This is a genomic window from Pantoea sp. Morm (genome assembly GCF_016643525.1).
GTDB lineage: Bacteria > Pseudomonadota > Gammaproteobacteria > Enterobacterales > Enterobacteriaceae > Pantoea > Pantoea dispersa.
Genome location: NZ_VOQX01000038.1, coordinates 1 through 47,566, shown reverse-complemented (window position 1 = coordinate 47,566; position 47,566 = coordinate 1). Strand labels below are relative to the sequence as shown.

Annotated in this window: 49 protein-coding genes and 2 tRNA genes; 24 read left to right on the top strand and 27 right to left on the bottom strand. The window is 58.5% G+C overall.

The genetic code is table 11. The features are described 5' to 3' along the window. The coding region (locus FT726_RS14715; RefSeq protein ID WP_346302968.1) for an aminopeptidase N C-terminal domain-containing protein at positions 1-269 on the top strand (269 nt) is incomplete at its 5' end. A gap of 164 nt (positions 270-433) precedes the next feature. Here FT726_RS14715 and ssuB read toward each other — a convergent pair. Genes ssuB through ssuE form a run of 5 tightly spaced genes read right to left on the bottom strand, consistent with a single transcriptional unit; the run spans position 434 to position 4,702 of the window. Further along, positions 434-1,225 carry an aliphatic sulfonates ABC transporter ATP-binding protein gene (gene ssuB / locus FT726_RS14710; protein ID WP_021508325.1) on the bottom strand — a complete coding sequence of 264 codons (792 nt, stop codon included), beginning with the start codon at positions 1,223-1,225 and terminating at the stop codon, positions 434-436. Then, positions 1,222-2,013: an aliphatic sulfonate ABC transporter permease SsuC gene (gene ssuC / locus FT726_RS14705; protein WP_125308465.1), complete on the bottom strand. Its 792-nt coding sequence runs from the start codon at positions 2,011-2,013 to the stop codon at positions 1,222-1,224. Before ssuC ends, ssuB begins: the two co-directional genes overlap by 4 nt. Positions 2,014-2,023: 10 nt before the next feature. Continuing rightward, positions 2,024-3,169, bottom strand: a complete 1,146-nt coding sequence (gene ssuD / locus FT726_RS14700; protein WP_150058379.1) for an FMNH2-dependent alkanesulfonate monooxygenase — start codon at positions 3,167-3,169, stop codon at positions 2,024-2,026. An 11-nt stretch (positions 3,170-3,180) separates the two neighbouring features. After that, entirely contained in the window at positions 3,181-4,140 is a 960-nt protein-coding gene (locus FT726_RS14695; protein ID WP_072209001.1) for a sulfonate ABC transporter substrate-binding protein, read from the bottom strand. Positions 4,141-4,150: 10 nt separating this feature from the next. Continuing rightward, positions 4,151-4,702, bottom strand: a complete 552-nt coding sequence (gene ssuE, locus FT726_RS14690; RefSeq protein WP_104092779.1) for an NADPH-dependent FMN reductase — start codon at positions 4,700-4,702, stop codon at positions 4,151-4,153. A 732-nt stretch (positions 4,703-5,434) separates the two neighbouring features. Between ssuE and FT726_RS14685 the strand changes: the two genes are divergently transcribed. From FT726_RS14685 to FT726_RS14665, 5 genes are all read left to right on the top strand, one after another. Beyond that, positions 5,435-6,229: a hypothetical protein gene (locus FT726_RS14685; RefSeq protein ID WP_282996587.1), complete on the top strand. Its 795-nt coding sequence runs from the start codon at positions 5,435-5,437 to the stop codon at positions 6,227-6,229. A gap of 102 nt (positions 6,230-6,331) precedes the next feature. Next, positions 6,332-7,849 carry a lipopolysaccharide biosynthesis protein gene (locus tag FT726_RS14680; RefSeq protein ID WP_021508319.1) on the top strand — a complete coding sequence of 506 codons (1,518 nt, stop codon included), beginning with the start codon at positions 6,332-6,334 and terminating at the stop codon, positions 7,847-7,849. Next, complete coding sequence (locus FT726_RS14675; protein WP_058780800.1) at positions 7,846-8,850, top strand: glycosyltransferase family A protein; 1,005 nt, start codon at positions 7,846-7,848, stop codon at positions 8,848-8,850. The genes FT726_RS14680 and FT726_RS14675 overlap by 4 nt, the downstream gene beginning before the upstream one ends. A gap of 120 nt (positions 8,851-8,970) precedes the next feature. Continuing rightward, positions 8,971-9,981 carry a quinone-dependent dihydroorotate dehydrogenase gene (gene pyrD / locus FT726_RS14670; RefSeq protein ID WP_021508317.1) on the top strand — a complete coding sequence of 337 codons (1,011 nt, stop codon included), beginning with the start codon at positions 8,971-8,973 and terminating at the stop codon, positions 9,979-9,981. A gap of 150 nt (positions 9,982-10,131) precedes the next feature. Then, a complete protein-coding gene (locus FT726_RS14665) occupies positions 10,132-10,674 on the top strand; it encodes a cell division protein ZapC (protein WP_058759732.1) in 543 nt (180 codons plus the stop codon). A 3-nt stretch (positions 10,675-10,677) separates the two neighbouring features. Here the strand turns inward: FT726_RS14665 and FT726_RS14660 are convergent, their stop codons facing one another. Further along, the gene (locus tag FT726_RS14660; protein WP_346302967.1) at positions 10,678-11,787 is read right to left on the bottom strand and encodes a YcbX family protein; all 1,110 of its coding nucleotides are present in this window, start codon (positions 11,785-11,787) and stop codon (positions 10,678-10,680) included. Between the two features lie 96 nt (positions 11,788-11,883). On the opposite strand from FT726_RS14660, the gene rlmKL reads away from it, so the two are divergent. The 6 genes from rlmKL (at position 11,884) to rmf (ending at position 19,827) form a co-directional block, all read left to right on the top strand. Next, a complete protein-coding gene (gene rlmKL, locus FT726_RS14655) occupies positions 11,884-14,001 on the top strand; it encodes a bifunctional 23S rRNA (guanine(2069)-N(7))-methyltransferase RlmK/23S rRNA (guanine(2445)-N(2))-methyltransferase RlmL (protein ID WP_346302966.1) in 2,118 nt (705 codons plus the stop codon). Positions 14,002-14,006: 5 nt separating this feature from the next. Next, the gene (locus FT726_RS14650; RefSeq protein ID WP_346302965.1) at positions 14,007-15,914 is read left to right on the top strand and encodes an ABC transporter ATP-binding protein; all 1,908 of its coding nucleotides are present in this window, start codon (positions 14,007-14,009) and stop codon (positions 15,912-15,914) included. 16 nt (positions 15,915-15,930) lie between these two features. Continuing rightward, positions 15,931-17,214: a membrane integrity-associated transporter subunit PqiA gene (gene pqiA, locus FT726_RS14645; RefSeq protein ID WP_150058373.1), complete on the top strand. Its 1,284-nt coding sequence runs from the start codon at positions 15,931-15,933 to the stop codon at positions 17,212-17,214. After that, positions 17,186-18,829: an intermembrane transport protein PqiB gene (gene pqiB, locus FT726_RS14640; protein ID WP_021508311.1), complete on the top strand. Its 1,644-nt coding sequence runs from the start codon at positions 17,186-17,188 to the stop codon at positions 18,827-18,829. The genes pqiA and pqiB overlap by 29 nt, the downstream gene beginning before the upstream one ends. Beyond that, positions 18,826-19,392, top strand: coding sequence for a membrane integrity-associated transporter subunit PqiC (gene pqiC, locus FT726_RS14635; RefSeq protein ID WP_288422702.1), 567 nt, complete (start codon positions 18,826-18,828; stop codon positions 19,390-19,392). The genes pqiB and pqiC overlap by 4 nt, the downstream gene beginning before the upstream one ends. 267 nt (positions 19,393-19,659) lie before the next feature. Next, a complete protein-coding gene (rmf, locus tag FT726_RS14630; protein WP_013508548.1) occupies positions 19,660-19,827 on the top strand; it encodes a ribosome modulation factor in 168 nt (55 codons plus the stop codon). Positions 19,828-19,892: 65 nt separating this feature from the next. Here rmf and fabA read toward each other — a convergent pair whose 3' ends face one another. Next, the gene (gene fabA / locus FT726_RS14625; RefSeq protein WP_010616565.1) at positions 19,893-20,411 is read right to left on the bottom strand and encodes a bifunctional 3-hydroxydecanoyl-ACP dehydratase/trans-2-decenoyl-ACP isomerase; all 519 of its coding nucleotides are present in this window, start codon (positions 20,409-20,411) and stop codon (positions 19,893-19,895) included. A 67-nt stretch (positions 20,412-20,478) separates the two neighbouring features. After that, a complete protein-coding gene (locus FT726_RS14620) occupies positions 20,479-22,341 on the bottom strand; it encodes a Lon protease family protein (protein ID WP_136545690.1) in 1,863 nt (620 codons plus the stop codon). Between the two features lie 53 nt (positions 22,342-22,394). Here FT726_RS14620 and matP point away from each other — a divergent pair, with 53 nt between their 5' ends. Further along, positions 22,395-22,862 carry a macrodomain Ter protein MatP gene (gene matP / locus FT726_RS14615; RefSeq protein WP_021508308.1) on the top strand — a complete coding sequence of 156 codons (468 nt, stop codon included), beginning with the start codon at positions 22,395-22,397 and terminating at the stop codon, positions 22,860-22,862. A gap of 69 nt (positions 22,863-22,931) precedes the next feature. Here matP and ompA read toward each other — a convergent pair whose 3' ends face one another. Next, complete coding sequence (gene ompA, locus FT726_RS14610; RefSeq protein WP_058759727.1) at positions 22,932-24,002, bottom strand: porin OmpA; 1,071 nt, start codon at positions 24,000-24,002, stop codon at positions 22,932-22,934. Between the two features lie 348 nt (positions 24,003-24,350). Further along, positions 24,351-24,842: an SOS-induced cell division inhibitor SulA gene (sulA, locus tag FT726_RS14605; protein ID WP_346302964.1), complete on the bottom strand. Its 492-nt coding sequence runs from the start codon at positions 24,840-24,842 to the stop codon at positions 24,351-24,353. 224 nt (positions 24,843-25,066) lie between these two features. On the opposite strand from sulA, the gene FT726_RS14600 reads away from it, so the two are divergent. Further along, a complete protein-coding gene (locus FT726_RS14600; protein WP_346302963.1) occupies positions 25,067-25,696 on the top strand; it encodes a TfoX/Sxy family DNA transformation protein in 630 nt (209 codons plus the stop codon). Here FT726_RS14600 and yccS read toward each other — a convergent pair. Both yccS and FT726_RS14590 read right to left on the bottom strand, forming a co-directional pair. After that, positions 25,693-27,831, bottom strand: coding sequence for a YccS family putative transporter (gene yccS / locus FT726_RS14595; RefSeq protein ID WP_346302962.1), 2,139 nt, complete (start codon positions 27,829-27,831; stop codon positions 25,693-25,695). The genes FT726_RS14600 and yccS overlap by 4 nt on opposite strands. A gap of 8 nt (positions 27,832-27,839) precedes the next feature. Beyond that, positions 27,840-28,283: a YccF domain-containing protein gene (locus FT726_RS14590; RefSeq protein WP_021508303.1), complete on the bottom strand. Its 444-nt coding sequence runs from the start codon at positions 28,281-28,283 to the stop codon at positions 27,840-27,842. A 123-nt stretch (positions 28,284-28,406) separates the two neighbouring features. Here FT726_RS14590 and helD point away from each other — a divergent pair, with 123 nt between their 5' ends. Continuing rightward, on the top strand, positions 28,407-30,461 hold the full coding sequence (gene helD / locus FT726_RS14585) for a DNA helicase IV (RefSeq protein WP_346302961.1): 2,055 nt from the start codon (positions 28,407-28,409) through the stop codon (positions 30,459-30,461). A 4-nt stretch (positions 30,462-30,465) separates the two neighbouring features. Here helD and FT726_RS14580 read toward each other — a convergent pair whose 3' ends face one another. Both FT726_RS14580 and FT726_RS14575 read right to left on the bottom strand, forming a co-directional pair. Then, the gene (locus FT726_RS14580) at positions 30,466-30,927 is read right to left on the bottom strand and encodes a methylglyoxal synthase (RefSeq protein ID WP_021508301.1); all 462 of its coding nucleotides are present in this window, start codon (positions 30,925-30,927) and stop codon (positions 30,466-30,468) included. Positions 30,928-30,995: 68 nt separating this feature from the next. Next, positions 30,996-31,622, bottom strand: a complete 627-nt coding sequence (locus FT726_RS14575) for a DUF2057 family protein (RefSeq protein ID WP_150058369.1) — start codon at positions 31,620-31,622, stop codon at positions 30,996-30,998. A gap of 174 nt (positions 31,623-31,796) precedes the next feature. Here FT726_RS14575 and FT726_RS14570 point away from each other — a divergent pair, with 174 nt between their 5' ends. After that, positions 31,797-32,210, top strand: a complete 414-nt coding sequence (locus FT726_RS14570; protein ID WP_346302960.1) for a CoA-binding protein — start codon at positions 31,797-31,799, stop codon at positions 32,208-32,210. A 31-nt stretch (positions 32,211-32,241) separates the two neighbouring features. Here the strand turns inward: FT726_RS14570 and hspQ are convergent, their stop codons facing one another. Together hspQ and rlmI are read right to left on the bottom strand one after the other, a co-directional pair. After that, on the bottom strand, positions 32,242-32,559 hold the full coding sequence (gene hspQ, locus FT726_RS14565; RefSeq protein WP_021508298.1) for a heat shock protein HspQ: 318 nt from the start codon (positions 32,557-32,559) through the stop codon (positions 32,242-32,244). A gap of 59 nt (positions 32,560-32,618) precedes the next feature. Beyond that, on the bottom strand, positions 32,619-33,809 hold the full coding sequence (rlmI, locus tag FT726_RS14560; RefSeq protein WP_031279846.1) for a 23S rRNA (cytosine(1962)-C(5))-methyltransferase RlmI: 1,191 nt from the start codon (positions 33,807-33,809) through the stop codon (positions 32,619-32,621). 82 nt (positions 33,810-33,891) lie between these two features. Between rlmI and yccX the strand changes: the two genes are divergently transcribed. Further along, positions 33,892-34,170 (top strand): acylphosphatase, encoded by a 279-nt coding sequence (gene yccX, locus FT726_RS14555; RefSeq protein WP_058769579.1) that lies wholly within the window; start codon positions 33,892-33,894, stop codon positions 34,168-34,170. Here the strand turns inward: yccX and tusE are convergent, their stop codons facing one another. Beyond that, positions 34,171-34,497: a sulfurtransferase TusE gene (tusE, locus tag FT726_RS14550; RefSeq protein WP_010616552.1), complete on the bottom strand. Its 327-nt coding sequence runs from the start codon at positions 34,495-34,497 to the stop codon at positions 34,171-34,173. A gap of 100 nt (positions 34,498-34,597) precedes the next feature. Further along, positions 34,598-35,254: an FtsH protease modulator YccA gene (yccA, locus tag FT726_RS14545; RefSeq protein ID WP_021508295.1), complete on the bottom strand. Its 657-nt coding sequence runs from the start codon at positions 35,252-35,254 to the stop codon at positions 34,598-34,600. A gap of 223 nt (positions 35,255-35,477) precedes the next feature. Between yccA and FT726_RS14540 the strand changes: the two genes are divergently transcribed. The 3 genes from FT726_RS14540 (at position 35,478) to agp (ending at position 37,556) form a co-directional block, all read left to right on the top strand. Further along, positions 35,478-35,565 (top strand) — tRNA-Ser (locus tag FT726_RS14540). Positions 35,566-35,604: 39 nt separating this feature from the next. Continuing rightward, positions 35,605-35,692 (top strand) — tRNA-Ser (locus FT726_RS14535). A gap of 256 nt (positions 35,693-35,948) precedes the next feature. Further along, positions 35,949-37,556 carry a bifunctional glucose-1-phosphatase/inositol phosphatase gene (gene agp, locus FT726_RS14530; RefSeq protein ID WP_185749234.1) on the top strand — a complete coding sequence of 536 codons (1,608 nt, stop codon included), beginning with the start codon at positions 35,949-35,951 and terminating at the stop codon, positions 37,554-37,556. A gap of 119 nt (positions 37,557-37,675) precedes the next feature. Here the strand turns inward: agp and FT726_RS14525 are convergent, their stop codons facing one another. From FT726_RS14525 to wrbA, 3 genes are read right to left on the bottom strand one after another with little or no spacing between them, the layout of a single operon-like run. After that, on the bottom strand, positions 37,676-39,049 hold the full coding sequence (locus FT726_RS14525; RefSeq protein ID WP_288422696.1) for an NAD-dependent succinate-semialdehyde dehydrogenase: 1,374 nt from the start codon (positions 39,047-39,049) through the stop codon (positions 37,676-37,678). 52 nt (positions 39,050-39,101) lie between these two features. Next, positions 39,102-39,332 carry a YccJ family protein gene (locus FT726_RS14520; RefSeq protein WP_021508292.1) on the bottom strand — a complete coding sequence of 77 codons (231 nt, stop codon included), beginning with the start codon at positions 39,330-39,332 and terminating at the stop codon, positions 39,102-39,104. A 20-nt stretch (positions 39,333-39,352) separates the two neighbouring features. Continuing rightward, positions 39,353-39,952, bottom strand: coding sequence for an NAD(P)H:quinone oxidoreductase (gene wrbA, locus FT726_RS14515; protein ID WP_021508291.1), 600 nt, complete (start codon positions 39,950-39,952; stop codon positions 39,353-39,355). A gap of 312 nt (positions 39,953-40,264) precedes the next feature. Here wrbA and FT726_RS14510 point away from each other — a divergent pair, with 312 nt between their 5' ends. Together FT726_RS14510 and FT726_RS14505 are read left to right on the top strand one after the other, a co-directional pair. Next, complete coding sequence (locus FT726_RS14510; protein WP_010616548.1) at positions 40,265-40,429, top strand: general stress protein; 165 nt, start codon at positions 40,265-40,267, stop codon at positions 40,427-40,429. A gap of 110 nt (positions 40,430-40,539) precedes the next feature. After that, positions 40,540-41,454, top strand: coding sequence for a DMT family transporter (locus FT726_RS14505; protein ID WP_021508290.1), 915 nt, complete (start codon positions 40,540-40,542; stop codon positions 41,452-41,454). Here the strand turns inward: FT726_RS14505 and rutG are convergent. The 6 genes from rutG to rutA are packed head-to-tail and all read right to left on the bottom strand — an operon-like array spanning position 41,451 to position 46,397. Next, the gene (gene rutG / locus FT726_RS14500) at positions 41,451-42,776 is read right to left on the bottom strand and encodes a pyrimidine utilization transport protein G (RefSeq protein ID WP_346302959.1); all 1,326 of its coding nucleotides are present in this window, start codon (positions 42,774-42,776) and stop codon (positions 41,451-41,453) included. The two genes, FT726_RS14505 and rutG, sit on opposite strands and share 4 nt — an antisense overlap. Positions 42,777-42,821: 45 nt before the next feature. Further along, positions 42,822-43,343, bottom strand: a complete 522-nt coding sequence (gene rutF, locus FT726_RS14495) for an NADH-dependent FMN reductase RutF (protein ID WP_166710250.1) — start codon at positions 43,341-43,343, stop codon at positions 42,822-42,824. 14 nt (positions 43,344-43,357) lie between these two features. Beyond that, positions 43,358-44,158, bottom strand: coding sequence for a pyrimidine utilization protein D (gene rutD / locus FT726_RS14490; RefSeq protein WP_021508287.1), 801 nt, complete (start codon positions 44,156-44,158; stop codon positions 43,358-43,360). After that, positions 44,158-44,553 (bottom strand): pyrimidine utilization protein C, encoded by a 396-nt coding sequence (rutC, locus tag FT726_RS14485; protein ID WP_021508286.1) that lies wholly within the window; start codon positions 44,551-44,553, stop codon positions 44,158-44,160. Before rutC ends, rutD begins: the two co-directional genes overlap by 1 nt. A 42-nt stretch (positions 44,554-44,595) precedes the next feature. Continuing rightward, positions 44,596-45,306 (bottom strand): pyrimidine utilization protein B, encoded by a 711-nt coding sequence (rutB, locus tag FT726_RS14480; protein WP_058769585.1) that lies wholly within the window; start codon positions 45,304-45,306, stop codon positions 44,596-44,598. Beyond that, positions 45,306-46,397 (bottom strand): pyrimidine utilization protein A, encoded by a 1,092-nt coding sequence (rutA, locus tag FT726_RS14475; RefSeq protein ID WP_346302958.1) that lies wholly within the window; start codon positions 46,395-46,397, stop codon positions 45,306-45,308. Before rutA ends, rutB begins: the two co-directional genes overlap by 1 nt. 308 nt (positions 46,398-46,705) lie before the next feature. On the opposite strand from rutA, the gene rutR reads away from it, so the two are divergent. Both rutR and FT726_RS14465 read left to right on the top strand, forming a co-directional pair. After that, complete coding sequence (rutR, locus tag FT726_RS14470) at positions 46,706-47,341, top strand: HTH-type transcriptional regulator RutR (RefSeq protein ID WP_031279844.1); 636 nt, start codon at positions 46,706-46,708, stop codon at positions 47,339-47,341. 25 nt (positions 47,342-47,366) lie between these two features. After that, positions 47,367-47,566 (top strand): metal-dependent hydrolase (locus FT726_RS14465; protein ID WP_346302957.1); only part of this gene is annotated, 200 nt, incomplete at its 3' end.

The following is a 47,566-nucleotide window of genomic DNA, read 5'->3' as shown; positions in this document are numbered from 1 at the left end:
GTTCGCTGATTGGCGCGTTGGCCTCGGCCAATCCGGCAGCCTTCCACGCCAAAGATGGTAGCGGCTACCAGTTCCTGGTGGAGATGCTGACCGATCTCAACCGCCGCAACCCGCAGGTGGCAGCGCGCATGATTGAGCCGCTGATTCGTCTGAAGCGTTATGATGCCGACCGTCAGGCGCTGATGCGTAAGGCGCTGGAGACGCTGAAAGGGCTGGAGAATCTGTCCGGCGATCTGTACGAGAAGATCACCAAAGCGCTGAACGCATAATCACTCAGGTCGCCATAAATGGCGACCCTGTACGACTCGCGTAGTAGTCCCCAGGTCGCCATAAATGGCGACCCTACACGGATTTCGCACGGTACGTGTTTCATTACCATTAATGGCAACGATGCACGATCCCGTAGGGTGCGCATTTATGCGCACCTGTTCCTTCAGCGCTGCTGCGCGAACTGCAGGGGCTGCTCTGAGGTTCCCCGCTTCATCACCCGATCCAGCACCTCGGCCTCCAGCTCGGCAAGGCGCGCCGATCCTTTGCGGCGCGGACGCGGTAAATCTACCGCCAAATCCAGCCCGATCTGACCCTCTTCAATCAGCAATACGCGATCGGCCATCGCCACCGCTTCGCTGACATCGTGCGTCACCAGCAACACGGTAAAATTATGCTGCTGCCAGAGCGACTCAATCAGGCCCTGCATTTCAATGCGCGTCAGCGCATCAAGTGCGCCGAGTGGTTCATCGAGCAGCAGCAGGCCGGGACGATGAATCAGCGCCCGCGCCAGTGCCACCCGCTGTTTCTGTCCGCCGGAAAGCGCTGCCGGCCACTCATGTGCACGATCGGCCAGACCGACCGCCGCCAGCGCTTCCAGCGCGGCGCTGCGCCACTCGCGGCCTTTCAGACCGAGGCCAACGTTATCAATCACTTTCTTCCACGGCAGCAGACGCGCATCCTGAAACATCAGGCGGGTATCTTCGCGCGCCTCGGCCAGCGGCGCGTTGCCCGCCAGCAGTTCACCGTGCGTGGTGGATTCCAGCCCGGCCAGCAGGCGCAGCAGGGTACTTTTACCGCAGCCGCTGCGGCCGACCACCGCGACAAACTGGCCGGCCGGAATATGTAAATCGATATGATTCAGGATGGTGCGATTGCCATACTGCTTGGTGACGCCATTGACGCCCACCGGGGTACCGCGGTTCAGGCGCGCCGGGCTTAGCGTTGCGTTGCTCATGCGTTCTCCTCCTTCAATTGGTAAGCCGGATGCCAGCGCAGCCAGACGCGCTCCAGCAGCTGTGCCGTCACGTCGGCCAGTTTGCCCAGCAGGGCATAGAGAATGATGGCGACCACCACCACATCGGTTTGCAGAAACTCACGGGCGTTCATTGCCAGATAGCCAATACCGGAGTTGGCCGAGATGGTTTCGGCCACGATCAGCGTCAGCCACATCAGACCGAGGGCAAAGCGCACGCCAACCATGATTGACGGCAGCGCGCCCGGCAAAATCACCTGAATAAACAGGCTCCAGCCGGAGAGACCATAGCTGCGCGCCATCTCCACCAGGCCGCGGTCAATATTCCGTATGCCGTGATAGGTATTGAGGTAGATAGGGAACAGCGTGCCGAGCGCCACAAGAAAAATTTTGGCTGACTCGTCGATGCCGAACCACAGAATCACCAGCGGGATCAGCGCCAGGTGCGGCACGTTACGCAGCATCTGCACCGAGGTATCCAGCAACCGTTCGCCGGTGCGCGACGTGCCGGTAATCAGCCCGAGAATCAGGCCAATCGAACCGCCAATGGCAAAGCCGATTGCCGCTCGCCAGCCGCTGATGGCGAGGTGTTGCCACAACTCACCGCTGGCCGCGAGATGCCAGAAGGTGATGACAATATTCTCCGGCGAGGGCAGGATGCGCGTCGACAGCCAGCCAGCCTGTGAGGCAATCTGCCACACCACCACCAGCAGCACCGGCAGCGCCCACGGCAGCAGGGCATTGCTCAGCTGTTTATTGACCTTTGCCATATGCGACTCCTTAACTCTGCGCGACTTTTTGCGGGGTGAAATCATTGGCGACCGCTTCACCGTGCGCCTGCACTACGCGGGGTTGCGGGATTTCCGGCACGGCCAGGTCGAGATGCGGGAACAGCAGCTCGCCCACGCGATAGGCCTCTTCCAGATGCGGATAGCCAGACAGAATGAAGGTCTCGATGCCGAGATCCTGATACTCCTGCATACGCGCCGCGACCGTCGGACCGTCGCCCACTAGTGCAGTCCCGGCACCGCCGCGTACCAGACCGACGCCAGCCCACAGGTTCGGGCTGATCTCCAGCCGATCGCGGCGTCCGCCGTGCAGCGCGGCCATGCGCTGCTGACCGACTGAATCGGTGCGGGCAAAAGCCGCCTGCGCTTTAGCAATGGTGGCATCGTCAAGATGGGCAATGAGCCGTTCTGCCGCCTGCCATGCTTCCTCATTGGTTTCACGCACAATCACGTGCAGACGAATGCCGAAGCGCACCGTGCGCCCCTGCGCCGCCGCTTTGGCGCGCACCTGTTCAATCTTCTCTTTGACCAGCGCCGGCGGTTCGCCCCAGGTCAGATAGACATCCACCTGCTCCGCGGCCAAATCCTGCGCGGCATCCGATGAGCCACCAAACCACAGCGGTGGACGTGGCTGCTGCACCGCTTTAAACATCAATCGTGCACCGCGCACTTTGACGTACTTGCCTTCGTAATCGACCGTTTCGCCTTCACTCACCCGGCGCCAGACGCGGGTAAACTCCGCAGATTCGGCATAACGCTCGCGGTGATCGAGGAAAACGCCGTCGCCCGCCAGCTCTTCCGGGTCGCCGCCGGTGACGAGATTAAACAGTGCGCGACCGTTGGAGAGACGATCGAGCGTGGCGGCCTGCCGTGCGGCCTGCGTCGGAGAAATCACTCCCGGGCGCAGCGCCACCAGAAAACGCAGGCGCTGCGTCACCGGAATCAGGGAGGCGGCCACCAGCCACGCATCTTCACACGACCGGCCGGTGGGGATCAGCACGCCACCAAAACCGAGGCGATCGGCGGCCTGCGCCACCTGTTGCAGATAACCGTGGTCCACCGGGCGCGCACCTTCGGCGGTACCGAGGTAGTGGCCGTCGCCGTGGGTGGGAAGAAACCAGAATACGGATACGCTCATGATAAATTTCCTTATGGCCGGGCCGGCTGTGGCTGCCAGATGCGATCGGCAATGGTGACTTTGACCGGCATTAAATGGTTGGCATAAAACAGATCGGCAGTTTGCTGTTGGGCCTGCGCCGTGTGGGCGCTGACCGGCGTAATAGTGGTCGGCGGACGATGGTCAAGGTAGCTGGCGATCACCGGCTTCGGCAGGCCCATCGCCTGTGCCAGCAGATCGATACTTTGCTGGCGCTGGCTACGCGTCAGCGCGTCGGCTTCGCTAAAGGTGTGCAGCACCTGCTGCACGAAGTCACCGTGCTCGGTAGCAAAGCTGCGCGTGGCGAGGTAGAACGAACCGGTCTGGTTCAGCTTACTGCCGTCCACCAGCACACGGACGTTGCCCTGCAGCAGCGCAGCGGAATAGTAGGGATCCCAGATCGCCCAGGCGTCAACATCACCCTGCTGAAACGCGGCGCGCGCATCGGCTGGCGTCAGATAAGTCGGCTGAATATCGTTAAAGCTCAGCCCGGCCTGTTCCAGCGCGCGCAGCAGCAGATTGTGCGAACTGGAGCCTTTCTGGAACGCCACTTTATGGCCTTTCAGTTGCGCCACGCTGTGGATGGGACTGTCCTTCGGCACCAGAATCACCTCGGCCTGCGGCTTCGGTGGCTCCGAGCCGACATACAGCAAATCCGCCCCGGCGGCCTGAGCAAACAGCGGCGGGATGTCGCCGGTGCTGCCCAGGTCAATGCTGCCCACGTTCAGTGCCTCAAGCATTTGCGGACCGGCCGGAAACTCGATCCACTGAATGTTGGTGGCCGGGAAGCGCTGCTCCAGCAGCCGATGCGATTTGGCCAGCACCATGCTGACCGATCCTTTCTGATAGCCGATACGGAATTGTGCTGGCGCTTCGGCAGCCTGAGCCGCGAGGGTCAGGGCAAACAGCGCGGTAACGGTTGGCAGCAGCCAGCGGGTTAACATCCTTTTCATCGCGGTTCCTTTATACAGCCTGAGCATAGGGTTGATGACGACGGTGCAGCGCCTGCCAGAAGGTTTCCAGCGCCTCATCAATGCGCTCGCTCAGCAGCGCATCCAGCTCAGGCTGGCGGTCGTAATGGGTGATTTGCGTATCACTGGCGAACACGCCGTGCAGAACTTCCTGCGCTTTCAGCGCGTTCAGCACCGGTTTCAGCGCGTAGTCAACGGCCAGCATGTGCGCCACGCTGCCGCCGCTTGCCAGCGGCAGCACCACTTTATGTTCCAGCGCGCGCTCTGGCAGCAGGTCGAGCAGGGTTTTCAGCGCGCCAGAGAAAGAGGCTTTATAAATCGGTGTGGCGACGATCAGCCCCTCTGCGAGCGCTAAATCCGCTTTCAGCGCGGCCAGTGCCGGTGAGTCGAAGCGCGCATACAGCAAATCTTCCGGCTGAAAGTTGTGAATGTTCCACGGAATCACCTCAACGCCACGCGCTTCCAGCGCCCGCTGACACACACTCAGCAGCGCCGTAGAACGTGAAGGAAAACGCGGACTCCCCGCCAGCGTAATAACCCGCATGGTCACTCCTTATAACTGAAAGTTATTGATTAGCAATTATTGAGAACTGATGCGTTCAATCCTGACAGAGCAGGCGGCGAGGCGTAAATGATTTATCCGGCAATGGATAGCCGTCAGGCGGGAATAGCGCGCTCTTATAAAAGAAGGGAAAAGCGCCTCTAAGGTTAATCTGAATTGCACCCGCCGGTTGCCGGGTTTTCATTAGCGGCTTCCGTCACGGGCAAGGTGAGAATGATTAAAAGCGCTGTTGCCTGGTTAAATCAGAGGTGTAACCGTCGACACATATCGCCGGGCGCGCCATTGTCGTCAGGCTTAAGAAGAAATAGATGAGGTAATTTAAGCTGTAGCGAAGAAATGGCGGCCTAAGTTAAAAATTATTACCAGGATTTTTCTCACCTGCTGTTTTCGCTGCTCCATTTTAAGTTGGCCTTAAATTGAAGAGGAATTGTGTCAAAACGTAGCCTTTTATTAAAATTGAGCCATGTCTCAACGTTTCCTGTTACGAGTATTGCTAATTTTCTCTGCGCTTAAGTGGGGCTTTCTTTAGTGACGCTTAACAATAAAAGGCAAATAAACAGCCAGTCTGGCAAGGGCCAATTGTCATGCCGTCGGCGGGCTGTTTATAATTGATTGAGTTTTCTTACGCTAAAAAAAAGTCACTGCCTTATTTGCGCCTTAATTGGGCGGATTTTTGTCTGGCCATTATTCAGTATTATTTTTAGGGAGAGGAATATGGGAAGGTCTGCTCTGTTAGTGCATCCGGCTGAGCCGGTTGCCGATCAGCCTGCGCGCGTCGCGGCTGATAACGTTAATCCGCTGTTGTGTTATCTCCTGCAGCCGGATGCCGCGCACAGCCAGTTTAACGCTGTGCCGCAGCCAGCGGCGGAGAGCGTCAGCGACGACGCGTTCTTACTGTTTGCCGCCGACGGCTTTGCACCCTCTGCTGCACTGTTGCAGGAATTGGCAACGCTCAGCCATCAGCGCCCGGAGCTCAACTGCATGCTGCTTTCACTGGCACCGCGCGCACTGAGCAGCGGCCTGCAGTCGTCGCTGCAGCTGTTCCAGCAGCTGCAGGCGCAGCGCCTGTGGCAGCAGAATAACTATGCGGTTATCCTGCGCGCCGCGCTGGTGAAAAATGCCGCTCCGCTGGTACGCATTCAGGATGTGATGCTGGCTGGCCTGTTAAATACGCAAACGGTATGGCTGCTGGATGCCCGCGCAGAGCATGAGGTCACCACGGTTAATCCGCCGCCCAGCTATCAGCAATTTATGACGGAGTATGAAAAGGTCACCCGTTTGTCACACTTTATTCCGGAGCGAAACCGCTATCGCCAGAGTTATTTACGCAGCGGGTTATTACAGCTGGTACAGCAGGAATTAAACGCTGAAACACAGTTCTCTAATAATGTGCGGCACGCGGTGCGCTACTTTGCCGATCAGTTTTCACCGCAGAGCACAATGGAAAAACTGTTACTGAAACAGCCCGACCTCTATTTCTCACTGATGAAAATGAGAAAAAGCCGCTGAGATAGCGCCAGCGTTAATTTTAAGAATTACTCCCGTGGGCGCTGAGGTATTTTTGTGTCACGCTGTTAACACTGAGAAAAATACCCAGACGCCAGAGTTTTTATGTCTATCAAACGTAACGCGATTGCCAACTATGTTGGCCAGATCTATCTGACGCTGTCAGGTATTTTAGTAGTTCCCCTGTATATTCAGCATTTAGGTATGGAAGCTTACGGTCTCGTGGGCTTCTTTTCTATATTGCTGACCTGGCTGCAGCTGCTCGACGCGGGCGTTTCCACCACGCTGATGCGCGAGGCGGCACGCTACCGGGCAAATCAGGCAGAATTTGTCTGGTTTCCGGCGCTGTTTGCCACGCTGACCCGCTTCTTCCTTTTCTCCACCCTGGTGCTGGTGGTGCTCGGCTGGCTGGCGACGCCATGGATTGCCACGCACTGGCTGGATGCGCAGCACTTACCCGCCAGCGATGTGGTGGTGGCCGTGGCGATCATGGTGATCACCGCCGCGATTCGCTGGCGTACCAGCCCGTATCGCAGCGTGATTGTCGGTTTTGAGCATCAGGTCTGGCTCAACGGCGTGAACCTGATCATTACCACGCTGCGGACTTTTGGCGCGGTACTGGTGATCCAGCTGTTCCCGAATCCGCTGCTGACCTTCTTTATCTGGCAATTGCTGGTCTCGATTGCCGAAGCCGCCTGCTGTATCTGGAAATCCTGTCAGCTGGTGCCCCGCGCAGCGCGCAAAGAGAAGCGCGACGATCTGAAAGGCGTGCTCAAACCCTTTATCCGCTTTGCGCTGAGCGCCGCCTTCTCCAGTGCCGTGTGGACCTTTATTTCGCAGATTGACCGGCTGGTGCTGTCAAAAACCCTGCCACTGAGTGAATACGGCTCGTTCACCGTGGTCGCCACGGCCGCGACCGGTATCCTGCTGCTGAGCAGTCCGATTATGCAGGCGATTGTGCCGCGCATGACCGGCATGAAAACCCGTCAGCAGGGCGATGCCGAATCGCTGAAGCTCTACCGCTATACCACCCAGGCGGTAGCAATTTTTATGGCCCCGCTCAGCATCACCATTGCCTGCTATGCCGGACCGCTGCTGTGGGCGTGGACGCAGAAACCGCAAATTGTCGAAGAGATGGCGTTTGTGCTTAGCCTGTATGCGCTCGGCAGCGGCATCCAGGCGATCTGCGGCCTGCTGTATCACCTGCAATACGTCAACGGCAATTTGAAACTGCACATGCAGGGATTCACCTGTTTTGCCGTCGTGCTGGTGCCGCTCAACATCTGGTGTGCCGTCCATTACGGGGCGCTGGGCACCGGCTGGCTGTGGCTGGGGCAAAACATCTTCTATTTAGTTGGCTGGGCGTGGCTGGTGCATCGCCGCTTTGCGCCGGGCATCCATTTCAGCTGGCTGACGCGCGACGTAGCGCTGATTTGGGCGGTGTCGGCGCTGATTGCCTGGCTCAGCACGCTGCTGCCGATTGAGTGGAACCAGAATCGCTGGATCAACCTGCTGTGGCTGGGGCTGATCGGGGCCTTTAACCTTGGCGTGTGCTGTCTGTTACACAGCCTGGTGCTAAAACGCCTGCGCGCGCCGCTTGTTAACGCAGAGGAAAGAGGATGAGCATGACATCACGCCGCACGCCGACGGTTTCGGTAATTATCCCTAACTGGAACTGCGCGCCCTGGCTGCCGGAAACCCTGGGGTCGCTGTTACGTCAGTCATCGCCGCCGGAAGAGATCATCATTATTGATGATGGCTCGAGCGATGACAGCGTGGCCTGGCTGACGGCGTTTGCTGCGCAGCATCCGCAGGTGACGCTGCTGAGTGGCGGACGCGGCGGCGTCAGTGCCGCGCGCATGAAGGGGCTGGCCGCAGCCAGCGGCGATTTCGTCTATTTTATGGATGCCGACGACTTCGTCTCGACTGAACTGTTCGCCGATTTCCGCCGCGTGCAGGCCCGTCACCCGGAGATTGATCTGTTCTGCTTTGGCGCGAAAATGTTTTTCGACCTGCCAGCGCCGCAGCGCCATTATCAGACCATCCATCAGCGCCACGTCAGCGGCCTGCTGCCGGGCGGCAGCGCCACGCTGCGCACGCTGATTCAGCATCAGTCGGCGCATCGGGTGATCTGGAGCAGCATCATTTCGCGTCGCCTGATTGACCAGCTCGATCTGCAGTTTCTGCCGATCCAGAACCATGAAGACGCGCCTTTTATGTTCGCCCTCTACCTGCAGGCGCGGGCGCTGTACTGCACCAGCCAGAGCTACTACTACAAACGCTTTATGCTGAGTTCACTGTCGCAGAGCACGCGCGACTTCTCATGGGTGAAAAATTACTTTATCGCCCGCGCCGGCAGTGAGCAGTTCCTGCAGCAGCAGCAACTGCCGCATGATGAGGCGCTGCTGGACGATTATTACCAGACGGTGATGCACGGCTGCCTGACGCAAATCCGCAAAAATCACATGACGGTGCCCGCTGAATGGCAGCCGCAGGTGAATCAGCTGGTGCGTAAAGTGTTACAGCACAACGCGCGTCTGAAACTGCTGTGGTATTGCCCGGCGATTTACAGCGGCTTACAGGCCTGCCGCGATCGTCTGGGACGCTATTCCGCCCGACGCTGATACCGATCAAATTGTTGCATCCCAGAGTAATTTACTTTTGCGCCAGAGCACCTTACCATTCTGGCGCACAAATTCCCGTGCACCCGACTTTCACGAAGCTTCCGCCATTCAGGAGAGTGCATGCTATATCCTATCGTCCGGCCGGCGCTGTTTAAGCTCGATCCAGAGCGCGCGCACGAACTCACCTTTCAACAGTTACGCTTCATCAGCGGCACGCCGCTGGAAGGGCTGATTCGTCAGTCGCTGCCGTCACGCCCGGTGACCTGTATGGGGCTGACCTTTCCGAACGCGCTGGGTCTGGCTGCGGGTCTGGATAAGAACGCGGAGTGCATTGATGCCTTTGGCGCCATGGGCTTTGGCTTTGTTGAAGTGGGCACGGTGACGCCACGCGCACAGCCGGGCAATGACAAACCCCGCATGTTCCGGCTGGTGGCGGCGGAGGGTATCATTAACCGCATGGGGTTTAATAATCTCGGCGTTGATCACCTGGTAGAGAATGTGAAAAAGGCGCGCTTTAAAGGCGTGCTCGGCATCAATATTGGTAAAAATAAAGACACGCCGGTAGAGCAGGGCAAAGACGATTATCTCACCTGCATGGAAAAGGTGTATGCGCACGCCGGTTATATTGCCATCAATATTTCCTCACCGAATACCCCCGGATTACGTTCGCTGCAATATGGCGAAGCGCTGGACGATCTGCTGTCGGCGATTAAATTAAAACAGCGGGCGCTGCAGGAAAGCCATCTGAAATATGTGCCGGTGGCGGTGAAGATCGCGCCGGATCTTTCTGAAGAAGAATTGATCCAGGTTGCCGACAGTTTAGTGCGCCACGAAATAGACGGCGTGATCGCCACCAATACCACGCTCGATCGTTCGCTGGTGAGCGGGCTGAAATATGCCGACGAAGCGGGGGGATTAAGTGGCCGTCCGGTACAGTCGCGCAGTACCGAGGTGATTCGCCGTCTGGCGCAGGAGCTGCAGGGACGTCTGCCTATTATTGGCGTCGGTGGCATTGATTCGCTGGTCGCGGCACGGGAAAAAATGGCGGCTGGCGCAACGCTGGTGCAGATATACTCCGGCTTTATTTATAAAGGTCCAGGTTTAATTAAAGATATCGTGACCCATCTCTAAGACATTTCTCACTTTCCCTGGCCGGGGGGTTTATTTCTCCCTCCGGCTCGTTTATATTTTGTCCTGTTCGTACAATTTTCAGCTTTTTCCTTAAAGCAATATTTTAAATTTCAGCGCCGTTTAGCGCAGCGTAAATCCACAGGGCACCCCATGAAAATCAAACCCGATGACAACTGGCGTTGGTATTTTGACGCAGAGCATGACCGGATGATGCTGGATCTGGCCGATGGAATGTTATTTCGCTCGCGCTTCTCGCGCAAAATGCTGACGCCCGATGCCTTTAATGACAGCGGTTTTTGCGTTGATGACGCTGCGCTTTATTTTACTTTTGAAGAGCGCTGTCGCCAGAGCGGTTTAAAAAGCGATCAGCGCGCCGAGCTGGTGCTGAATGCGCTGGTGGCCAGCCGTTTCCTTAAGCCGCTGATGCCGAAAAGCTGGCACTTCACCAGCCATGCGCACAGCTGGCAGCCCGTCGCGGGCGATATGGTGGCGGTAACGCTGGCCGACAGCGGCGAACAGGCACAGCTGCTGGTGGTCGAGAGCGGCGAGAATGCCGCGCTCTGTCTGCTGGCGCAGAGTGCGCTGACGGTGGCGGGCAAAGGGATGCAGCTCGGCGATGCCATCAAGATCATGAACGATCGCCTGCAGCCACAGTTGCAGGAGAGCAGCGCGCCCTTCGCCCGCGCGGTGTAGCACTTACGCCAGTTCGATATCTCCGTCCGGAATACAGCTGCAGCTGAGAATGGTGCCGTCGCCGCGCACCGCGCTCTGCTTCAGCGCCTTCACATCACCCGACACCAGCGTCATTTTGCAGCTGCCGCAGATTCCGGCCCGACACGAATAGGGAATGCGAAAGCCCTGCATCTCCAGCTGTTCCAGTAATACCTGCTGATTATCGCCGGCAAACTGCTGACCCTGATAGCCAATGGTCACGGCGGCCGGCGCGCTGCTGGCCGCCTGCAGCGTTTCCACCACCTCACCGGCACCGTAAGCGCGCGGCGTCTGCCGTTCCAGCACTTCAACCGTATCGCCGACGCGCACGATACCGCTGTTAAGCGCAATCAGATTCAGGCCGAAATCGATATCACCGCTGCCGTCCTGGGCGCTGCGGAAACGCTGCAGCGTGGCAAGCGGTTCGCCCTGCGGATGTTTGCGGCCGCTTTCGATGCCGATGGTGGTAAACACGCAGCGGCTGCACGGCTTCGGCATCTCGAAGGTGATCTCGCCGATCTTAATACGTTTCCAGCTGTCCTCGTCCCAGGCGCTGGCGCCGCTGACGATCAGATTGGGGCGGAACTGCTCCAGCCGCACGCTGGCCGGACAGCGCTGCTGCAGATCCTGCAGCGACGCCATGTTGACCAGCAGGTAAGGGAAACCGTCAGCGAACCCCAGCGGGACCTGGTCGAAGCGTTTTACCCGGCGTGACGGCTCAGGGCCAACCCAGCGCAGTTGCACCGGGCGCGGGAAAAAGCCGCTCAGCCACTGGTTGATGGTGTCAGGCGCAATGCGCGCAGTGAACTGGTTGCCCCACACTTCCGTCGGTGCCGGCTGGGTGCTGAAATCGCTGAAGCGGATCAGCGCCTGGCTGCCGTCCGGCGCGGTGATGAATAGCCCGTCGGGCAGCAGGGCGGGCGTGAAACGCACCATCTCCGGAAACTGGCGGGCGGTAATAAAGGTCCCGTCCGCTTCGGTCACCATAAAGATGCGATCGAAGGCCAGACCGCTTTCCAGCACCTGCGCGTGTGACAGCTGCAAACCACGCATCGATTTAACCGGGTGAATATACAGGCGAGACAGGGTAATCATCACAACTCCGTACAGACAAAAAGAAGCTAACTTTATGACATAGGACGCTGATTCGCTATAATGCGCAACAATTTTAGCAAGAGTAAAAGTGACGATATGAATTCTCTGTTTGCCAGTACGGCGCGTGGGCTCGAAGAGCTGTTGAAAACTGAGCTGGACGCGCTGGGTGCGCAGGATTTGCAGGTGGTGCAGGGCGGCGTCCACTTCCGAGCCGACGACCGCGTAATGTACCAAAGCCTGCTGTGGAGCCGTCTGGCTTCACGTATTTTGCTGCCGCTGGGAGAATTCGGCGTCTGGAGCGATCTCGATCTCTACGTCGGCGCGCAAAGCATCCCGTGGAGCGAGCTGTTTGACAGCAACACCACGTTCGCCATCCACTTCAGCGGCACCAATGAGGTGATTCGCAACAGTCAGTTTGGTGCGCTGCGCATCAAAGATGCGATTGTCGATAGCTTCACCCGGCTGAATCTGGAGCGTCCGAGTGTCGATCGCGAGCAGCCGGGCATCCGCATTAACGCGTGGCTGAACAAAGATCGCGTTAGCATCGCGCTGGATCTGAGCGGCACCGCACTGCATCAGCGCGGCTATCGCCAGCAAACCGGCCAGGCACCGCTGAAAGAGAACCTGGCGGCGGCGATTGTGATGCGCTCCGGCTGGCAGAACGGCACGCCGCTGGTCGATCCGATGTGCGGCTCCGGTACGCTGCTGATTGAAGCGGCGCTGATCGCCTGCGATCGCGCGCCGGGCCTGCTGCGTTCGCACTGGGGCTTCAGCCGCTGGAAACGCCACAACAGCGCGCTGTGGCAGGAGGTGCGCAGCGACGCGCTGCAGCGTGCGCGCGCCGGCACGGCCGCCACCACGTCACGCTTCTTTGGCTATGATAATGATGGTCGCGTGCTGGAGTGGGCACGTGCCAACGCGCGCCGCGCCGGCGTGTTCGATCTGTTCACCTTTGCGCAGCAGGATGTGCTGCAGCTGAAAAATCCGCTGGCGGGCGAAGCGATGCGCGGTACGGTGCTGAGTAACCCGCCGTACGGTGAGCGTCTGGAGAGCGAGCCGGCGCTGATTGCGCTGCACAGCCAGCTGGGCCGCATCATGAAACAGCAGTTTGGCGGCTGGAATTTGTCGCTGTTCAGCGCCTCACCCGAGCTGCTCAGCTGCCTGCAGCTGCGCGCCGATCGCCAGTTTAAAGCGAAAAACGGTCCGCTGGAGTGCGTACAGAAGAACTACCAGCTGGCGGCGAACAGCGCCGAAGGCGGCGCACAGATTGCCGAAGACTTTGCTAACCGCCTGCGTAAGAACAGCAAAAAACTGGACAAGTGGGCGCGCCAGTCGAATATTGACTGCTACCGTCTGTATGACGCCGATCTGCCGGAGTATAACGTGGCGGTCGATCGCTACGCCGACTGGGTAGTGATTCAGGAGTACGCGCCGCCGAAAACCGTGGATGCGACCAAAGCGCGTCAGCGCCTGTTTGACGTGATCGGTGCCACGCTGAGCGTGCTGGAGATACCGGCCAATCGCCTGGTGCTGAAAACCCGCGAACGGCAGAAGGGCAAAAACCAGTACCAGAAGCTGAGCGAGAAGGGCGAATTCTTTGAAGTGCAGGAGTTTAACGCGCGGCTGCTGGTGAACCTGACGGATTATCTCGATACCGGCCTGTTCCTCGACCACCGTATCGCGCGCCAGATGCTGGGCCAGATGAGCCAGGGGAAAGATTTCCTTAACCTGTTCTCCTATACCGGTAGCGCCAGCGTGCACGCCGGGCTGGGCGGCTCCAAATCCACCACCACGGTTGATATGTCGCGCACCTATCTGGAGTGGGCCGAACGTAACCTGCGCCTGAACGGATTAACCGGGCGCCAGCATCGCCTGATGCAGGCGGACTGCCTGAGCTGGCTGCGCGAAAGCGATGAGCAGTTCGATCTGATCTTTATCGATCCGCCGACCTTCTCCAACTCCAAACGCATGGAAGATGACTTCGATGTGCAGCGCGACCACCTGATGCTGCTGCAGAACCTGAAGCGCATGCTGCGCCGCGGCGGCACCATTATGTTCTCCAATAACAAGCGCGGCTTCAAAATGGATCTGGACGGCTTGCAGCGTCTGGGTCTGCAGGCGCAGGAAATTACGCAAAAAACGCTGTCGCAGGACTTTGCGCGCAACCGTCAAATTCACAACTGCTGGCTGGTAAGCCACGCCGGTAAGGAATAAGTTTTATGTCACTGATCAGTATCCATGGCGCTTACCTGTCGTTCAGCGATGCGCCGCTGTTGGATAACACCGAACTGCATATCGAAGAGGGCGAGCGCGTCTGTCTGGTTGGGCGCAACGGCGCCGGTAAATCGACGCTGATGAAAATCATCAACGGCGAACAGCCGCTGGATGACGGCCGCATTATTTATGAGCAGGATTTGGTGGTTGCGCGGCTGCAACAGGATCCGCCACGCAATATCACCGGTTCGGTGTATGACTTCGTTGCTGAAGGCGTGGCCGAACAGGCTGAGCACCTCAAGGCCTACCACGCCATATCGCACCTGGTGATGGAAGATCCGAGCGAGAAAAACCTCAACGAAATGGGACGACTGCAGACGATTCTCGACCATCACAACCTGTGGCAGCTCGACAGCCGCATCAACGATGTGCTGCAGCAAATCGGGCTGCAGCCGGACACCGAGCTGTCGTCACTCTCCGGTGGCTGGCTGCGTAAAGCCGCGCTGGGCCGAGCGCTGGTCAGTAACCCGCGCGTGCTGATGCTCGACGAACCGACTAACCACCTCGATATTGAAACCATCGACTGGCTGGAAAGCTTCCTGAAAACCTTCAACGGCAGCATCGTGTTTATTTCGCACGACCGCTCGTTTATCCGCAATATGGCGACGCGCATCGTCGACCTCGATCGCGGCAAACTGGTGTCGTGGCCGGGCGATTACGATCAGTTCCTGCTGGGCAAAGAGGAAGCGCTGCGCGTTGAAGAGATGCAAAACGCCGAATTCGACCGCAAGCTGGCGCAGGAAGAAGTGTGGATTCGCCAGGGCATCAAAGCGCGTCGCACCCGTAACGAAGGCCGCGTGCGCGCGCTGAAAGCGCTGCGTCGTGAACGCTCCGAACGGCGTGACGTGATGGGCAAAGCCAATATGCAGGTCGGTGAAGCGGCGCGTTCCGGCAAAATCGTCTTTGAGCTGGAAAACGTGGATTACGGCGTTGACGGCAAAACGCTGGTGAAGGATTTCTCCACCCAGGTGCAGCGCGGCGACAAAATCGCCCTGATTGGCCCGAACGGCTGCGGTAAAACCACGCTGCTGCGCCTGATGCTCGGCCAGCTGAAGGCGGGTGCCGGTCGCGTGCACTGCGGCACCAAACTGGAAATCGCCTACTTCGATCAGCACCGCGCGGAGCTCGATCCGGATAAAACCGTGATGGATAACCTGGCGGAAGGCAAACAGGAAGTGATGGTCAACGGCAAGCCGCGCCACGTGCTCGGCTATCTGCAGGACTTCCTATTCCACCCGAAACGCGCCATGACGCCGGTGCGTGCGCTGTCCGGCGGCGAGCGTAACCGCCTGCTGCTGGCGCGTCTGTTCCTCAAGCCCAGTAACCTGCTGATCCTTGACGAACCGACCAACGACCTTGACGTCGAAACGCTCGAGCTGCTGGAAGAGCTGGTGGATGGCTACCAGGGCACCGTGCTGCTGGTGAGCCACGATCGTCAGTTTGTGGATAACACCGTGACCGAATGCTGGATCTTTGAAGGCAACGGCGAGATCGGTACCTTCGTCGGTGGCTACCATGATGCGCAGCAGCAGCGCGCTGCCTACAAACAGACCAAAGCCGCACCGGTCAAAAGCGCAGCGGCTAAACCGGCAGAAAAAGCCGATGCCCCCAAACGCAGCGCAGGCAAGCTAAGCTATAACCTGACGCGTGAACTGGAACAGCTGCCGCAAAAGCTGGAGCAGCTGGAGACGCGTATCGGTGAGCTGCAGGCGCAGATGAGTCATCCGGACTTCTTCAGCCAGCCGCACGACAAAACGCAGCCGGTGCTGGATGCGCTGGCGCAGGCGGAGCAGGAGCTGGAAACCACCTTTGAACGGTGGGAAGAGCTGGAAGCGCTGAAAAACGGCGCATAACGCAGAGGGAGTCAGCATGTGTGCCACGCATCAGACGCAGCACTGGATGCTCTGTCCGCAGTGTGATTTAACCGTAAAACTGCCCGCCGTACCGGTGGGCAGCCGTGCGCGCTGTCCGCGCTGTCACACCACGCTGGTGGCTAACTGGCACGAACCGCGTAAACGTCCTACCGGCTATGCGCTGGCGGCGCTGTTTATGCTGCTGCTGGCCAATCTGTTTCCGTTTATCAGCATGCATGTGGCCGGTCTCAGCAGCCAGATCTCGCTGATGGCCATTCCGCAGGTGATGGATCGCGAGGATTATCGCAGCCTCGCCACGCTGTTCCTGCTGTTTGTGCAGGGCATTCCGGCTTTCTGCATGATCGCCATTCTGCTGCTGGTGAATCCGGTGCGCCTGCCGCACAGCCTGCGACTCGGGCTGGCACGTATTCTGTTTCAATTGCGCAGCTGGGGTATGGCGGAAATTTTCATGGCCGGCGTGCTGGTCAGCTTCGTCAAACTGATGGCGTACGGTGAAATTGGCCTTGGCAGCAGCTTCTGGCCGTGGTGCCTGTTTTGTCTGCTGCAGTTGCGTGCGTTTCAGTGCGTCGATCGCCGCTGGGTCTGGCAGCGCATCGATCCGCTGCCGCCGCTGGCGCAAACGCCGCAGGCGGGCATCAGCGGACTAAAGCAGGGGTTGCGCAGCTGTCCGTGCTGCACCGCGATTCTGCCGGCCGCGCAGAGAACCTGTCCGCGCTGCGGCGTGAGCGCTGCGCCGCGCAGGCAGCACAGCCTGCAGTGGACGCTGGCGCTGCTGATCACCTCGGTGATGCTGTATATCCCGTCGAATATTATGCCGATCATGGTGACCGAAACGCTCGGCTCGCAGTATCCGTCCAACATTATGGCCGGCGTCATTTTGCTGTGGAGCGATGGCTCCTGGCCGGTCGCGCTGGTGATTTTTATCGCCAGTATTATGGTGCCTTCGCTGAAGATGGTGGCGATTGGCTGGCTGTGCTGGCACGCCAGCGGCCGCGGCCGGCGCGACAGCGAGAAGATGCACCTGATTTATGAGGTGGTGGAGTTTGTTGGCCGCTGGTCAATGATTGATGTGTTTGTGATCGCTGTGCTTTCTGCGCTGGTGCGCATGGGCCAGCTGATGAGTGTTTACCCTGCGCCAGGCGCGCTATTGTTTGCGCTGGTGGTGATCCTGACTATGTTCGCTGCCATGACGTTTGATCCGCGCCTGATTTGGGATCGCCTACAGGAAACTGAACGTAAGGAGCCGCGTCTTGACGGACAACCAACACGGCATTGCTAACGTCGACCAGATTAAACGCTGGTCGCCGGTGTGGATCGTACCTATCGTCACGCTGTTAATCGGCGGATGGATTCTGTTTTATCACTTCAGCCATCAGGGACCGCAGGTCACGCTGATCACCGAAAACGCCGAAGGCATTGTGGCCGGTAAAACCACTATTAAAAGCCGCAGCGTCGACGTGGGCACCGTCGAAAGCGCGGTGCTGACGGACGATCTGCACCATGTGGAGATCACCGCGCGCCTGAATGCCGGCATGGAAAAACTGCTGCATAAAGACAGCGTGTTTTGGGTGGTGAAGCCGCAGATTGGCCGGGAAGGGGTGACGGGCCTCGGTACGCTGCTCTCCGGCGCCTACATTGAACTGCAGCCCGGCGCCAAAGGGGATAAGCCAGAGCACTATCAGCTGCTCGATGCGCCGCCGCTGGCCCCGCCGGATGCCAAAGGTATTCGCGTCATCCTCGACAGCAAAAAAGCCGGCCAGCTTAATCCGGGCGATCCGGTGCTGTTCCGCGGCTATCGCGTCGGTACGGTGGAAACAAGCACCTTTGATACCGACAAGCGCATGATGACCTATCAGCTGTTCATCGCCGCGCCTTACGATCGCCTGATTACCACCAATGTGCGCTTCTGGAAAGACAGCGGCATTGCGGTGGATATGTCCGCTTCCGGCATGCGCGTCGAAATGGGCTCGCTGACGACCCTGTTTAGCGGTGGTGTGAGCTTTGACGTGCCGGACGGCTGGGAACTCGGCGAGCTGGCCAAAAATCAGGACGACTACCATCTGTATGACGACCAGCGCAGCATTCAGGATTCGCTGTACACCAAACACACTGATTTCCTGATGTTCTTCAGCGACTCGATTCGTGGTCTGCAGGTCGGCGCTCCGGTAGAGTTCCGCGGCATTCGTCTTGGTACCGTGGCTCAGGTGCCTTACATGATCCCGGGCGTGAATCAGGCGCTGAACACTGATTACCGCGTGCCGGTGCTGATCCGCATCGAGCCGGACCGCTTTATCAGCCGTCTGGGTGGTGACTTCAATCTTGAACAGCATCTGCAGGATGGTAAGAAACGCGGCCTGCGCGCCACGCTGAAAACCGGCAACCTGCTGTCCGGTGCGCTGTTTGTCGATCTCGACTTCTATGACAATGCACCGGCTTACAAAGGACCGAACGAAGTGGCGGGGCTGGAAGTGATTCCGACCGTGAGCGGCGGCCTGAGCCAGATTCAGCAGAAACTGATGGCGGCGCTGGATAAGATCAACGCGCTGCCGCTCAACCCGATGATCAACCAGGCCACCGGCACGCTGAAAGAGAGCCAGCGCACCCTGCAGCAGCTGCAGAAAACGCTGGATAACCTCAATCAGATCACCGCCAACCCGGCGATGAAAACGCTGCCGGCCGATATGCAGCAAACCCTGCGCGAGCTTAATCGCAGCATGAAGGGGCTGCAGCCGGGATCGCCAGCCTATAACAAACTGGTGGGCGACATGCAGCGCCTTGACCAGGTGCTGCGCGAATTGCAGCCGGTGCTGAAAACGCTCAACAGCAAGAGCAACGCGCTGGTATTTGAAGCCAAACCGGGTCAGGATCCGCAGCCAAAGAGGGCGAAACAGTGAATAAAGGGCTGATTATCGGTGCTGTGCTGCTGCTGGCGGGCTGCAGCAGCACCATCGACACCACTTATTACCAGCTGCCTGCGGGCAGCAATATGGCGCGCGTCAGCAGTGACGCCTCCGCCAGCCAGCCGATGATTTGGGTTGAACAGGTGAGCGTGCCGGATTATCTCGCCGGCAACGGGTTGGTTTATCAAACCAGCGACGTGAAGTACGTGATTGCCGCCAATAATCTGTGGGCCAGTCCGCTCGACCAGCAGCTGCAGCAGACACTGGTGAGTAACCTCGGCCAGGCGTTGCCCGGCCGGCTGGTGGCCAGTCAGCCGCTGGGTGACACGCACGATACGCTCAGCGTGCACGTCACCGGCTTCCATGGCCGCTATGACGGCAAGGTGGTCGTAAGCGGTGAATGGCTGTTACAACATCAAGGCCGGCTTATCAAACATGGCTTTAATCTGACGCTGCCGCAGACCGAAGATGGCTACGATGCGCTGGTGCGCACGCTGGCGCTCGGCTGGCAGCAAACGGCACAGCAAATCGCTAACAGCGTGGTGACGCTAAATTAGGATTTGTTCGATGCTTATGCTAAGTCCCTGATTTGCCGTTATGTGACGGCGCGCAAATCAGGGACTTTTTTATTGCGGAATCAGCCAGATATGGCGGTAGCACTGAGGGATTTGTGTCGATTTCACGGCAAATTGATGACATTGGCGTGAATTTTGCGCATTGACCTTTCACCCACCACAGGTTAGAACATTACTGTGGTTGAACATTAATTCACCACTCTTTCTTTCCACCAGATTCCACCAGACCTGAAATGAGGGAAACGAGGTATGAAGAGACAGAAGAGAGACCGCCTGGAACGAGCACATTCACGAGGCTATCAGGCAGGCATTACCGGCCGCTCAAAAGAGATATGCCCTTATCAAATGATCGATGCCCGGTCTCACTGGTTGGGAGGTTGGCGACAAGCCATGGAGGACAGGTCGGCGGTGGCTTAGGCACCGTCGGATGTCTGTAAACAGGAAAAAAACCTCCGCTGCGTGCGGAGGTTTTTGTTGGCGGGTCAGAACGCTGAAGTGTCTTTAAACAGGCCCACTTTCAGGTCAGTCGCGGTGTAAATCAGGTTACCGTCGACGAACACTTCGCCATCGGCCACGCCCATCACCAGCTTGCGGTTGATGACGCGTTTGAAGTGAATTTTGTAAGTAACCAGCTTCGCCGTCGGCAGAACCTGGCCGGTGAATTTCACTTCACCCACACCCAGCGCACGGCCTTTACCTTCCGCACCCAGCCAGCCGAGATAGAAGCCAACCAGCTGCCACATAGCATCCAGACCCAGACAGCCTGGCATCACCGGATCGCCTTTAAAGTGACAATCAAAGAACCACAGGTCAGGGCGGATATCCAGTTCGGCTTCCACATAACCTTTATCAAATTTGCCGCCGTCTTCGGTCATTTTGACCACGCGGTCCATCATCAACATGTTGTCAGACGGAAGCGGTGGGCCATTCTCGCCAAACAGTTCGCCGCGACCAGAGGCAATCAGGTCTTCTTTGCTATAGGATTCGCGTTTATCTACCATGTTCTCAATATGCCTTCTTTTAGTGAAGCCCGAATATTAGCGAACAGTTGTACGCTGGGCAATGTAATCAGCTGTGGTTGAACCAGTTGAGCCAGCGTAATGGCCAGGGCCGCGGTCGGTTTTCCTGCTGATTGAGCTGAGTAATGCGCTCCTGAATGGTGCTCAGCAGCGAGTCGCCGCTTTCGCTCTGCCAGGCAATACCGGTTAACAGCGGCAGCGCTTCGTCAACGCGCTCAATCGCCCAGATATGGAACTGGCCCTGCTGCACCGCTTCTACCACGTCGTCGCTGAGGCTGAGATGGCGCACGTTGCTGGCAGGCAGAATCACGCCCTGTTTGCCGGTCAGCTCACGCGACTGGCAGATGTGGAAGAAGCCTTCGATTTTCTCATTCAGACCACCCACCGGCTGCACATTACCAAACTGGTCCACCGAACCGGTAACGGCAATCTGCTGGTTCAGCGGCTGGTTTGCCAGCGCGCTGATCAGCACGCACAGCTCGGCCAGCGAGGCGCTGTCACCGTCGACTTCGGAGTAAGACTGCTCAAACACCAGCGATGCCGAGAAGGGCAGCTGCTGTTCCAGCTCCAGCTCGGAAATCAGATATGCCTGCATGATCATCATGCCTTTGGCGTGGATGTTGCCGCCAAGCTCCGCTTTGCGCTCCACGTCGGTAAACTCGCCATCGCCCGGGTGCACAACACAGGTAATGCGTGATGGCTCGCCCCACGGACGTGGATGACCAGGGAATTCAATCACCGACAGGCCGTTGATCTGACCAACTACTTCGCCTTCCGTTTCGATCATGATCTGATTTAACAGGATCTCATCGCGCATCCGGTCGGCAAGGAAACTCTCGCGCCACTGGCGTGCTTCCAGCGCCTCTTTCAGCGCCTCACCATTCAGTGTCTCACCGTGCAGCGCGGCTTCCTGCAGCTGACGGCGCAGCCAGCGCGGGCACAGCGGCAGCGTGTCCTGATCGCCGGTCAGACGCACCGCTTCCTGGATCAGCAGCGGCCAGAAATCAGCTTCGGGTGGCGTCAGACCGGCCAGCTCCGCCTGACATAGCGTCCAGCGGCACCAGTTGGCCATATCCTCCTCATCAACCAGCTGGAGATTCTCTTCGAACTCGCTGTAAAGCGCCATTTCGTGCACTTCAACGTCCAGTTCCTGGAAGCTGGCCAGCGCCTCGCGATCGCCGCATAAAATCAGACGCAGCTGCAGCGGCAGCGGGGGAATGGTGACCGGCAACGGGCGGCGCTCGTCCGGTGAATACCAGTCAAAGCGGCCCAGCTCAATCACTTTGCGCAGGCGCAACCACAGCAGCGGCTGCGCCAGCAGGGTATTGATCGACAGAATCAGCGTGCCACCGTTAGCCTGATGCAGCAGACCGGGCTCCAGCTGTACGCGATCTTTATACTGACGCACGCAGCCAAACAGCTGCTCGGACTCAATCCAGTCGGCGTAATGCACGCCGCCGGTGCTGGTGAAGGGACGGCTGGCATCGACAGGCGGTTGCAGGCTGACGTTGTCGCCCATCACATGGTAATCACCGCCGTACAGCGCGTCCTCGTCAGGCTGAAAGCGCTGCGCCGCCTCGGCAATCCACGCCAGATAATCACTGTTTTCCTGGCTGCGTAATAGCAGCAGCGGAAAGCCCAGCGTTTGATGATGTAAATGCGCCAGCGCATTCAGCAGACGCGGCTGAACCGCGGCAAGCGTATCGCTATCTTCCAGAGAGACGGTTGAGAAAAGTGATTGGTAGCGTGAGCTATCCGGCTGCAGGGCTTGCCACGTAAGTTGAGTGCTGGTCAAAATATTCGCATTAGTCTGGTTCAGGAAAAGCGCGATTATACAGGATTCAACCCGGTTAAGCACGGCGCACTTCCGGCCTGAACTGTGATGGCCGCAACATGTTTTTCCTTGCTGCATCCGGGAAAAAAGCTGTTATTCTTAGTTTGTTACGTGATCACGATGAGATTCCGATGAAATACCAGCAACTCGAAAATCTTGAAAGTGGATGGAAGTGGAAATACCTGGTGAAAAAGCATCGGGAAGGTGAGCTGATCACCCGGCATATTGAGCTGAGCGCTGCGCAGGCGGCGGTAGAGACGTTGCTGGCGATGGAGAATAACCCGGTTGAGGTCGGTGACTGGATCGCAAAGCATATCCATCCGGAGCTGGAAAACCGTCTGAAGCAGACCATACGCGCGCGGCGCAAACGCCATTTCAACGCAGAGCATCAGCACACGCGGAAAAAATCGATCGATCTGGAGTATCTGGTGTGGCAGCGTCTGGCCGGTCTGGCGCAGCGTCGTAACAGCACCCTGTCAGAGACCATTGTTCAGCTAATCGAAGATGCAGAACGCAAAGAGAAGTATGCCAGTCAGATGTCGACGCTGAAGCAGGATCTGCAGGCGATTCTGGGTAAAGGCGGCGCGGATAACGAATAGCAAAAAATTGCGTGTGATAAAAAGCCAAAAAAAACCCCGCCGAAGCGGGGTTTTTTATTGCGCGATAACTTAAGCCTGTGGCTGAGTTACAACGTCTTTGATACCTTTCACGTCGATTTCTACGCGACGGTCTGGCGCCAGGCAGTCGATCAGGGCATTGCGGCCTTTCACGCTGTCACAGGTGTTGCCAGTAACTGGGTTAGATTCACCCATGCCACGTGCAGAGATCTTGTTAGCCGGGATACCTTTAGATACCAGGTAGTCGACAACAGACTGAGCACGTTTCTCAGACAGTTTCTGGTTGTACTGGTCTGAACCGATGCGGTCGGTGAAGCCCAGAACCACAACAGAACCGTCTTTCGGATCCATTGAGCTCAGCTGGCTGTACAGCTGATCCAGAGCCTGCTGGCCTTCTGGCTTCAGGGTAGATTTGTTGAAGGTGAACAGCACGTCAGACTTCAGAGTGAAACGCTTGGTTTCAACAACCGGAGCCGGAGCTGGCGCTGGAGCAACAACTGGAGCTGCAGCTTCGTCCTGACCGAAACGGTAAGAGACGCCGACGCTCAGCATGCTGTTGTCTGGACGCGCACCAACGGTACCTGCGTCACCGATGTTGTTAACCCACTGGTAGTCCAGGCGAGTCGCCCAGTTTTTGGTCAGTGCGTATTCAACACCAACAGCAGCCAGCGGAGAAACGCCGGTGTCGTGGTTGCTGATGCGGCCGTTGTCTGGGTTGGTCTGAGTTGAATCAGCACGCCATACCATGCCGCCCAGACGGGTGTACACGTCCAGATCGTCAGCAATTGGGTAGCTCAGTTTAGCTGCCAGCTGAACGCCCTGTGCTTTGAATGCGCCATTGGTCACGTTGCCTTTGTTCGGCATACGACCCAGCCAGTCGTAGCCCAGCTCGAAGCCCAGGTATGGGTTAGCCTGGTAGCCCAGGAAAGCACCTGCGCCCAGCTGAGATTCGTGAGTTGGACCGTCGTTGTTTTCGTAACCGTTACCGTAGTAACCAGTATCGTGATACTGAGACCAGCCCAGTTTAGCACCGGTGTACCAGGTGTCATCTTTAGGAGCGGCCTGCGCTACGGTAGCGAAGCCAGCCAGTGCCACTGCAATTGCGATAGCTGTCTTTTTCATTTTGCGCCTCGTTATCATCCAAATAGGCAATGAGCAAAAAGGTTGCTCTTGGTTGTAATCCTTCGCCGGGTCTAAACGCTCGCTTATGACTCTACCGAAAAAACGGAGGTTATTGAGCACCCTGGCGAGGTAAAGTCTACAACGAGATTGGAAACTTACAAGTATGATGTGACGTCAGCGGATAAAAAAACAGGGATTTATACACACATTTTAACAAATGACATGGCAAAATTTTCGCTACCAGAAAAGAAAAATGCGGCTAAGCCATTGTCATAGCTGGCGGGAAAAGAATCAGTGGCTTAGCCGCAACTTTGTGAAAAAATAGCGTGAGAAAAATCTTAGTTTTACTTAATGAAACAAATCAGAGGGAATTTTTGCGCTGTTTGGCTGTCTGGACAGAGCAAGATCCCGCCCCTGAGGACGCATAATCAACCCCAGCGCTTCGCCTTCGGCGGCTGCCTGCTCAAGTTCCAGGCGCTCTTCATTGCTCAATACATAAGGAATCCAGGCAAGTACCACGCTGTAGTTGCCGGTGCGCAACGCTTTCACCATGCTCTCAACCGTGCTTAAACGCTCGGATTCCGTAATATGCATACTCTTTTCCAGCGGTAATCCTGACTGCTGCATCCAGCTGCGGTTCAGTTTGTGCGCTGGCGTCAGCCACAGCTGCCAGCGTGACTGGGTGCTCAGCTGCTTGAGGACTGGCAGTAACAGCAGCGGCATGATGCCGGGCTGCTCGCTATAACGCAGTTCAGTAATACCACCCAGAGAAGGTTGCGTTAAGCCCGTCGCAGCGAAACGGTGAGCACGATCAGCAGGGCCAGAGTATTGAGTACGCATATTTTAATCACTCAGTAATGAACTGTATGAATATACAGTAATGAGTTCCTGGATAAAGATCAACCTCAATTTCTGAAAATGCCTCGCAAATTCCGCACAAGATCCGCGCGTTGCCGCTTTTATTCATTGAACAGCTAAATCGTTTTTTCTATCTTCTAACCAGATGAATCTCTGAGCTTTTTATAGGAAATTTCCCGCGCAAGGAATGAGGAAAAGGGGACGTTATGAAGAAAAATAATCCGGTGGTTGAGCAGTCCAAAGCCCAGTTAGCGGCATTGGGAAAAATTGAATCGCGCACCCAGTTTGGTGGTTACGCGCTGGCGGTCGAAAAGGTGGTGTTTGCTTACATCAATGAGGATGCGCTCTATCTGCGCGCCAGCGAGGCGCTACAGCACTATGCCGCGCAGCGCCCGCTGGAACCATTGATATACCGCAAGCGCGGCATGCCGGTGACGCTCAGCTACTACAAAGTGGATAAACAGCTCTGGCAGGACGCCGATCAGCTGCTGCGCTTATCGGCCAGTTCGCTGTCTGCGGCGCGCGCCGAGGCGGCGAACAGACTTGTCTTGCTCAGGCTGAAAGATCTGCCCAATCTCAGCCTGCGCATGGAGCTGATGCTGCACAAAGTCGGGATCAATTCTGTTCGCTTACTGTATGAAATGGGCTCGCGTCAGAGCTGGCTGAAGTTGCGGGCGGTGAATGAAGACATCGGCCTGAAAACGCTGCTGGCGCTGGAAGGGGCCATTTCCGGCCATCACCAGGCCGCTTTGCCGGCGGCGGTACGTGAAGAGTTGAGCGCATGGTATCAGGAAACGCTCCGCCAGCACGCCGCGGCGGAGCGCCTGTTGCCTTAAGCGGCGGCGAGGGTGCGGCGCAGGCGGGCAATTTCCGGCAGCAACGCAATCAGCAGCCCCAGCTGCTGCAACACCAGCGGTGCCTGCGCCTCCTCACTGGTTTTCAGCGCGCTCAGGCGCTGCATCAGTGCCTGCTGCATCGTTTCCGCCTGCGCTTCGCTGACGCGATCGATCTGCAGCGCATCCTCGACGAAGCATACCGCGTCATCTAAAAGCGTCAGCAGTTCGCCCTGCGTCAGCCGCTCCCGGTGCGCGCCCAGCGCTGAGATGTAGCTGAGAAACGAGTGGTTGAGGCACATCAGACGGAACGCATTATCGCGCAGCGGCGGCTGTTGCTTCAGTTCGCCGCTGATATTGGACACCACGGACGCCAGTTCCGCATCGGCGTTGTGCGCGTCACGGCGCGCCACGCGGTAGGCGAGACGGTTATCTTTACCCTGATGATACTGTTCCAGGATGGCATCAAGATAACGACAGTTGGCATTCAGCGTGCGATCGGCAACCGTCGTCAACTGACGGAAACGCCAGTCAGGCCAGACAAACGCCACCGCCAGCCAGGCCAGACCACAGCCGAGCAAGGTATCCACCACGCGCGGCAGGGCGACATCAAAGCCTTCACCCAGCAGATTGAAGCACAGCAGCACCAGCAGGGTGATGAACAGCGTCGCCTGCGCGTACTGAATCTGGCGGAAGGCAAAAAACAGCACGCCGCTCAGCACAATCAAAACCAACTGGCCCTCGATAGAGGGCACCAGCCACAGCACCGGCAGGCCAATCGCAATACCGGCCAGGGTTCCGCCAATACGCAGCGCCAGCCGCCGCCGTGTGGCGTTATAGTTGGGCTGGCAAACAAACAGGCTGGTCAGCAGGATCCAGTAGCCGCGATGCAGGCCGGTAAGCTGAATGAAAGCGTACCCCACGCACAGCACCAGCGACATGCGCACCGCGTGGCGGAACAACGCCGAGGTCGGACTCAGATGGCGACTGAGGCGCAGACGGATATCCGCCCAGCCACTCAAGCCTTCACGCGACAGATGGTGATCGCTCTGCGTCAGCGGTTCTGCCAGCCGCTGCTCTGATTCGATCGACGCCAGCTGCGCATCAATGGCGCGTAAGTTGCGCAGCAACCAGAACAGCGGACGAATGTGCGTCGCCTGCGGATCGTTATGTTGCAGGCGCTGCAGGGCGGTCTCCAGCCGTTCAAAGCTGCGCGCAAAGTGACTATCGTGGTGCCACGGCTGGCGCAGCACGATATTCTCTGCCAGCTGGCGACAGGCCTGCGCCTGCATGTTCAGCAGCCGCTGAAAGCGAAACAGCACCTCGTTGTAACGCCAGTCATCGCGCAGCAGGTGATATTGCAGATGCGACGAGCTGGCGCGCTCGTGAATATCCTGCGCCACAAAATAGTAATGCAGGCTGCGCCGCGTGCTGCGCGAGCCGCGGTCGCCGCGTAAACGGCTCTGAATGGTGGTTTTCGTCAGGTTGAGCTGCGCCACCAGCTGGCTATTGACCATCGCGGTGGCGATCAGCGCCGCGTCATCCTGCTCACCGCCGTCAGGATCAAACAGATTGGCCTTGGCTTCCAGATAGCGCGCCAGCTGGGAAAAGCTGGCGGCCAGCTGCTCCTGCACCGGGCGCACCGGAAACATCAGGTGGCCGATAAAGGTCAGCAGGTTGTACCACAGCGCGCCAATCAGCAGCAGCGCCGGCTGCATCCACCACTGCGGAAACAGGCCAATGCCCAGCATGGTGTACACCGCGATCAGCAGGGCACCAAACGCAATGGTGGCGTAGCGCTGCCCCAGCGCGCCCAGCAGGATAAATCCCCAGCTGGAGAGCGCAAGGCCAATAGCAAACAGCCACGGGTGCGGAAACAGCAGCTCGACCGAGACCGAGGCAATGCAGAAGCACACCAGCGTGATGAGCAGGTTGCGCACGCGGCCGGTCCAGCGATCGTCAAGATCGGCCAGCGCCGCCGCCACCACGCCGAGCGTTAGCGGAATGGTCCACTCAATCTGCTGCAGCCACCAGGGAACGGCGGCACAGCCGGCCAGCGCGAAGAAGATGCGCAGCAGATAGTGCAGGCTGCTGTTGAACAGATAACGGCGCCAGCCGGGCAAAGCGTCAGGCATCATCTTCAGCCTCAGTAGCGGCGCCGCGCGTTGGCTTCACGCGCCGCCTGCGCTTCTTCCACTGACACCACGCGGCGACCTACCGGCCACAGCGCGATAGCGGCGATTTTGAAGTGGGCAATGCCGGTCGGAATACCGATGATGCTCAGACACTGCAGGATGCCGGTTGAGATGTGCATCAGGCACAGCCACCAGCCAAAGAAAATCAGCCAGAACAGGTTGAGGAAGGTGCCGCCGGCGTTCAGCACGTGGCTTTTGCTCTCCGGGCGCAGCACGTCAACGTGAACCGCTTCGTTGCCAAACGGCAGCAGGGACAGTTTGGTGATCTCCCAGCAGGAGCGGGTCAGCGGCAGGGTAAAGATCAGCACGATGCTGATCAGCGTGGCCAGCAGCCAGCCGAGGGTGGTGATAAAGCCGCCAAGAACAAAATTCAGAATATTAAGCACGGTGCGCATAACGCGATTTTCCTTTTGCAATCCGCAATATGTGTCGCCCAGTTTAGCGTGTTTTAAGGCTGGAGCGCTAAGGGTCTGACAGGTAAACTGCGCGATAATTGAATTCCACATGACGGTGCGGAGATGGAACTAAAAGCAACATCCATGGGTAAACGGCTGGCACAGCATCCCTATAACCGGGTGCGATTGCTGGCTGCCGGTGTGGAAGTCAGCGGCGATCGTCACGAATACCTGATCCCGTTCAATCAGCTGATCGGTATCACCTGCAAACGCGGCCTGGTGTGGGGCGAGCTGGAGTTCTTATTACCGGAAGAGAAAGTGGTGCGGTTGCACGGCACCGAGTGGCAGGAAACCCAGCGTTTTTATCATTACCTTCAGCAGGCGTGGCAGCAGTGGAGCCTCGAAATGAGCGAAATCAGCGCGCAGGTGCTGAGCGCGCTGCAGCAGGAGATCGTCGCGTTTACCGGCCAGGATCGCTGGCTGAAGCGCAGCGAACTGGCCGCGGTGAAAGAGACCATCACGCGCCAGTTTTCCGCCTTACCGCTGCCGCTGGCAAGGCTGGAGGAGTTTGATAACTGCCGCGCGCTGTGGCGCTTTTGCCAGCAGTGGCTCGAGCACGGCGAGAGCGCGATTCGGCAGCGCAACCGTGAATGGAGCGCGCGGGTGATCAGCGATAATCACGCCTTCTTCTCCACCGTCGAAACCACGCCGCTCAATCCATCGCAGTGTGAGGCGGTGGTCAACGGTGAAGACGCGCTGCTGGTGCTGGCTGGCGCGGGCAGCGGTAAAACCTCGGTGCTGGTGGCGCGCGCCGGCTGGCTGTTACAGCGCAAACTGGCGCAGCCGGAGCAAATCCTGCTGCTGGCTTTTGGTCGCCAGGCGGCGGAAGAGATGAACGATCGGATCCAGTCGCGGCTGGGTGAGAGCGCGATTCAGGCGCGTACGTTCCACGCGCTGGCGCTGCACATCATTCGTGAAGGCAGCAATAAGCAGCCGGTCATCAGCCGGCTGGAAAGTGACAGCAGCGCACGACGTCAGTTGCTGATCGAAAACTGGCGTGAGCAGTGCAACAGCAAAAAGGCGCAGGCCAGCGGCTGGCGACAGTGGTTGCAGGAAGAGCTGGCGTGGGACGTGCCGGAAGGTCCGTTCTGGCAGGATGACAAGCTGGCGCAGCGTCTTGCCGTGCGGCTGGAGCGCTGGCTCGGCCTGATGCGCATGCACGGCGGCGCGCAGGCGGCGATGATTGCCGATGTGCCGGAACCGCTGCGCGACAATTTCACGAAGCGCGTCAGGCTGATGGCGCCGCTGCTGAAAGCATGGAAAAGCGCACTGAAAGCCGAGGGCGCGGTGGATTTCTCCGGGCTAATCCACCAGGCGATCGCTGTGCTGGAGAAGGGCCGCTTTATCAGCCCGTGGAAGCACATTCTGGTGGATGAATTCCAGGATATTTCCCCGCAGCGGGCGGCGCTGCTCAGCGCGCTGCGTCAGCAAAATAAGCGCACCAGTTTGTTTGCGGTCGGCGATGACTGGCAGGCGATCTATCGCTTTAGCGGCGCGGAGATGAGCCTGACCACCGCGTTTCATCACTATTTTGGCGAAGGCGACCGCTGCGTGCTGGATACCACCTACCGCTTCAACGATCGCATCGGTGACATTGCCAACCGCTTTGTGCAGCAGAATCCGCATCAGCTGCGCAAGCCGCTCAACAGCCTGAGCAAAGGGAACAAGAAATCCATTACGCTGCTGCCGCAGGATCAACTGGAAGCGCTGCTCGACAAGCTGAGCGGTTACGCGAAGCCGGACGAGCGCGTACTGCTGCTGGCGCGTTACCATCATCTGCGTCCGGCCATGCTGGATAAAGCCAAAACCCGCTGGCCGAAACTGCGTATCGACTTCATGACCATCCACGCCAGTAAAGGTCAGCAGGCGGATTTTGTCATCGTGCTGGGGCTGCACGAAGGGCGTGACGGTTTCCCGGCGCAGGTGCGCGAGTCGATCATGGAAGAGGGACTGCTACCGCAGCCGGAGGATTTTCCGCATGCCGAAGAGCGGCGCCTGGCCTACGTGGCCATCACGCGCGCGCGTCAGCAGGTATGGCTGATGTTTGATAAAGAGCGGCCTTCCGTGTTTGTCGAACACCTGCGCGAACTGGGCGTTCCGCTGAGCCGGAAGGCCTGAGCCATCAGGCTTTCAAACGTTCTGTCAGGTAGCGCTGATAATCGGGGATCTGGATGGTCACTTCGCTGGCAAACATCGGCGAATGGATAATGAAATCCGCGGTGGCGCGGTTGGTCGCTACCGGTATATTCCATACGGTAGCCAGGCGCAGCAGCGCTTTGACGTCCGGATCGTGCGGTACTGCATTGAGCGGATCCCAGAAGAAGAACAGCACATCAATTTTGCCTTCTGCAATCAGCGCGCCGACCTGCTGATCGCCGCCCATTGGCCCGCTGAGCATGGCATTCACATCCAGTCCGGTGTGACGATTGATCAGGTTGCCGGTGGTGCCGGTGGCATACAGCACGTGAGGTTGCAGCGCATTTTGATTGATTTTCACCCAGTCCAGCAGCGAGGCTTTGCAGTGGTCGTGGGCAACGAGGGCGATGTGTTTCTGAACTTTCAGGGTACGAACGGTCTGCTCCATGGGGCTTCCTGTTTCGGCGCGTGCAAACGTAGTGAAGGCACGAGTTTACCCCTGGCGTTCAGCTGCTATCAACTTGCGCGTAGGGTTTTCACCCAACTGATAAAACGCTGCCGCGTGGCGGCATCAACACGCTGCAGCCAGCGTTGCAGCGCGGGCAAATTACTGGCGTCCTGCCATACCATATCCAGACTGAGACTGGCGTCCGGTACGCTGGCCGCCTGCAGCGCAAAGCGCGGCACGCTGGCCGCCTGCGCCGTACGGTTGTAATTGAGCATCGCCTGTTCAACATTGCCGCTGCTCTCACCCGGCAACCGATCGCGAATGCTGGCTATTTCATTACCACGCTCATCAATCAGCTGAAAATTTAACGATTTATCAAACAGGCTGCGTTCGCGGCGGTTATTCAGCGCCGGCAGGCGAATCGCTACGGAATGGGCGTCGGCGGTGAAGGTGACGATCATCAGTTCTGAGCGGAAGTGAGTGGCATCGGCGCAGGGTTTATCCACGCGAAACAGAAACTGATGCTGACCGCGCTCCAGCTCAAGGCTGTCCGCGCCTTTCAGCAGCGAACCTGAGATTTTGCGCCCATCCAGCACCAGCAGGTCGATCTGCGGATCGAGCTTCAGGGTGATGGCATGGCAGGTTGCCGATACGAGCAGCAACAGCAAACCCGTAACAGCCAGAGACAGCTTCATTTCAACTCCCGGAACAGGGGAAAAAGGGCGATGTGTAGCAAATTATTACATTATGGCAGTTAATTTACATTTTAACATATTTATTCGTGTCGCCGCGCAAACTTTTCGTGCGCTGCGCTTGCACTTTAGCGCGCAATGGCATCTACACTCAGGCGAGTGAACAAGGATAAAAACATGAACGATCAAACGATTCGCGATGTCCTGACGCAAACCCAACGCATCGCGCTGGTCGGTGCCAGCGATCGCACTGAGCGTGCCAGCTATGGCGTAATGAAATACCTGCTCGATCAGGGTTATGACGTGATTCCGGTGAGTCCGAAGCTGGCAGGGCAGCAGCTGCTGGGGCAAACCGTGTACGGCACGCTGGCGGAGATTCCAGGCAAGATTGACATGGTGGATGTGTTCCGCAATTCCGAAGCGGCATGGGGCGTGGCGCAGGAAGCGATTGCTATCGGCGCCAAAACACTGTGGCTGCAGCTGGGCGTGATCAATGAGCAGGCGGCGGTGCTGGCGCGTGATGCCGGGCTAACGGTGATTATGGATCGCTGTCCGAAAATGGAGATTCCGCGGCTGGGCGTGACGCGGTAAATAAAAACGGCGACTCCGGGTCGCCGCACGATTAATGCCGCAGGCTGGGTGCCTGCAGCTGCTGGCGGATTGAGGCCGCCAGTTCATCCATGGATGGCTGTTCCGGATGTTCGAACGAGGTTTCGCCGGCCAGCTGAATCTCAGCGATATAGGTATGCACCTGTTCGCCTTCCTCATCTTCCATCACCACGTGATACCAGGGGGCCGCACGCAGCGATTCCGTCGCGCCAACCTCATCCAGCTGCGGATCGTCCAGCGAATACTCCGGGTCGACATCCACAATCACGCCGAGCACCCCGGAGAGACGGTGCCGGACCTGCTGTCCAATTCCAAATTTACTGGCAATCATTGTGACCTCCCAAAACTTTGCCCTGCCACCGATATGGGGGCAGGGACAGCGTTTTCAAGTCACAGCACACGACAGGCAAAGCCTTTCAGATAAAGCCCTTCAGGATAGCTGGCGATCACCGGATGGTCGGCTGCCTGACGGAACTGCTCTATAAATTGTACATCACGACCGGCATCAACAGCGGCATCGGCGATAATTTTCTGGAACAGTTCGGTGGCCATCAGCCCGGAACAGGAGAAAGTCAGCAGAATGCCGCCCGGATTCAGCAGCTGCATTGCCAGCATGTTGATGTCTTTATAGCCGCGGCAGGCGCCCATCAGCTGGTTTTTATTCTCAACGAATTTCGGCGGATCCATGACGATCATGTCGAATTTCTCGCCGCTGTCGCGGTAGCGACGCAGCAGTTTGAACACATCGTCACGCAGGAACTGCGCGCGTGAGACATCCAGCCCGTTAAGCGCCACGTTCTGTTTTGCTACGTCAAGGGCGTCCTGCGAGGTATCCACGCTGATCACTTCCCGGCAGCCGCCGAGCAGAGCAGAGACCGCAAACCCGCCGGTGTAGGAGAAGCAGTTAAGCACGCGGGCATTTTCCGCGTAACGACGGGTGGCAAAACGGCTGTCGCGCTGATCGAGGTAATAACCGGTCTTGTGACCGCCCTGAATATCCACCAGCAGCTGCATGCCGTGCTCGGTTATCGGCAGCAGCGCAGGCGGCAGTTCACCGCTTACGGGACCCTGCGCCAGCTCCAGGCCCTCTTTCTTGCGCACCGCCACGTCAGAGCGGTCATAGATGGCGCAGTCGGGATAGCACTGCTGCAGCGCCGAGACGAGAGCCGGGCGCTGATACTCCGCCCCGGCCGACAGCAGTTGCAGCACGAGGAAGTTACCGAAGCGATCAATCGTGACGCCCGGCAGTCCATCGGACTCGCCGGCAATCAGGCGATAGCTGTCCAGCCCGTCGCGCTGCGCCAGCCAGTCGCGCCACTGCTGCGCTTTCTGCAGCGTGCGCACAAAGAAGGCGATGTCGATTGACTCATCCTGCTGCCAGCTCCAGACGCGCGCGCGAATTTGTGACTGAGGAGAGTAGGCGGCACGGGCCAGCCATTTGCCGTTGCTGTCACAGATATCAATGGTTTCACCCGACTGGGCTTTACCTTCCATACGGGCAACGGCGCCGGAGAACACCCACGGATGGCGGCGGAGCAGGGATTTTTCACGTCCCTTAGCGAGAATCAATCGAACGGTCATGTTTGCTATGCTTACCTGAAAAAATGAGGCGCCATTTTCCGGTGGATGGCGGCAAAATGCAACGCACAAAGGGGAGATCGCCATGGCGACGACAGGTTACAAAATCTGGGTTCACGGCAGGGTGCAGGGCGTGGGCTTCCGTTATTACACCCAGGCGCAGGCGAACGCGCTGGGCGTCACCGGCTATGCGCATAATCTGGCCGATGGCAGCGTGGAGGTGCTGGCGGCGGGAGAAGCGCAGCAGGTGGAGTCACTGATTGCATGGCTGAAGGCAGGCGGACCGCCCAGTGCCCGGGTCGATAAGGTGCTGGTGGAGCCGCATCAGCTGGCGGAGCGGCCGACGCGGTTTACTACCGGATGATCACAGACACTTCGCCGGTTTTGGCAGGCCAGCGATTTTAGTGGCCTGTTTGGCCGGACCTTCCGGGAACAGGCGAAACAGATAGCGGCTGTTGCCTTTCTCTTCGCCATATTTTTGCGCCATGGCTTTGACCAGCATGCGCACCGCCGGCGAGGTATTAAACTGCTGATAAAAATCACGCACAAAGTGCACCACTTCCCAGTGCGCTTCACTCATCTCAATCGCTTCCTGCTGGGCGATGGCCTGCGCCAGCGCTTCACTCCAGTCAGCGCTATTTTTCAGATAGCCTTCTGCGTCAGTGGCAATCTCTTTACCGGCAAAAATCACGTTGTTTCCTCATATCGTCAGCGCGCCTATTGTAAAGGCGGCGGCGGATAAAAAGCAAAAACCCCGCCGGAGCGGGGTTTAACGGTGCGTGCGTTACGTCTTAGTCGCGGTTGGCGAAGCCCAGCAGGCTCAGCAGGCTGACAAAGATGTTGTACAGCGAGACATACAGGCTGACGGTGGCGCGAATGTAATTGGTTTCACCGCCCTGAATGATGTTGCTGGTTTCCCACAAAATGGCACCGGCAGAGAACAGAATAAACAGGGCGCTGATCGCCAGGTGCAGCGCGGGCAGCTGCAGGAAGATATTGGCAACCACGGCCACCAGCAGCACCACAAAGCCGGCCATCATCATGCCGCCAAGGAAAGACATGTCGCGACGCGTGGTCAGGACATAGGCGGAACAGCAGAAGAACACCAGCGCGGTGCCGCCCAGCGCCATGGCGATAACATCACCCATACCGGCGGTGAGGAACGAGCTGAGAATCGGGCCGAGGCAGTAACCGAGGAAGCCGGTGAAGGCAAACGCGGCCAGAATACCCGCCGGGCTGTTCGCCAGGCGATAGGTCAGGAACATCAATCCGTAAAAGCCCACCAGCATCAGAATCAGTCCCGGCGAGGGCAGGGCGTAGACGGTGCTGAGCGTGGCGGTGACGGCGGAAAACGCCAGCGTCAGGCCAAGTAAGAAATAAGTATTGCGCAGCACTTTATGGGTGCTGAGTAGCGACTGCTGCTGTGACGAGCTAATTATTCTGTCCATCATGCGCTCCTGTTAGAGAGAGAACACCAAATATGGCCTGAGAATACGCAACGGTCAGAGGACAGAAAAGGCGTTTTACCCATCTTTACGCGATAAATTGCTGTTTCACTGAGCAGAATGATGATTAAGACGGCAAAAAAATCATTTTTGACTGTTTTTCAGGCGAACGAATCATTGGATGCTTTACATCGTTCGGGGGGATGTTTATAGTGCGCCTCATTGCGGAGGGGTGGCCGAGCGGCTTAAGGCAGCGGTCTTGAAAACCGCCGATGGGAAACCATCCGAGAGTTCGAATCTCTCCTCCTCCGCCACTTCACACTCTCGCAGTGTCAGGTGACAAAAAGATTTCAGGAGGGATGGCCGAGTGGCTTAAGGCAGCGGTCTTGAAAACCGCCGATGGGAAACCATCCCAGAGTTCGAATCTCTGTTCCTCCGCCATATAAGAGAAGCCCGCAGCGATGCGGGCTTTTCGCTTTTCTGCTTTCCATCCTTCTGAAAAACATCCTGAAGCTTTTCAATCTGCTGCCGTAACCCGACGGCCAGCGCGTTTACTGCTATAGTCGATGCACGGTTTTTGCAAACATCTGGCGATTTTCTCAGGCAAGCTGGGTTACACTGTGCGGTAATTCGCTCTTTGGCGAGCTAATCGCTTGAATGCCAGAGTGTTTCCCTGATGAATTATGGAATAGGCACAATGATCAAGAAACTGAGTCTTTGCGCGCTGTCAGTGATCGCGGCGCTGCCGATGGGTATGAGCGCTTACGCCGCGGATGGCGACATGCAACTGCAGCAGGTCCTGATGCTGAGTCGTCACAACCTGCGTGCCCCGCTGGCCAACAACGGCAGCGTGCTGGAGCAGGCGACGAAAAAAAGCTGGCCGCAATGGGATGTGCCCGGCGGTGAGCTGACCACCAAAGGCGGCGTGCTGGAAGTCTACATGGGTAACTACACCCGTCAGTGGCTGGCTCAGCAGGGGCTGGTACAGAACGGCACCTGTCCGGACAGCAGCAACATTTTTGTCTATGCCAACAGCCTGCAGCGCACCGTCGCGACGGCGCAGTATTTCGTCACCGGGGCTTTCCCGGGCTGCGATATCGCTGTCACCCATCAGGATGCGATGGGCACTATGGACCCGATCTTCAATCCGGTAATCACCGATGGCAGCGAAGCGTTTAACAAGAAAGCGCTGGCGGCGATGACCGCAGCCAATGAGAAGCTGGCGCTGAAGCCGGCCTTCCAGCGGCTGGAAAAAATCGTGGATTACAAATCAGCTCCGGCCTGTAACGGCAAGAAACAGTGCGACCTGAGCAGCGGCGACAACACCTTTAGCGCGGAAAACGGCAAAGAGCCCGGCGTCAATGGCCCGCTGAAAGTGGGTAACTCGCTGGTCGACGCCTTTACGCTGCAATATTACGAAGGTTTCCCGGCGGATCAGGTTGCCTGGGGACAAATCAAAACGCCTGAACAGTGGAAAGAGCTCGCGGCGATCAAGAATGGCTATCAGGATGCGCTGTTTACCGCGCCGGAAGTGGCGCGTGACGTTGCCGCACCGCTGGTGGATTACATCCGCAGCCAGCTGGTCGATCAGGACAAAGCCACCGCGCCAAAAGTCACGCTGATGGTCGGACACGATTCGAATATCGCGTCATTGCTGAGCGCGCTGCAGGTTAAGCCGTACGAGCTGCCGGGTAACGACGAGAAAACCCCGATTGGCGGCCAGGTAGTGTTTGAACGCTGGCACGATGCGAAGAACAACAAAGACCTGCTGAAAGTGGAGTATGTCTATCAGACGGCGGATCAGCTGCGTAATGCAGATGTGCTGAGCCTGAAGAACCCACCGAAGCGCGTTACGCTGCAGCTGGCGGGGTGTGACACTGACGCCAACGGCTACTGCAGCTGGGATCAGTTCACCAGCGCGCTGAACAACGCGCTGCAGGGTACACCGCTGCAGCCAGCCGCACCGGCACCGGCCGCACAGCCTGCTGCCGCGCCGGCAGCCAGCGATGACGCACAGGCCAAAGCGGATCAGGCCAGCGCGGATAAAGCCGCGGCTGATAAAGCTGCAGCGCAGAAAGCCGCTGACGCGAAAGCTGCTGAGGAAAAAGTGAAGGCGGACAAGGCCACGGCGCAAAAAGCGGCGGACGACAAAGCCAAAGCTGAGAAGGCCAGCGCTCAGAAGGCCGCAGAGGAGAAGGCGAAAGCCGATGCCGCAGCGGCGCAGAAAGCGCAGGCTGAAGCAGCGCCGGCGAAGCCGGAGGCGGACGCTAAACCCGCGCAACAGCCGGCAGCAGCCAGCAACTAAAACGCCAGCAGGGTCGCCATGCACGGCGACCCTGCTGTGTTGTTACCGGCTGCGCATTGACGCGCACCGCAGTCAATCGAATAAAACCACCGTTCAGCTCAACGGTGGTTTCATGCCGCTTAACCGGCTACTACGACCAGTTTCTGGTTAGCAAACTCCTTCAGCCCTAGATCGGACAGTTCACGGCCATAGCCGGAACGCTTCACGCCGCCGAACGGCAGCTCAGCCGCGGTATCGCTCTGCGAATTGATAAACACCATACCGGTCTCAATCTGCGAAGCCATGTTGCGTCCGCGCGCAATGTCCCGCGTCCACACGGAACCGCCCAAACCGTAGTGTGAGTCGTTGGCCAGCGCTACGGCAGCACGGTCGTCCGCCACCACATACACCTGCGCCACCGGGCCGAAAAACTCCTGATAGTAAGCCGGGTTATCCGGCGTCAGGCCGGTCAGGATGGTTGGCTGGTAGTAGCAGCCGACGCCGTCGATTACGCGTCCGCCGCATTCCACGCGTGCGCCATGCGCCACCGCCTCGTCCACCTGTTTCACCAGCCGGTCACGTGCATCCTGTGACGACAGCGGCCCCAGTGTGGTTTTTTCATCTAACGGATCGCCGGGCGTAGCGGATTGCAGCGCCGCGCTAAACTTAGCCATAAAGCGATCGGCAATCTTTTCATGCAGAATAAAGCGCTTCGCCGCGGTACATACCTGACCGCAGTTGCTCAGCCGCGCCTGCGCGCCCTGACGCACCGCTTCATCAATATCGGCATCGTCCAGCACCACAAACACATCGTTACCACCCAGCTCGAGCGTGGATTTTTTCAGGTGCTTACCGGCCTGCTCGGCCACCGCGCTGCCGGCGCGTTCTGAACCGGTGAGCGCCACGCCCTGCACGCGCGGATCGGCGATCAGATCGGCCACCTGCTGGTTAGAGATAAACAGATTGCTCCACGCGCCCTGCGGCGCACCGGCTTCCAGCACCAGCTTTTCAAACACGTCGGCGCAGTGCGGCACAATGTTGGCATGTTTCGCCAGCACCGGATTGCCCAGTGCCAGATTCGGTGCCAGCACGCGCATCAGCTGATAATAGGGAAAATTCCACGGCTCGACGGCCACCACCACGCCAATCGGATGGTATTCGAGCCAGGCGTCACCGACATCGCTGGGATAGGGCTGGGCCTGCAACAGCCTTGCCGCGTGTTCGGCATAATAGCGCGCGATGCTGGCGCAAATTTTCACTTCGCCGCGGCTCTGGCCAATCAGCTTACCCATCTCTTTGCTGGCAATGGTGGCCAGCTCTTCGCTGCGCTGGTCGATCAACTCTGCCAGGCGCTGCAGCACCTGCAGACGCGGCTGAATATCGCCTTTGCTCCACGGCGAATGGTAGAGCGCATCGGCGGTGTGCAGCGCCTGCTGCGCGTAGCTGTCATCGTGTGATGGCCAGGTTTTCAGCAGCTGATTATTGGCCGGATTAATGCTTTGATAGGCTGACATAAAGGCTCCCTGACGGCTAAAAATGAGAAGGCGGGACATGCCCGCCTGTGCTTCAGATGTTTTTGCGTTCGACCGGCTTATCGTCCCACGTCAGGACGTCCTGGTCGGTTTTCTCAAACGCGCGGAATAACACCTCATCGCTGCCTTGCTGGCGCCAGATCTCTTCGGCAAGCCGTTCGTCATAATTCGCCACTTCGAAAATTGCTTCAGCGATTTCCGGTGAGGTGTGACGTAAGGTCGCCCATTCGCCCACGTGGTGAGCTTTAAACTGTTCTGTTGCCATAACTCTCTCCTGTTGGGAATTTATCCTTTCAGTTTTACCGCCAGACCGGCGACGTATTGGCCCTGATAACGGGCAATTTCCAGTTCTTCCGCCGAGGGCTGGCGCGATCCGTCACCGCCCGCCAGCGTGGTTGCGCCATATGGCGTACCGCCACGCACCTGCGAAATATCAAACAACTCTTTGGTGCCGTAGCCGATGGGCACAATCACCATGCCGTGATGTGCGAGGGTGGTCCACACCGAGGTAATGGTCTGCTCCTGACCGCCGCCGGTGCCGGTAGACGCAAACACGCTGGCAATCTTGCCGTACAGCGCGCCAGAGGCCCACAGGCCGCCGGTGCGGTCCCAGAAATTACGCATCTGACCGGACATGTTGCCGAAGCGCGTCGGGGTGCCGACGATGATAGCATCGTACTGCGGCAGATCGTCCGGTTTGGCTTCCGCCGCCGGCTGATTAACCTTCCCGCCGACCTGAGCAAACCGTTCGGCATCCATACTTTCCGGCACGCGCAGAATGGTGACTTCGGCACCGCTCACGCTCTTCGCACCGTCCGCCACCGCGTTAGCCATGGTTTCGATATGTCCATACATGGAGTAATAAAGCACCAGAATTTTTGCCATCGTGTTTTCATCCTGTGGTGTAAGGAACAGAAAGAAGTATAGAAGAGGCTGCGCGCTATGCTGGTCAGCCATTGAACAGTCACGGAGATTGCGCTACGACTTCTGCCGCTAACCGCTTGTTTTTCAGCTGAATATCTCGCCATAAAAACGATGCTAAGCGGTTTATCTGTTGCAAAGTATGAATATGTGCCTGATTGTGCGCATCCATTGGCTATGCTTTAAGCGGGTGTGGCGAGATATTACGCACCTGACCTGACACTGTTAGCGCAGTGAAATGTCTTCACCACCTATGCTCAATACCTGGAGGAAATGATGGCTCAACATCGTGGAGGATCAGGCAACTTCGCAGAAGATCGCGAAAGGGCCGCGGAAGCGGGTCGAAAAGGCGGTAAAAACAGCGGCGGGAATTTCAGAAATGATCCGCAGCGTGCTGCCGAAGCAGGTGAAAAGGGGGGACGCAGCCGCGCGAAAAAATAGTGCGTCTGTGACGGTATCCTCGGCCGCCGGGTACGCCCGGCGGTTACAATGATTGCAATTTGCCCGGCTAATCAGCAAAAATGTGCGCCAGTCCTCTATTCTGGTGCGTTATGTCTGCTTCCACTTCCCGCCTCAGCCTGCGTATTACGCGTCAGGAGCTGGTACTTATTTTTATCACTATGGTCTGGGGTGGCACCTTTCTGGTGGTGCATCGCGCCATGGCGCATTCGGGGCCGTTCTTTTTTGTCGGGCTGCGTTTCGCTACCGCCTCGCTGCTGCTGGCCTTTTTCTTTCGCCGCTATTTGCGTCACATTACCTGGCTGGAAATCAAAGCGGGTGCGCTGATTGGCGTGGCGATTGCCGGCGGTTACGGATTGCAAACCTGGGGTATGCAAACCATTTCCAGCAGCCAGTCGGCGTTTCTGACGGCACTTTACGTGCCGGTGGTGCCGCTGTTGCAATGGCTGTTTCTGCGCCGGCCGCCGGGCCTGATGGCGTGGCTGGGCATTTTGCTGGCGTTCACCGGTCTGGTGCTGGTGGCAGGTCCGCAGGATGGCAGCCTGACGCTGAATGCCGGTGAGATCGCCACGCTGCTCAGCACCCTCGCCATTGCTGCAGAGATCATTCTTATCAGTCGCTACGCCGGTCAGGTCGATGTGCGCCGCGTGACGCTGGTACAGCTGCTGGTGGCCTCGGCCTGCGCCTTCGTGCTGATGCTGCCCAACGGCGAATCTTTACCCACGCTATCGGCGCCGCTGCTGTTCAGCGCGCTGGGCCTTGGCGCGGCCAGCGCGCTGATTCAGGTCACCATGAATTGGGCGCAGCGCAGCGTCTCGCCGACGCGCGCCACAGTGATTTATGCCGGCGAGCCGGTGTGGGCCGGTGTGGTCGGACGCATTGCCGGCGAACGGTTACCGGCCGCGGCGCTGCTGGGCGGCGCACTGATTGTCTGCGGGGTGATTGTCAGTGAACTGCGCCTGCGGCGCAAAAAAGCGGTGCCGGAGCAGGCACCGCAGAAGCCTTAAGGCTGCGGGCGCGCCGCCGGCTGGGTCAGCGCGGCACCGCGTCGCTGCAGAATTGCGTTGAGGATGATGGCACCGAAGGTGGCCGTGCCGATGCCGCCGAGGGTAAAGCTGCCGATCTTCAGCGCAAAATCCCCGGCGCCGAGCACCAGCGTGGTGGCCACCATAATCAGATTGCTGTTCTGGCTAAAATCGACGTGGTTCTGCACCCAGATGCGCGCGCCCGCCACGGCGATTAAGCCAAACACCACAATTGAAGCGCCGCCAATCACCGGGCCGGGAATGGTGTGGATGAGCGCGCCGAACTTAGGCGAAAAGCCCAGCACCAGCGCAATCAGCGCCGGAGCGACAAACGCCAGCGTGGAGTAGACTTTGGTCACCGCCATCACGCCAATGTTTTCGGCATAGGTGGTGACGCCGCTGCCGCCGATGGAGCCGGACAGCATGGTTGCCAGGCCGTCGCCGACGAACGCGCGTCCCATCCACGGATCGAGATTGCGTCCGGTCATGCCCGCCACCGCTTTAATATGGCCGAGGTTCTCCGCCACCAGAATAATCGCCACCGGTGCGATCATCACGATTGCCTGCATATCAAATACCGGCGCGGTGGTGTGCGGCAGACCAAACCATGCGGCGCTGGCCACGCGGCTGAAATCAACCGGCTTGCCGAAGCCCATCACATTGGTCAGCAGAGTGTACAGCGCCCAGGCGACAATCAGCCCGACCAGAATCAGCAGCCGCTGCACCATGCCGCGGGTGAACACCGCCACCAGCCCGATGCACAGCACCGTCATCACCGCCATCCAGCTATCAAACATCGAGGCGGAGACGCTGTGCACCGCAATCGGTGCCAGATTAAGGCCGATGGCCATCACTACCGCACCGGTGACCACCGGTGGCATCAGCCGTTCAATCCAGCCGGTACCCACTTTCATCACCACCAGGCCAATCAGCGTGTAGAGCGCGCCGCAGGCAATAACGCCGCCCAGCGCCAGCGCCAGGTTGGGATTGAGCCCCTGACCGTTGAAGCCGGTAATGGCGATCACCACGCCGACAAACGCGGCGCTCGATCCGAGATAACTCGGCACGCGACCACCGGTAATGACAAAGAACAGCAGGGTGCCGATACCGGAAACCAGAATCGCCAGGTTGGGATCCAGCCCCATCAGCAGCGGCATCAGCACCGTTGCGCCAAACATTGCTACCGCATGCTGCAGGCCCAGCACGAACGTCTGCCCGAGTGGCAGGGTTTCGTCCGGGGCAATCAGCCCGTTATCGCTCATGGCTGACTTTTTCTGCCAGCGGGGGAACCAGGAACTCGCCATCGTCTTCTCCAGGGTAGTGGTCGAACCGGGCCGCACGGTGCGGCGTTAGCGGGCGTCCTGCCGTGAAAGGGCATGGTAGCGACGGTCAAACCACATCAGACCGGGCTGGGCATCATGGCGCTCCAGCGCCATCACGTTGCAAAACAGAATGTCGTGTGTCGCCACGCTGACGACCTGCGTGATGGTGCAGTCGAACGCCATCAGCGCCCCCTGCAGCAGCGGGGCGCCGCTGTGCTGCGTGTGCCAGTGGGCGGCGGCAAAACGTTCCGCCATCGGGGTTTTACCGCCAAACAGCGTTGACAGCGATTCCTGGCCAGCGGCCAGCGTGTTCACACACAGCACGCCGTTGTCGCGGAAGATCGGCCACACCGATGCATTACGATTGAGGCAGACCAGCAGCGTCGGCGGCGTATCACTGACGCTGCACACCGCGGTGGCGGTAAAACCGGCGCGTCCGGCCGGCCCGTCGGTGGTGATGATATTGACCGCCGCGCCCAGGCCGGACATGGCATCGCGGAAAGCCTGCTGGCTCACTTCGGGCAGCAGAGGCAGTTCATGTACGCTCATCATCGGCTCCGTGATTAGCTGGCGCGGCGAGCCGGCGTGGCGGTGTCCGCCAGCCAGCGCAGCAGCAGCGCATTAAAGTTGTCGGCATCGGTCACGCTCATGGCATGGCCGCCCCACGGCATCTCAATCAGGCTGCCGTTGGGCAGCGCCTGCGCCAGCTGCGGCGAGCAGCTCCACGGCACCAGCAGGTCATCCTGACTGCATATCGCCAGCACCGGCTGGGTGATTCGCGAGGCGTGCGGACGGAAATCGGCCGATTTCAGCGCGTGCAGACGCCGCAGCAGGTTCTCCATGCCCTGGAAATGCGCCACGTGATGCACATCCTCCGCGCTGATGCGCGACTGATGGCGTGCCAGCCATTCGGCCGGATAAAGAAACAGCGGCTGCGCGCGCACAAACGCTTCAACACCAACGTTGAGCAGCAGATCCTGACGCACCTGGAAGCAGCGTTCGGTGTGGGCATCCAGCGCCAGCCAGCCGTTGATCACCACTACGCGTCCGACGCGCTGCGGATAATCAAGCGCCAGCTGCAGGCCAATCAGCCCGCCAAGCGCATGGCCCACGATGTCATACTGTTCGATGCCGTGCTCCGCCAGCGCGTCGGCCAGTTCCGCTGCCATCATCGCCATGCTGTAACCTTCCGGCAGCGTATCGGGGCTGCGACCGGTGCCGCGCTGATCGTAGGTCACCACGCGATAGTGCGGCGTCAGTGCCGCCAGCTGCGGTTGCCAGAAAGCGGCCACGCCGCCCAGCCCGGACGACAGTACCAGCGTCGGCGCGTCGGGCGCGCTTAATCCCTGAATGTCCAGATGCATTACGCCTCCTGCCGGCCAATGTGTGCCACGCTGGCGATTTCAATCAGCGCATCGGGTTTCACCAGACCGCACTGAATACAGAAGCGCGCCGGTTTGTCGCCGGGAAAATAGTCGGCATACACCTGGTTTACCGCCGCGTAGTTGCTCCAGTCGGTGATGAAAATCGAGTTGAAAGTGACGTCCTGCAGGCTGCCACCGGCGGTCTCGATCACTTTTTTGATGGTTTCCAGCACGTGGCGGGTTTGCGCCGCCGCATCCCCGACGTGCACCACGTTGTTGTCGGCATCGAACGGCAGCGTACCGGAAACGTACACCACGCCATCGGCTAAAGTGCCGGGCACAAACGGAGCGATCGGCGTCGTGGTGCCGGGAGGAATAATCACTGTTTTAGGCATGACTCAGAGTCCTTATTATTAAGCGTGCAGGTGAAACGGCGGTTATGACTTCAGCGCCTCGCAGAAGGTGTCGGTATCGCTGACCCAGCCAAAAAAGGTTTCAATGTTGAACAGCGCCGCCTGCTGAGCAAACGACGGTCCGGCCTGATGGGTGGCATCGGCCAGCACCACGCCGAAATACTCGAGGAAAAAGCCGTCGCGCAGCGTCGATTCCACGCAGACGTTGGTGGCAATGCCGGTAAACACCAGATGACGAATACCGCGGCTGCGCAGCATGCTGTCGAGCGGCGTGTTGAAAAAGCCGCTGTAGCGCGGTTTGGGCAGCACGATATCGCCGGCTTGCGGTACCAGTTCATCCACCAGCGCATAATCCCAGCCGCCTTTTGCCAGCAGGGTGCCGTGCAGCTCCGGCCGCTGACGCATGGTTTTCAGCGCGTTGGATTTATGGAAATTAGGCGAACCGGCGTCACCGGCTTCGACATACTGATTATCCCAGCCGTTCTGGAACCAGATGATCTGCATCCCTGCCGCGCGGGCGGCGGTGACCGCCTGATGAATCCGGGCGATAACCGGCTGCGTGGCGGAGACATCAAACCCGGCCAGATCGAGATAGCCGCCCTGGCTGGCGTAGGCGTTCTGCATATCCACCACAATCAGCGCGCTTTGCGCCGGCGGCAGGGCGATGGCTTCCGGGCGCGCCGGCAGAGTCACTGCAGGCTGGCTGGTGCTGTGGGCACAAACGACGGTATTCATTATGCAACCTCCTTGTGGGCGTCAATCAGCGCGCGGCGGCACGCCATCAGCGGCTGGATACGTTCACCAAAATCTTCAATGCCCTGCAGGAAATCATCAAAGGTCAGCAGCACGCCTTCGGTGCCTTCCACCAGCGCCACTTCATCCAGCATGCGTGCCACGCTGGCATAAGAACCGACCAGCGTACCCATATTGATGTTGACGGCAGAGGTCGGATCGGCCATCTGGCGCACATTGGTGTCGCTGCCGGATTTGGTGTCCTGCTGGCTCTGCGTGGTGAGCCAGGCGAGGGCTTCATCGTCTGCGCCGGCTTTGTAGTGTTCCCATTTGGCGCGCGCGGCTTCGTCGCTTTCGGCGGCGATAATCATAAACAGCACGTAGGAACCGACGTCGCGCCCGGTTTTGTCCGCGGCCTGTTTCATGCGTGCGGCGGTGGGCGCATAGGCGGTCGGGGTATTGACGCCCTTGCCGAAGCAGAAGTTGTAATCAGCGTATTGCGCCGAAAAGGCCATGCCGGCATCACTTTGACCGGCGCAAATCACCTTCATCGGCTTCTGCGGCTGCGGACTGACGCGACAGTCGTTCATGGTGAAGAACTCACCTTTGAAGTCGCTCTGGCCAGTGCCCCACAGGTCGCGCAGCACCGTGACGTACTCCGTCAGGTAGTTGTAGCGGCTGGCAAAATATTCATCGCCCGGCCACAGCCCCATCTGCTCATACTCCGGCTTCTGCCAGCCGGTGACCAGATTGACGCCGAAGCGGCCGCCGGAAATGGAGTCGATGGTAGCGGCCATGCGCGCCACGATAGCGGGCGGCAGCGTCAGGGTGGCGGCGGTGGCGTAGATTTCAATGCGTGAGGTCACCGCGGCCAGCCCGGCCATCAGGGTGAAGGACTCCAGGTTGTGGTCCCAGAATTCGGTTTTGCCGCCGAAGCCGCGCAGCTTAATCATCGACAGGGCAAAGTCGAAGTGATAGTGCTCAGCCTTGAGCACAATCGCTTTGTTGAGCTCAAAGGTCGGCTTGTATTGCGGGGCATGCGTGGAGATGAGCCAGCCATTGTTGCCAATCGGAACGAAAACGCCAATTTTCATGTGAAACCTCTCTGTATTGAACATGGATTGCTTCACGCGCTGCGTTGCTTCCTGCACGCATCCTGCGGGCGGCGCTCCATCACAAAATTGCAAAGCCTGTGCCACAATTTTAAAAGTGATACATAACAATCAGTTAAAATTGGCGACGTAATGAATCCTGAGTGACTGGTCCAAAACAGACCATCTGGTCAAAACAAATTGCACGTTTTTCATGCGTCACCTGAGCGAAAAAGGTGCAGGGCACAGCATTAGGCAGGAAACAGGGCGTTTGTTATGATGCGATTTCGCAGGATGGAAGAGGTAACAGTGTGAAAAGCGATGAAAAAAAGCCAGGACGCCGATCGCGGGCCGTTGCGGCGAAACGGGCAGCTATTCTGGAAGCGGCATTGGCCTTCTTCTCGCAGTTTGGCATTCACGGCACCAGTCTGGATAAAGTGGCTGAGCGCGCGGACGTCTCAAAAACCAACCTGCTTTACTACTATCCGTCAAAAGAAGTGCTGTATGTGGCGGTACTGAAAGAGATTCTTGATGTGTGGCTGGCGCCGCTGCGTGCGCTGCGTCATGACCAGGATCCGCTGGTGGCCATCCGCAACTATATTCGTCTCAAGCTGGAAGTGTCGCGTGACCACCCGCAGGCATCGCGCCTGTTCTGTCTGGAGATGCTGCAGGGCGCGCCGCTGCTGAAGGGCGAACTGGCGGGGGATTTAAAAGCGCTGGTGGATGACAAAGCGGCGATTATCGAACAGTGGATCGCCGAAGGGCGTATTGCCGGCGTGCAGCCGCAGCATCTGTTCTTTCTGCTGTGGGCGACTACGCAGCACTACGCTGATTTCGCGTCCCAGGTGGAAGCCATCACCGGCCAGACGCTAAACGATGCGGAATTTTTTGCCCAGACGCTGGATAACGTTCAGCGCATGATCATTGAAGGGATCCGCGTGCGCTGATCCCAAAGGCTGACCAGGAGAGTGCATGGATTCGCTATCACAACTAACGCTGGGCGCGGCGGTGACCGTGGCCGTAATGGGCAAACGCGTGCCGCTGTGGCAGGCGGCACTGGCGGGGGCGGTCGCGGGCACGCTGCCGGACCTCGACGTGTTTATCGACCACGGCGATGCCATTCGCAACATGACGCTGCACCGCACCGAGAGCCACGCGCTGCTGTGGCTGAC

Excerpts from the sequence above, each read along its gene's own strand:
- ssuB (WP_021508325.1), bottom strand. The coding sequence starts at position 1,225 with ATGAGCAACGCAACGCTAAGCCCGGCGCGCCTGAACCGCGGTACCCCG.
- ssuC (WP_125308465.1), bottom strand. The coding sequence starts at position 2,013 with ATGGCAAAGGTCAATAAACAGCTGAGCAATGCCCTGCTGCCGTGGGCG.
- ssuD (WP_150058379.1), bottom strand. The coding sequence starts at position 3,169 with ATGAGCGTATCCGTATTCTGGTTTCTTCCCACCCACGGCGACGGCCAC.
- FT726_RS14695 (WP_072209001.1), bottom strand. The coding sequence starts at position 4,140 with ATGAAAAGGATGTTAACCCGCTGGCTGCTGCCAACCGTTACCGCGCTG.
- ssuE (WP_104092779.1), bottom strand. The coding sequence starts at position 4,702 with ATGCGGGTTATTACGCTGGCGGGGAGTCCGCGTTTTCCTTCACGTTCT.
- FT726_RS14685 (WP_282996587.1), top strand. The coding sequence starts at position 5,435 with ATGGGAAGGTCTGCTCTGTTAGTGCATCCGGCTGAGCCGGTTGCCGAT.
- FT726_RS14680 (WP_021508319.1), top strand. The coding sequence starts at position 6,332 with ATGTCTATCAAACGTAACGCGATTGCCAACTATGTTGGCCAGATCTAT.
- FT726_RS14675 (WP_058780800.1), top strand. The coding sequence starts at position 7,846 with ATGAGCATGACATCACGCCGCACGCCGACGGTTTCGGTAATTATCCCT.
- pyrD (WP_021508317.1), top strand. The coding sequence starts at position 8,971 with ATGCTATATCCTATCGTCCGGCCGGCGCTGTTTAAGCTCGATCCAGAG.
- FT726_RS14665 (WP_058759732.1), top strand. The coding sequence starts at position 10,132 with ATGAAAATCAAACCCGATGACAACTGGCGTTGGTATTTTGACGCAGAG.
- FT726_RS14660 (WP_346302967.1), bottom strand. The coding sequence starts at position 11,787 with ATGATTACCCTGTCTCGCCTGTATATTCACCCGGTTAAATCGATGCGT.
- rlmKL (WP_346302966.1), top strand. The coding sequence starts at position 11,884 with ATGAATTCTCTGTTTGCCAGTACGGCGCGTGGGCTCGAAGAGCTGTTG.
- FT726_RS14650 (WP_346302965.1), top strand. The coding sequence starts at position 14,007 with ATGTCACTGATCAGTATCCATGGCGCTTACCTGTCGTTCAGCGATGCG.
- pqiA (WP_150058373.1), top strand. The coding sequence starts at position 15,931 with ATGTGTGCCACGCATCAGACGCAGCACTGGATGCTCTGTCCGCAGTGT.
- rmf (WP_013508548.1), top strand. The coding sequence starts at position 19,660 with ATGAAGAGACAGAAGAGAGACCGCCTGGAACGAGCACATTCACGAGGC.
- fabA (WP_010616565.1), bottom strand. The coding sequence starts at position 20,411 with ATGGTAGATAAACGCGAATCCTATAGCAAAGAAGACCTGATTGCCTCT.
- FT726_RS14620 (WP_136545690.1), bottom strand. The coding sequence starts at position 22,341 with ATGCAGCAAGGAAAAACATGTTGCGGCCATCACAGTTCAGGCCGGAAG.
- matP (WP_021508308.1), top strand. The coding sequence starts at position 22,395 with ATGAAATACCAGCAACTCGAAAATCTTGAAAGTGGATGGAAGTGGAAA.
- ompA (WP_058759727.1), bottom strand. The coding sequence starts at position 24,002 with ATGAAAAAGACAGCTATCGCAATTGCAGTGGCACTGGCTGGCTTCGCT.
- sulA (WP_346302964.1), bottom strand. The coding sequence starts at position 24,842 with ATGCGTACTCAATACTCTGGCCCTGCTGATCGTGCTCACCGTTTCGCT.
- FT726_RS14600 (WP_346302963.1), top strand. The coding sequence starts at position 25,067 with ATGAAGAAAAATAATCCGGTGGTTGAGCAGTCCAAAGCCCAGTTAGCG.
- yccS (WP_346302962.1), bottom strand. The coding sequence starts at position 27,831 with ATGATGCCTGACGCTTTGCCCGGCTGGCGCCGTTATCTGTTCAACAGC.
- FT726_RS14590 (WP_021508303.1), bottom strand. The coding sequence starts at position 28,283 with ATGCGCACCGTGCTTAATATTCTGAATTTTGTTCTTGGCGGCTTTATC.
- helD (WP_346302961.1), top strand. The coding sequence starts at position 28,407 with ATGGAACTAAAAGCAACATCCATGGGTAAACGGCTGGCACAGCATCCC.
- FT726_RS14580 (WP_021508301.1), bottom strand. The coding sequence starts at position 30,927 with ATGGAGCAGACCGTTCGTACCCTGAAAGTTCAGAAACACATCGCCCTC.
- FT726_RS14575 (WP_150058369.1), bottom strand. The coding sequence starts at position 31,622 with ATGAAGCTGTCTCTGGCTGTTACGGGTTTGCTGTTGCTGCTCGTATCG.
- FT726_RS14570 (WP_346302960.1), top strand. The coding sequence starts at position 31,797 with ATGAACGATCAAACGATTCGCGATGTCCTGACGCAAACCCAACGCATC.
- hspQ (WP_021508298.1), bottom strand. The coding sequence starts at position 32,559 with ATGATTGCCAGTAAATTTGGAATTGGACAGCAGGTCCGGCACCGTCTC.
- rlmI (WP_031279846.1), bottom strand. The coding sequence starts at position 33,809 with ATGACCGTTCGATTGATTCTCGCTAAGGGACGTGAAAAATCCCTGCTC.
- yccX (WP_058769579.1), top strand. The coding sequence starts at position 33,892 with ATGGCGACGACAGGTTACAAAATCTGGGTTCACGGCAGGGTGCAGGGC.
- yccA (WP_021508295.1), bottom strand. The coding sequence starts at position 35,254 with ATGGACAGAATAATTAGCTCGTCACAGCAGCAGTCGCTACTCAGCACC.
- agp (WP_185749234.1), top strand. The coding sequence starts at position 35,949 with ATGATCAAGAAACTGAGTCTTTGCGCGCTGTCAGTGATCGCGGCGCTG.
- FT726_RS14525 (WP_288422696.1), bottom strand. The coding sequence starts at position 39,049 with ATGTCAGCCTATCAAAGCATTAATCCGGCCAATAATCAGCTGCTGAAA.
- FT726_RS14520 (WP_021508292.1), bottom strand. The coding sequence starts at position 39,332 with ATGGCAACAGAACAGTTTAAAGCTCACCACGTGGGCGAATGGGCGACC.
- wrbA (WP_021508291.1), bottom strand. The coding sequence starts at position 39,952 with ATGGCAAAAATTCTGGTGCTTTATTACTCCATGTATGGACATATCGAA.
- FT726_RS14510 (WP_010616548.1), top strand. The coding sequence starts at position 40,265 with ATGGCTCAACATCGTGGAGGATCAGGCAACTTCGCAGAAGATCGCGAA.
- FT726_RS14505 (WP_021508290.1), top strand. The coding sequence starts at position 40,540 with ATGTCTGCTTCCACTTCCCGCCTCAGCCTGCGTATTACGCGTCAGGAG.
- rutG (WP_346302959.1), bottom strand. The coding sequence starts at position 42,776 with ATGGCGAGTTCCTGGTTCCCCCGCTGGCAGAAAAAGTCAGCCATGAGC.
- rutF (WP_166710250.1), bottom strand. The coding sequence starts at position 43,343 with ATGAGCGTACATGAACTGCCTCTGCTGCCCGAAGTGAGCCAGCAGGCT.
- rutD (WP_021508287.1), bottom strand. The coding sequence starts at position 44,158 with ATGCATCTGGACATTCAGGGATTAAGCGCGCCCGACGCGCCGACGCTG.
- rutC (WP_021508286.1), bottom strand. The coding sequence starts at position 44,553 with ATGCCTAAAACAGTGATTATTCCTCCCGGCACCACGACGCCGATCGCT.
- rutB (WP_058769585.1), bottom strand. The coding sequence starts at position 45,306 with ATGAATACCGTCGTTTGTGCCCACAGCACCAGCCAGCCTGCAGTGACT.
- rutA (WP_346302958.1), bottom strand. The coding sequence starts at position 46,397 with ATGAAAATTGGCGTTTTCGTTCCGATTGGCAACAATGGCTGGCTCATC.